This is a genomic window from Winogradskyella sp., from assembly GCF_028282165.1.
Classification (GTDB): Bacteria; Bacteroidota; Bacteroidia; order Flavobacteriales; family Flavobacteriaceae; genus Winogradskyella.
In genome coordinates this window covers 1-57,671 of record NZ_JANQIM010000011.1, presented here as the reverse complement: position 1 = coordinate 57,671, position 57,671 = coordinate 1, and the positions used below count along the sequence as shown (strand labels likewise).

The 57,671-nt window shown below is 34.7% G+C and carries 46 protein-coding genes and 1 tRNA gene (1 of these 47 running past the window's edge); 18 read left to right on the top strand and 29 right to left on the bottom strand.

The window, feature by feature from the left end:
* Positions 1-53: the start of a hypothetical protein gene (locus tag Q0972_RS05160; protein ID WP_299363462.1), read on the bottom strand. The gene continues 544 nt to the left of window position 1, outside the view; 53 of the gene's 597 nt are visible here — the first part of the coding sequence; it begins with the start codon at positions 51-53; the stop codon falls past the left edge of the window.
* 1 nt (position 54) lies between these two features.
* Positions 55-1,002: a hypothetical protein gene (locus Q0972_RS05155; protein WP_299363455.1), complete on the bottom strand. Its 948-nt coding sequence runs from the start codon at positions 1,000-1,002 to the stop codon at positions 55-57.
* 902 nt (positions 1,003-1,904) lie between these two features.
* Here Q0972_RS05155 and Q0972_RS05150 point away from each other — a divergent pair.
* A complete protein-coding gene (locus Q0972_RS05150; protein ID WP_299363453.1) occupies positions 1,905-5,300 on the top strand; it encodes a UvrD-helicase domain-containing protein in 3,396 nt (1,131 codons plus the stop codon).
* A 594-nt stretch (positions 5,301-5,894) separates the two neighbouring features.
* Here Q0972_RS05150 and Q0972_RS05145 read toward each other — a convergent pair.
* The 3 genes from Q0972_RS05145 to rseP all read right to left on the bottom strand — a co-directional run bounded on the left by Q0972_RS05145 (position 5,895) and on the right by rseP (position 7,761).
* A tRNA-Asn gene (locus Q0972_RS05145) sits at positions 5,895-5,968 on the bottom strand.
* Complete coding sequence (locus Q0972_RS05140; protein WP_299363451.1) at positions 5,959-6,255, bottom strand: GIY-YIG nuclease family protein; 297 nt, start codon at positions 6,253-6,255, stop codon at positions 5,959-5,961. Before Q0972_RS05140 ends, Q0972_RS05145 begins: the two co-directional genes overlap by 10 nt.
* 165 nt (positions 6,256-6,420) lie before the next feature.
* Positions 6,421-7,761, bottom strand: a complete 1,341-nt coding sequence (rseP, locus tag Q0972_RS05135; protein ID WP_299363448.1) for an RIP metalloprotease RseP — start codon at positions 7,759-7,761, stop codon at positions 6,421-6,423.
* 193 nt (positions 7,762-7,954) lie between these two features.
* Between rseP and Q0972_RS05130 the strand changes: the two genes are divergently transcribed.
* The 6 genes from Q0972_RS05130 to Q0972_RS05100 all read left to right on the top strand — a co-directional run bounded on the left by Q0972_RS05130 (position 7,955) and on the right by Q0972_RS05100 (position 17,203).
* Positions 7,955-8,629, top strand: coding sequence for an SCO family protein (locus Q0972_RS05130; RefSeq protein WP_299363446.1), 675 nt, complete (start codon positions 7,955-7,957; stop codon positions 8,627-8,629).
* A gap of 78 nt (positions 8,630-8,707) precedes the next feature.
* The gene (locus tag Q0972_RS05125; RefSeq protein WP_299363443.1) at positions 8,708-8,935 is read left to right on the top strand and encodes a FeoA family protein; all 228 of its coding nucleotides are present in this window, start codon (positions 8,708-8,710) and stop codon (positions 8,933-8,935) included.
* Positions 8,928-11,042: a ferrous iron transport protein B gene (gene feoB / locus Q0972_RS05120; protein WP_299363440.1), complete on the top strand. Its 2,115-nt coding sequence runs from the start codon at positions 8,928-8,930 to the stop codon at positions 11,040-11,042. The genes Q0972_RS05125 and feoB overlap by 8 nt, the downstream gene beginning before the upstream one ends.
* A 227-nt stretch (positions 11,043-11,269) precedes the next feature.
* Positions 11,270-11,668, top strand: a complete 399-nt coding sequence (locus tag Q0972_RS05110; RefSeq protein WP_299363434.1) for a hypothetical protein — start codon at positions 11,270-11,272, stop codon at positions 11,666-11,668.
* A gap of 69 nt (positions 11,669-11,737) precedes the next feature.
* The gene (locus tag Q0972_RS05105; RefSeq protein ID WP_299363431.1) at positions 11,738-16,066 is read left to right on the top strand and encodes a CusA/CzcA family heavy metal efflux RND transporter; all 4,329 of its coding nucleotides are present in this window, start codon (positions 11,738-11,740) and stop codon (positions 16,064-16,066) included.
* A gap of 9 nt (positions 16,067-16,075) precedes the next feature.
* Positions 16,076-17,203, top strand: coding sequence for an efflux RND transporter periplasmic adaptor subunit (locus Q0972_RS05100; RefSeq protein ID WP_299363429.1), 1,128 nt, complete (start codon positions 16,076-16,078; stop codon positions 17,201-17,203).
* A gap of 3 nt (positions 17,204-17,206) precedes the next feature.
* Here Q0972_RS05100 and Q0972_RS05095 read toward each other — a convergent pair whose 3' ends face one another.
* Both Q0972_RS05095 and Q0972_RS05090 read right to left on the bottom strand, forming a co-directional pair.
* The gene (locus Q0972_RS05095; protein ID WP_299363428.1) at positions 17,207-18,028 is read right to left on the bottom strand and encodes a ZIP family metal transporter; all 822 of its coding nucleotides are present in this window, start codon (positions 18,026-18,028) and stop codon (positions 17,207-17,209) included.
* 4 nt (positions 18,029-18,032) lie between these two features.
* Complete coding sequence (locus Q0972_RS05090; protein WP_299363425.1) at positions 18,033-18,686, bottom strand: metal-dependent transcriptional regulator; 654 nt, start codon at positions 18,684-18,686, stop codon at positions 18,033-18,035.
* 168 nt (positions 18,687-18,854) lie between these two features.
* Here Q0972_RS05090 and Q0972_RS05085 point away from each other — a divergent pair, with 168 nt between their 5' ends.
* The 3 genes from Q0972_RS05085 to Q0972_RS05075 all read left to right on the top strand — a co-directional run bounded on the left by Q0972_RS05085 (position 18,855) and on the right by Q0972_RS05075 (position 22,473).
* Entirely contained in the window at positions 18,855-21,197 is a 2,343-nt protein-coding gene (locus tag Q0972_RS05085; RefSeq protein ID WP_299363422.1) for a TonB-dependent receptor, read from the top strand.
* Positions 21,197-21,697: a thioredoxin fold domain-containing protein gene (locus Q0972_RS05080; protein ID WP_299363420.1), complete on the top strand. Its 501-nt coding sequence runs from the start codon at positions 21,197-21,199 to the stop codon at positions 21,695-21,697. The genes Q0972_RS05085 and Q0972_RS05080 overlap by 1 nt, the downstream gene beginning before the upstream one ends.
* Positions 21,698-21,807: 110 nt before the next feature.
* Entirely contained in the window at positions 21,808-22,473 is a 666-nt protein-coding gene (locus tag Q0972_RS05075) for a hypothetical protein (protein WP_299363418.1), read from the top strand.
* Positions 22,474-22,543: 70 nt separating this feature from the next.
* Here Q0972_RS05075 and Q0972_RS05070 read toward each other — a convergent pair whose 3' ends face one another.
* Both Q0972_RS05070 and Q0972_RS05065 read right to left on the bottom strand, forming a co-directional pair.
* On the bottom strand, positions 22,544-24,592 hold the full coding sequence (locus tag Q0972_RS05070; RefSeq protein WP_299363416.1) for a hypothetical protein: 2,049 nt from the start codon (positions 24,590-24,592) through the stop codon (positions 22,544-22,546).
* A 12-nt stretch (positions 24,593-24,604) separates the two neighbouring features.
* Positions 24,605-25,147: a sigma-70 family RNA polymerase sigma factor gene (locus tag Q0972_RS05065; protein WP_299363414.1), complete on the bottom strand. Its 543-nt coding sequence runs from the start codon at positions 25,145-25,147 to the stop codon at positions 24,605-24,607.
* Positions 25,148-25,370: 223 nt separating this feature from the next.
* On the opposite strand from Q0972_RS05065, the gene Q0972_RS05060 reads away from it, so the two are divergent.
* Positions 25,371-26,216: a hypothetical protein gene (locus Q0972_RS05060; RefSeq protein WP_299363413.1), complete on the top strand. Its 846-nt coding sequence runs from the start codon at positions 25,371-25,373 to the stop codon at positions 26,214-26,216.
* Between the two features lie 74 nt (positions 26,217-26,290).
* On the opposite strand, the gene Q0972_RS05055 is transcribed toward Q0972_RS05060, so the two are convergent.
* A complete protein-coding gene (locus tag Q0972_RS05055) occupies positions 26,291-27,085 on the bottom strand; it encodes a TerB family tellurite resistance protein (RefSeq protein ID WP_299363411.1) in 795 nt (264 codons plus the stop codon).
* A 201-nt stretch (positions 27,086-27,286) separates the two neighbouring features.
* Here Q0972_RS05055 and Q0972_RS05050 point away from each other — a divergent pair, with 201 nt between their 5' ends.
* The 4 genes from Q0972_RS05050 (at position 27,287) to Q0972_RS05035 (ending at position 32,096) form a co-directional block, all read left to right on the top strand.
* A complete protein-coding gene (locus tag Q0972_RS05050; RefSeq protein ID WP_299363409.1) occupies positions 27,287-27,697 on the top strand; it encodes a BrxA/BrxB family bacilliredoxin in 411 nt (136 codons plus the stop codon).
* A 427-nt stretch (positions 27,698-28,124) separates the two neighbouring features.
* Entirely contained in the window at positions 28,125-28,709 is a 585-nt protein-coding gene (locus tag Q0972_RS05045; protein WP_367182391.1) for a lysophospholipid acyltransferase family protein, read from the top strand.
* Positions 28,706-29,362 carry an HD domain-containing protein gene (locus tag Q0972_RS05040; RefSeq protein WP_299363405.1) on the top strand — a complete coding sequence of 219 codons (657 nt, stop codon included), beginning with the start codon at positions 28,706-28,708 and terminating at the stop codon, positions 29,360-29,362. Before Q0972_RS05045 ends, Q0972_RS05040 begins: the two co-directional genes overlap by 4 nt.
* 106 nt (positions 29,363-29,468) lie before the next feature.
* A complete protein-coding gene (locus Q0972_RS05035; protein WP_299363404.1) occupies positions 29,469-32,096 on the top strand; it encodes a T9SS type B sorting domain-containing protein in 2,628 nt (875 codons plus the stop codon).
* 7 nt (positions 32,097-32,103) lie between these two features.
* On the opposite strand, the gene Q0972_RS05030 is transcribed toward Q0972_RS05035, so the two are convergent.
* Both Q0972_RS05030 and Q0972_RS05025 read right to left on the bottom strand, forming a co-directional pair.
* Positions 32,104-32,277, bottom strand: coding sequence for a hypothetical protein (locus tag Q0972_RS05030; protein ID WP_299363402.1), 174 nt, complete (start codon positions 32,275-32,277; stop codon positions 32,104-32,106).
* Between the two features lie 13 nt (positions 32,278-32,290).
* Entirely contained in the window at positions 32,291-33,163 is an 873-nt protein-coding gene (locus Q0972_RS05025) for an AraC family transcriptional regulator (RefSeq protein ID WP_299363401.1), read from the bottom strand.
* Positions 33,164-33,374: 211 nt separating this feature from the next.
* Here Q0972_RS05025 and Q0972_RS05020 point away from each other — a divergent pair, with 211 nt between their 5' ends.
* Complete coding sequence (locus Q0972_RS05020; protein WP_299363400.1) at positions 33,375-33,932, top strand: hypothetical protein; 558 nt, start codon at positions 33,375-33,377, stop codon at positions 33,930-33,932.
* Between the two features lie 66 nt (positions 33,933-33,998).
* Here the strand turns inward: Q0972_RS05020 and Q0972_RS05015 are convergent, their stop codons facing one another.
* A complete protein-coding gene (locus tag Q0972_RS05015; protein ID WP_299363399.1) occupies positions 33,999-35,072 on the bottom strand; it encodes a PA0069 family radical SAM protein in 1,074 nt (357 codons plus the stop codon).
* 216 nt (positions 35,073-35,288) lie between these two features.
* Between Q0972_RS05015 and Q0972_RS05010 the strand changes: the two genes are divergently transcribed.
* A complete protein-coding gene (locus tag Q0972_RS05010; protein ID WP_299363396.1) occupies positions 35,289-35,417 on the top strand; it encodes a hypothetical protein in 129 nt (42 codons plus the stop codon).
* A 15-nt stretch (positions 35,418-35,432) separates the two neighbouring features.
* Here Q0972_RS05010 and Q0972_RS05005 read toward each other — a convergent pair whose 3' ends face one another.
* From Q0972_RS05005 to hemH, 6 genes are all read right to left on the bottom strand, one after another.
* Positions 35,433-36,215 (bottom strand): enoyl-CoA hydratase-related protein, encoded by a 783-nt coding sequence (locus Q0972_RS05005; protein WP_299363393.1) that lies wholly within the window; start codon positions 36,213-36,215, stop codon positions 35,433-35,435.
* Between the two features lie 267 nt (positions 36,216-36,482).
* Entirely contained in the window at positions 36,483-37,952 is a 1,470-nt protein-coding gene (locus Q0972_RS05000; RefSeq protein ID WP_299363390.1) for an ATP-binding protein, read from the bottom strand.
* Between the two features lie 127 nt (positions 37,953-38,079).
* Positions 38,080-38,625, bottom strand: a complete 546-nt coding sequence (locus Q0972_RS04995) for a CopD family protein (RefSeq protein WP_299363388.1) — start codon at positions 38,623-38,625, stop codon at positions 38,080-38,082.
* Complete coding sequence (locus Q0972_RS04990; RefSeq protein ID WP_299363385.1) at positions 38,625-41,711, bottom strand: glycosyl hydrolase; 3,087 nt, start codon at positions 41,709-41,711, stop codon at positions 38,625-38,627. Before Q0972_RS04990 ends, Q0972_RS04995 begins: the two co-directional genes overlap by 1 nt.
* A gap of 46 nt (positions 41,712-41,757) precedes the next feature.
* Positions 41,758-43,113 (bottom strand): MATE family efflux transporter, encoded by a 1,356-nt coding sequence (locus tag Q0972_RS04985; protein WP_299363383.1) that lies wholly within the window; start codon positions 43,111-43,113, stop codon positions 41,758-41,760.
* 7 nt (positions 43,114-43,120) lie between these two features.
* The gene (hemH, locus tag Q0972_RS04980) at positions 43,121-44,191 is read right to left on the bottom strand and encodes a ferrochelatase (RefSeq protein WP_299363380.1); all 1,071 of its coding nucleotides are present in this window, start codon (positions 44,189-44,191) and stop codon (positions 43,121-43,123) included.
* A 225-nt stretch (positions 44,192-44,416) separates the two neighbouring features.
* Here hemH and Q0972_RS04975 point away from each other — a divergent pair, with 225 nt between their 5' ends.
* Entirely contained in the window at positions 44,417-47,944 is a 3,528-nt protein-coding gene (locus Q0972_RS04975; protein WP_299363378.1) for a TraB/GumN family protein, read from the top strand.
* A gap of 22 nt (positions 47,945-47,966) precedes the next feature.
* Here Q0972_RS04975 and Q0972_RS04970 read toward each other — a convergent pair whose 3' ends face one another.
* The 10 genes from Q0972_RS04970 to Q0972_RS04925 all read right to left on the bottom strand — a co-directional run.
* Positions 47,967-50,822 carry an SIR2 family protein gene (locus Q0972_RS04970; protein WP_299363376.1) on the bottom strand — a complete coding sequence of 952 codons (2,856 nt, stop codon included), beginning with the start codon at positions 50,820-50,822 and terminating at the stop codon, positions 47,967-47,969.
* A 241-nt stretch (positions 50,823-51,063) separates the two neighbouring features.
* Positions 51,064-51,555, bottom strand: a complete 492-nt coding sequence (locus tag Q0972_RS04965) for a hypothetical protein (protein ID WP_299363374.1) — start codon at positions 51,553-51,555, stop codon at positions 51,064-51,066.
* Between the two features lie 233 nt (positions 51,556-51,788).
* Entirely contained in the window at positions 51,789-52,313 is a 525-nt protein-coding gene (locus Q0972_RS04960; protein WP_299363372.1) for a hypothetical protein, read from the bottom strand.
* Positions 52,234-52,584, bottom strand: coding sequence for a hypothetical protein (locus Q0972_RS04955; RefSeq protein ID WP_299363371.1), 351 nt, complete (start codon positions 52,582-52,584; stop codon positions 52,234-52,236). The genes Q0972_RS04960 and Q0972_RS04955 overlap by 80 nt, the downstream gene beginning before the upstream one ends.
* Positions 52,585-52,648: 64 nt before the next feature.
* Entirely contained in the window at positions 52,649-53,644 is a 996-nt protein-coding gene (locus Q0972_RS04950; protein WP_299363368.1) for an RHS repeat-associated core domain-containing protein, read from the bottom strand.
* A gap of 143 nt (positions 53,645-53,787) precedes the next feature.
* The gene (locus Q0972_RS04945) at positions 53,788-54,294 is read right to left on the bottom strand and encodes a hypothetical protein (RefSeq protein ID WP_299363366.1); all 507 of its coding nucleotides are present in this window, start codon (positions 54,292-54,294) and stop codon (positions 53,788-53,790) included.
* 169 nt (positions 54,295-54,463) lie between these two features.
* Positions 54,464-54,853 (bottom strand): hypothetical protein, encoded by a 390-nt coding sequence (locus tag Q0972_RS04940; RefSeq protein WP_299363364.1) that lies wholly within the window; start codon positions 54,851-54,853, stop codon positions 54,464-54,466.
* Entirely contained in the window at positions 54,853-55,716 is an 864-nt protein-coding gene (locus tag Q0972_RS04935) for an RHS repeat-associated core domain-containing protein (protein WP_299363362.1), read from the bottom strand. Before Q0972_RS04935 ends, Q0972_RS04940 begins: the two co-directional genes overlap by 1 nt.
* Positions 55,717-55,927: 211 nt before the next feature.
* On the bottom strand, positions 55,928-56,554 hold the full coding sequence (locus Q0972_RS04930) for a DUF4261 domain-containing protein (protein WP_299363360.1): 627 nt from the start codon (positions 56,552-56,554) through the stop codon (positions 55,928-55,930).
* A 3-nt stretch (positions 56,555-56,557) separates the two neighbouring features.
* A partial coding sequence (locus Q0972_RS04925; protein ID WP_299363357.1) for an RHS repeat-associated core domain-containing protein occupies positions 56,558-57,671 on the bottom strand: 1,114 nt, incomplete at its 5' end.

Here is a 57,671-nt window from a genome sequence, read left to right as displayed (position 1 = left end):
ACCTGAAGGTTGTTTTTTTCTATTGCTGTAATTAAAGTATTTATATCTTTCATATTATCTTCTCCAATCTAAAGGACACTCCGCAGCCAGTTCCATAACTGCACCGTGCAATAGTTTTTCTTGGCTACCGCTTAACGAATTACTTTCATAAAAACTTATAAGTGATGATTCTGCATCTTTGAAAAACTCATGGAAAAATTTTCTTGGTGTATAATCTGGATCAGATTGAAATTTATTAGTAAGTCTATACGCCTTAATTCTTAAATCATCTTGCCAGTCTAAAATTTTCGCTCTTAATACATTATTCAAGTCTTGTTGTTCTTCCAAGAATATCTTATAGTTACATCTAAGTTGGTGGTATCTTATTCTCTCTTCACTAGAGGGGCTTAATGCATCTAATTTTTCATCTAAAGAGGTTCTCATACCTTCTTCTTCTTCAGGGGTATCATCCGAATCCGAAATTGATATGATATTGCTAATCGAAAGAGTTTCTTTTTGGTTAAGAATTGTATTAATTCGAGCTTTAAACTTTTTTAAGTATGTATCTCTATCTAAATTAATTGGACAGTCTTCATCATAAACTATTTTGTAATATTCTTTATCTAGCGAAAATAAATTATGCACATCGGAATCAGGTGTCAAAAACTTAATAGGAAACTTATATGAAGACTCTAACTGTGCTTTCAAATTATCATCGATATTACTTATATCCTCTTTTGGAGATAAGGCTATAAAACCATCTGGAACATAATTTGAGCCATTTAATTCGATAACCTTTTTAACTATTTGAGTAAATGAAAGTTTTGTTTCGTAGTATTTACATTCTATAAAAATACTTCTGTCAATTCCGTTATCATCTGTGAAAGACACTTTTATATCAAAGCCATTTTGAGTGCCTGATGTTTGGTTTCTAACTTCTAAAACATCAAACCCTATTTCTTCAAAAACCTTTCGAAAAAACGGCTTAGTGTAGCTTTCAAATTCTGTTCCTGTAATTGGCATTTTAAAATTTTGCAAATAGATTCCTAGCCATTTAAAATGGTAAGAATAAAAATCTATTAATTAGGAAGGGTAGGTAAATATACACATAAATATGATTTGAAAACATTATGAAAGACTTATAGTCTATAATTGCTACATTTACAATTGATATAAGAAATACGAAAGCGTTAAGCTATTAGTTTGTGATGTAAAATCGCCAAATTTTTAAGCAACAAAACTAATAAGTCTGATGCTCTCGCCAGTTTTGGCGTGAGTTAGTACTTATTTGTTGCTAGGTGTTTGGCGATACCTTCATCACTATAAGGCTTGAAACCTCACGCTTTTTTCATTTAATAAAACAAGTGCTTTGAGGTTTCTGCATTTGATTTTTAAAAGATGAAACAAAAAAATCAATTGAATTTTGGGAAGTTTATGCTTTATACAGACGTTGGTATAATCATTTATACTGCTATTGGGTTAATCATATACGGAAACCGCTTATTATGATTGTCTTAAACGCAACAGAGTTCAATTTACCACCTGAAATGAAAAAACTTCAAATTCTAGCTATAATAGTTGTTATTGGAATTGTTTTTCATAGACACGTAATCATGAAAAATAAAGGCATTAATAACACCTACGGCAATCGTACATTTTTTTATTGTATCTATGTAGTATTAATATGGACATTATGGCTTATTATTAATAGCACTTATTAGGTAATTTAAGAAGATAAGTATTGCTAAAGATTTAGATACTAACGGACTCAATAAATTGACAATCAATATTTAAGTAGTATAAATTATGACGTTTTTTACTACTTTTTCTTAAAAAAAGATTCATATTTTTAAGGATATTAGTGTCAAATATTAAGGCATTGGATATGTAAAATTAAAATTTGATTAACCTTAAAATTCGTTTATTTGGTAGCTTATTTTGTAATAGGAGGTATTGCTTTAACAGCTATTTCTGTTTCGGCATATTCAAATGCTAAAAAGAAAAAAAGACTTGAAGAAGAAGCACGTCAGCAAAGAATTGAGTATTTGCTAAAATGCGAAGAACAAAAAAAAAGCCTACAAAAACAACTAGATGAAATCAAAAAATTCAATGTTGATTTTGATGAATTCCGTAACCGAAAAAGTTTTTTAGCAAACTATGATTCATTTAATTTTAAGTCCAACTATACGAGCTTATTTAATAAGCTGAAAATAACTGACTATAAAGACTTACCAGACTTCCAAAATGAGATAAGACTAATAGATACTTTTATTTCTGAATACTCAAATTTCGAGGATTTAATTAAAGTCCGAAACGACACCTTTGTTTCTGATGAAATTGAAAAAGTAGATGAATTGTTAAGCGATGTTGAAGGGAAATCTTTAGACGAACAGCAAAGAAATGCCGTAGTTACGAATGAAGACAACAACTTAATAATTGCTGGAGCAGGCTCAGGGAAAACACTAACAATTGCAGGTAAGGTTCTTTATTTAACCAAAAGATTAAGAGTAAATCCAAAAGAAATATTGCTTATTTCGTTTACTCGTAAATCTTCTGATGAAATGGCAGAAAGAATCCAGAGAAAAATGGATATCTCATTACCTGTAAAAACATTTCACAAATTAGGTTTAGACATTATAGCAGAATCTACTAATAAGAAGCCATCAATTTTTAGCTTATCTCAAAAAGAGATATTACAACTTTTATCTTCTTTCATATCTAATGCTAAATCAGATGATGACTATTTTAATAAACTGTTAGACTTTTTAGCCTATTATTTAAAGCCATATAAAGACATTCATGAATTTAAGTCAGATTCTGAGCATCAAAACTACCTTAAAGAACAAAAACTTGAAGGTTATAAAATAGTTGATAGGGTTACTAAAGATGGTGTAGAAATTAGGTATCGTGAAAGATTTAAAAGTCAAGAAGAAGTATTAATAGCAAACTTTTTGTTTAGAAATAAGATTGAATACAAATATGAAGAAAGTTATCAATACAAAACCGCAAGTAAAAAGTTTGGTCAATATAAACCCGATTTCTATCTCCCTAAATATGATATTTATGTAGAGCATTTTGGAATTGATGAAAATAACAATGTGCCGTCTTGGTTTAAAGGTAAAGAAGGTATGTCTGCTAAACAAGTTTATAATCAGGGGATTGATTGGAAAAGGAATGAACATAAATATAACGGCACAACACTCGTTGAAACGTATTCTTGGGAACAGAAAAAGGGGATTTTATTACCAAACCTAAAAGATAAATTAGAAGAGAAAGGTGTGGAATTTAACCCATTTTCAGATTATGAGCTTTTGGAATACATAAAAGAGAACACACCTGAGGATATAGATGCGTTTACTCAATTAATCAATACATTTTTAGTATTGTATAAATCAAATAATGAATCAATCAATAATCTTTCATCAAGGGCTAAACAAGAAGATAACAAAAGGGCAATGTTGTTTTTAAAGTTGTTTGTGCCAATTTTAAAAAATTATGATAACTATTTAAAGGAGCGTAAGGAAGTTGATTTTAGTGATATGATTAATATAGCTACAACATTAATTTCAAATAATAATTTTTCCTCTCCTTACAGATACATTATTATTGATGAATTTCAAGATATATCTCAATCAAGATATCTATTGATTAAAGCGTTATTAGATCAAAAACCTAATACTAAATTATTTTGTGTTGGTGATGATTGGCAGTCTATTTATCGATTTGCAGGTAGTGACATTGGCGTTTTTACTGGCTTTTCTGAATATTTTGAAACTTCTACTATAAAAGGCTTTAAAAGAAAAACTAAAAAGTCTTACATAGAGCATACATATAGATTTGATAATAAACTTATAGAGCTTTCAAGTAACTTTATTTTAAAAAACCCTAATCAAATTGAGAAATCCCTAAAAAGTAATAAACAATCAGTTTTAAGCCCACTAACAATACATAAATACTATGATGCTGAAAGAAATGGAAATGAAGCATTTAAGGCTTTAAATAACGCACTTGATGAGATTAATAAGAATGAGAAAAATAATAAAGTTTCAATATTGCTTTTAGGACGTTATGATTTTGAAAACCGAATTATTGATGATTCGAAGCTAATTTCAAAACAATACAATAAGTTATTAAATAGATATAACTATATATATAAAGAGGAGCATAACCACCAAATAAGCTTCCTTACTGTTCATTCTTCTAAAGGCTTGGAAGCTGATTATATTATTGTATTAAATGGAAATTCAGGCACTTATGGTTTCCCTTCTGAAATATCAGACGACCCCCTACTAAATTTCCTATTGTCAAAAGCTGACCAATTCCCAAATGGTGAAGAAAGGCGTTTGTTTTATGTTGCATTGACAAGAGCAAAAAAGCACGTTCACATTTTATCTAGCCATGAATATCCTTCAAAATTTATAACTGAAATTGAAGTAAATGAACCAATTACCACGTTAAGGTGTGGGTGGTGTGACAACGGCAAATTGGTTGAAAGAAAAGGCCCCTATGGATATTTTTATGCTTGCAATAATCATCACTATTGTAATTATACCCAAAAAATTAAAGCAGAGGATTTAACAATAGTTGCAGATGAATTCTCGGATAAAAAAGATTTTGAAAATGCAATTAAATACTATTTAAAATCCTTAGAGATTGAAAATAATAATACCAAAGTTCAATATAGTTTAGCAAGGGCATATGAGCAAAACAACCAACCAAATGAAGCCATAGAATATTACAGTAAATCACTTGAATCAGATCGTTCTAACATTTATGCCTTTTACTGGCGTGGTAGTGCTTATTATGACGTAAATAACTATCAAGAAGCAATTAGTGATTGGATAAAATTTGATGAATTTAAACCTGGCAGCAATAATGTTTACTATTGGGTAGCAAAAGCAAATTATCGCCTAGAGCAATATCATACTGCAATAAAATACTTGAATAAAAATCTTGAAATAAATAAAGACGATAATGAAAGTATAGAACTAAGACGAAATTGTTTAAATAGATACAAAGAGGTTATTCAAAAAAAAGAAACTCATCTTAAATCAAATAGTTTAGGTGATATTAAAAACTTACTACAATTAGGTGTTACTTATAATCTTAATGTAAAATTTGAGTACCATAAATCAATTCAATTTGATGGTGGAGTTCAGAGTTTGAGGACGATTAAACCATCAGAATTTAAAACTGTTGGTAACTCATTATGTATTGTAGGCTATTGTTATATGAGAGAAGAAGACAGGACGTTCAATATTGAAAGAATGTCGAAATTAATTTTAAATCCAAATAAAATTGAATATTGGTCGAATGAATGACTCCTTTATTGTTTAATAAGTATAGTATTTTATCAATTGATAGGGCTGAATACGATGTGCTAATGATTTACATTTTTTTAAAAACGTCCTTTTACTGTCCAAAAAAAATAAGGAGCTTTTACAGAAAGCGCCCTTGCCAAAGTAAATACCTACCCTCTTCTGAGAGAAAATTTTCAAAAAGAAAAGTCAATTATTTAAACCCCTGCCCCTTTGATTTTGAAAAAAATCATAATAAATTTTTCGCTTTCATCACTTTAAACCCTTTATTCATAAGCTATTAAGCCGACTGACATCTATTTTATTAATAAATGATTAGTCTCTATCTATTCGTAGGTCAATTAACTTATTAAAGGTAAAGGTAGATTTTCTATTCAAATTATCGTAGAGAGTAAGAGATGAATTAAATACCTAATTTGGGGCAACAAACAATTGCTGAACTTATAACTTTCATTTAAATTTTATAAAAGAAATCAATTAATTAACTCATAAGAGAGTTCAACCATTAATAGGCAATATTAGATTGATTTTATGCAAATTGTATGCAAACAGAAAACAACAAAGCCACTCAATTTCTTGAATGGCTTATTATTGTTGCTCCTCAGACTGGGCTCGAACCAGTGACCCTCTGATTAACAGTCAGATGCTCTAACCAACTGAGCTACTGAGGAATGTCAGAATATTTTTGTTTAAGCTTTATTGTAATTTCAGGATATGTTTTTAAACTCTGAATATACGTTTTGCTTTTCATTTTTTTAATATGAGTTTCTATTTTTCTAGCTTGATTTCTATTTTCACATTCGATACTGTAAAATAGTTTCCAATCTTTTACTTGACTTGTAAAAGAAGTGCCATAAAAACCAGAATTATGCTTTTTAATTCTATTATCTAAATCTATTGTTTCACCGATATAGTATTTATCTAAAGAATTTGAATACATTACATAAACATAATTCATAAACTACTAAAGAACTTTTTTTCCAATTTGCTCTAACCTCCCGATAGCTATCGGGATGAGCTACTGAGGAAAGTATATTTTCGCATTAGCGAGCGCAAATATAAATTATTTTTTAATCTCTACAATATGAAAATTCAATTTTTTAAGTACTATCGCTAAAATTGTTTATCGCGTCACAGCCTTAAAAATATCATTCCCATTGGCAAATAAAACCAATGCTATTAAAATAAAGAATCCTATGATTTGTGCCCGCTCCAAGAACTTTTCACTTGGCTTACGTCCTGAAATCATTTCGTATAATAAAAACATCACATGGCCACCATCTAACGCTGGTATTGGCAAAAGATTTAAAACCGCTAACATAATAGACAAAAATGCAGTTAATCTCCAAAACGCTTCCCAACTCCAAAAATCAGGGAAAATATCATAAATCGCCTTAAACCCACCAAGTCCTTTATAAGCACCTGTACTAGGTGTAAAAATAACTCTTAGCTGATCAAAATATCCTGTTACCTCATTAACAAATTTGTCTACACCTCCTCCAAAACTTTCTAAAAATGTGTATTTTTTGCGACTCACACCAAAATATCCCAGTTCTTCAAAACGTTTTTCTGAAAAAGCCGGAAAAACACCCATTTTCCCATCTGATGATATTTCCAGTTCTCTACTTATTTTTTCCTCTTCTCTCAAAAAGGTTGCACTAACTGTTTGGTTAGAATATAGTTTCAATCTAGATTCGAGTTCGTCAAAATACTCTAATGGTTTCCCTTCTATAGCCAATAAAATATCACCTTCTTTTAAATCTACATCCTTATTTTGAAGGGTATCATTCACCTTAGCAACCATAAATGGTACTCTAAGATTAAAAAGTGCTGCTCTTTTTCTTGAAGAAAGTTGCCCTAAAAAGTCTTCTGGGAGATCGATTTTTTGTATTGAGCCCTCTCGCTCTATGGTAAACTCTTCAGCGGTGATTATATTTCTAATGATATCTGAATGGGAATCTACAGATTCACCATTGACTTCAAGAACTTTATCTCCTGTCTTAAACCCTAGCTCTAGTAATAAAGGGTTTTCTATTCTATAACCATCCTTTAAACTGGCTAAAGGATAGTCTTTATCCCCGTAGAAAAACGAAACGCCAACAAAAATGAAATAGGCCAAAATAAAGTTAACGGTAACACCACCCAGCATAATGATTAAGCGCTGCCAAGCTGGTTTAGAACGGAATTCCCAAGGTTGTGGTGGTTTTGCCATTTGTTCCTTATCCATACTCTCATCGATCATCCCAGCAATTTTCACATAACCGCCTAACGGCAACCAACCAATTCCGTACACAGTCTCTCCTATTTTCTTTTTGAAGAGGGAATACTTTACATCAAAAAAGAGATAAAACTTCTCAACTTTAGTCTTAAACGCTTTGGCTGGTATAAAGTGTCCTAACTCGTGCAATACTATCAGCAGCGACAAGCTCAATAAGAATTGGGATATCTTAATTACAAATTCCATGTAGTCATTTTCAAATTTCGATTGACAAAAGTAAGATTTTCAAGGCATTTAGAAAACAAATGCATTTTTTATCGATTTATTTTTAACAATCATTTATATATCAAAAGTTTCAACCTTCATAATTGTGTTAAAAAGGTTCTAGAACATAGACTTGAATTGTACCTTTGCATTTCAAAATTTTAACTTAAGATTTATGTCCTTTCTTTCGTTTTTTAAGCGATATAAAAACTTTGGTATTTTCTTTTCTGTATTGTGTATAATCATCATAGCAATTATATACAATATCCTTAATGTTAAAAAGCCCTTACCAATTTATCAACCTGCAATGGTTAGTGAAGAATTAGTGGATAGTACTATTCAGCACCAGATGAAATACCATAGGATTGCAGATTTTAGTTTAACCAATCAAAATGGCGAAACCATAACCCAAGACACTTACAAGGATAAGATTTATGTAGCTGATTTCTTTTTTACGACCTGCCAGACCATATGCCCAATAATGACAGATCATATGTATAAAATTCAGAAAGAGATTATAGGTGATGATGATGTTATGCTACTCTCCCACTCGGTAACCCCAAAAATTGATAGTGTTGCGCAACTAAAAAAATACGCTAAAAAAAAGGGGGTTATAGATCGTAAATGGAACTTGGTCACCGGCGATAAAAAACAAATCTATGAGCTCGCCAGAAAAAGTTACTTAGCGGTTAAAACAGATGGCAATGGTGATGAGTACGACATGATACATACCGAAAATTTTATGCTCATTGATAAAAAGCGACAGATCAGAGGGTTTTACGACGGCACACAACCAGAAGACATAGAAAAACTCCTCGAGGATATTGAAACTTTAAAGGACGAATCTTAAATTCTTTACAAAGCGTTTTAGGCAATTAATATTTTAGCGTATTTTTGCTTCTTTAAATTTATTCTAAATAAGCATAAGTTGACACTAGCGGATCTCAAACGAGGGCAACAAGGCATTATTACTGATGTTTCTTCAAATCACATTCCATTAAAGTTATTGGAAATGGGGTGTTTACCAGGTAATTCCGTTGAGCTTGTGCAAGTAGCGCCTTTTTCAGATCCAATGTACCTTAACATTAACGGATCGCATTTGGCGATTAGAAAAGAAACTGCCGTTCATATTTTAATTGAGTGCGAAGATGAGTAAGCAGATCAACGTTGCCTTAATCGGAAACCCAAATACCGGAAAAACTTCCGTTTTTAATGCCTTAACAGGTCTTAACCAAAAAGTAGGAAACTATCCAGGTATTACGGTCGATAAAAAACAAGGCATCTGCAAACTCCCTCGAGGTGTTAAAGCACATATCATTGATTTACCAGGCACATATAGCCTCAATGCATCGTCTTTGGACGAGAATGTGGTTATTGAATTACTTCTGAACAAAAATGATAAAGATTTTCCTGATGTTGCCGTCGTAGTTACTGATGTCGAAAACCTTAAGCGAAATCTTCTGTTGTTTACTCAAATTAAAGACCTAGAGATTCCAACGATTTTGGTGATAAACATGTCAGACCGAATGGCCTACAAAGGCATTTCGTTAGATATTGAACATTTAGAAGAATGTCTTAAGACTAAAATTGCTTTAATAAGTACCAGAAAAAATACAGGTATTACTGAACTAAAAGAACTTATCACGAACTACAAAACGCTTTCTACAGAACCTTGTATGAATGCGGCATCTATAGATAAAGACTATTTTACTGCACTTCAAAAGGCATTCCCCAACCAATTGTTATACAAATTATGGTTGGTTATTACCCAAGATGTGAACTTTGGAAAAACCAATAGAAAAACGATTGAAGCCGTTTCAGATTTTAAAACCAAATCAGAAGCAGATTTAAAACGACTTCAACAAAAAGAAACCATAAAGCGCTATCAGTTTATAAATGATACGCTTAAAAAGGGGCAAACTATAGATTTAAAGGCTGCTAAGGATCTGAGAATTAAACTCGACAGAATACTAACCCATAAAGTTTGGGGTTACTTGATTTTTGGTTTGATCTTACTTCTGATTTTTCAGGCGATTTACGACTGGGCTCAAGTTCCTATGGATTTTATCGATAGTACTTTTGCGTCTTTAAGTGAGTGGGCAAAGGACACTTTACCAGATGGGGTCTTTACAAATCTTATTGCAGAGGGCCTTATTCCTGGACTTGGAGGAATTGTTATTTTTATTCCACAGATTGCCTTTCTTTTTCTATTTTTTTCTATTCTGGAGGAGAGTGGTTATATGAGTCGTGTGGTGTTTTTAATGGACCGCATTATGCGTCGATTTGGTTTAAGTGGTAAAAGTGTTGTGCCTTTAATTTCTGGAACAGCTTGTGCCATTCCTGCCGTTATGGCAACACGAAATATTGAAAGCTGGAAAGAGCGCTTAATCACTATACTCGTCACACCTTTTATGACCTGTTCTGCAAGATTACCTGTCTACTTAATCATCATTGCATTGGTTATCCCTGAAGGTCGATTCTTGGGTTTAAGTTATCAAGCCTTGACTTTAATGCTACTGTATTTAATTGGCTTTGGCGCTGCAGTTGGCTCCGCTTATCTTTTAAGCAAGGTCTTAAAAATTAGAAGTAAATCGTTCTTTGTCATAGAAATGCCAAATTATAAATTACCGCTTTTCAAAAATGTTGCCATAACGGTTTTAGAGAAGACCAAAACCTTTGTTTTTGAAGCTGGTAAGATCATTCTTGCTATTTCGATAGTGTTATGGTTTTTGGCGTCTTATGGTCCTGGTGAACAATTCAATAATGCAGAAACTATTGTTCAGCAAGCTAATCCAAATCTTTCCGAAAGCGTTTTAAACGATAAGATTGCTGAGCATAAATTAGAACATTCTTATATCGGAATTATTGGCAAATCAATCGAACCCGTTATACAACCCTTAGGCTACGATTGGAAAATAGGAATCGGTCTTGTCACCTCATTTGCAGCAAGAGAGGTTTTTGTAGGAACCTTAGCTACCATTTATAGCATAGGAAGTGCCAATGAAATCGATGATGAAGATGAGGCAATGTCCACCATAAAAAACAGAATGGCAAAAGAAGTGCATAGTGACGGGAGCAAGGTATTTACCCTTCCTGCTGGGATTTCACTTTTACTATTTTATGCGTTTGCTATGCAATGCATGAGTACCTTAGCCATTGTAAAACGCGAAACCAACTCATGGAAATGGCCTATGTATCAACTTGTTATTATGAGCGGAATTGCTTATTTTATAGCTCTAATAGCTTTTCAAATCTTAAAGTAGATGAATACGGTTATTCAAAATATATTAGTTTTTGCAGCACTCGGGTTAGCACTGGTTTTTTTATACCGAAAATTCTTTTGGAAACCCAAAAGAGCAACAACAAGTGACCCTGACAACTATCGGGGCTGTGGCAATAATGGTTGTGGCTGCCATTAGTATTTAATAGCAATATCTAAACACTGACATTTGTCAACTTTCTTCCTAAAGAATTTACTAACTTTGTTAAAGTGAGTAGATTGATTTCCATATTATTATCAGGATTTATACTTATTCAAAGCTTTCAGATAACTCTAGAAGATATAATGCAAATTGATGAGTTGATTGAGCATGCTAAATTTCATAAGCAAGAATATGGAGATAATTTCTTTGTTTTTCTTTCAAAGCATTATGGCGAACTAAAGGCAGAACACAGTAAAAATCATCAGGAAGAACAAACTGACCATGAGCAATTACCGTTTCAATTTCAAGGTCAGAGTACGATTGTATTTGCATTCTTATCATCCAATTGCAATACGGATTTTACAGAATTTAAAATCAATATTTCCGCAGAATCTAATTTTCATTATTTAAACCTATACGCCTCATTACACGAGGAAGATCTTCTTCAGCCACCTCGGCAAGCATAATTCAGTTTTACAAAGTATTCGTTTTTCTACTCAAAGGAACTGAGTAGGTCATCTTTTTAATTATGGATTATGCTATCGTATATCATTAAGTTCAGTTTACAGAATAAGATAATTATTCTCATTTTCACAAGTTTTATTATAGGATTTGGTTTGTACTCACTGACACAAATCTCTATTGGTGCAGTACCTGATGTAACTAACAACCAAGTGCAGGTCATTACGACATCCCGAAACCTTTCTACCCAAGATATGGAACAGTTTATTACCTATCCTGTAGAATTGGAAATGGCCAACCTTCCTGGGGTTAAGGAGATAAGATCGGTATCAAAATTTGGTTTGTCTGTCGTTACTATTGTTTTTAATGATGACATGGGCACCTACCTACCACGTCAGCTTATCGCAGAGAAAATAAAATCAGCATCAGAAAAAATCCCCAAAGGATTTGGCACGCCAGAAATGGGACCAATTACTACAGGTTTAGGAGAAATTTATCAATACATCCTAGATGTTGAAGAAACACATAAAGATAAATATACTGCACAAGATCTGCGCACCATTCAAGACTGGATTGTTAAAAGACAGCTTTCTGGTATACCAGGAGTTGTAGAAGTAAATACTTGGGGCGGTTTTGTAAAACAGTATGAGGTTGCCCTCAACACTAATAAACTCAACGCCATGAATATTACGGCTCAAGACGTATTTATTGCTTTAGAAAACAACAATAGTGTTGCTGGTGGCGGTTATATTGAGAAAGTAAATCAGGTTTATTTTATACGAGGTGATGGACTCGTATCTTCATTAGAAGATATTGGGAATATTGTTATTAAAAATGATAACGGCATCCCAATTTATATAAAGGATGTTGCCGAAGTTGGATTTGGAAATGCTACGCGCTTTGGAGCTATAACAGGGAATGGTGAAGGGGAAAAGGTTTTGGGGCAAGTTATGATGCTTAAAAGCGCAAACTCTAAGGAAGTGATCGATGCTGTAAAAGAACGTGTTGCTTCTATTTCAAAATCACTTCCTAAAGGTGTTGACATCAATGCTTTTTTAGATCGAAGCGAACTAATTGGTAGAACAAGTTACACCATAACTGAAAACCTAGTTTTAGGTTGTCTCATTGTTGTATTCGTCGTGGTGCTTTTATTAGGGAATTTAAGATCGGGGTTGGTTGTAGCTTCTATAATTCCGCTTTGCCTATTGTTTGCCTTATCGCTTATGTACATTTTTGGTGTTGATGCTAATTTGATGAGCCTGGGTGCTATTGATTTTGGGATTATCATCGATGGCGCCGTAATTATTGTTGAATTTGTTGCCTTCAAAATTACCAAGGAACATCTTCAATTTGCCCATCTAAATAAGCAAGAAACACAGCAGTTTAAAGACAAAATCACCTTTAGTAGCACTTCAAAAATGATGAATTCCGCCATATTTGGCCAGCTTATCATACTAATTGTATTTATCCCAATATTATCACTCAGCGGTGTCGAGGGTAAAATGTTTAGACCAATGGCACTAACATTTAGTTTTGCACTTATTGGAGCTATGCTTTTTTGCTTTACCTATGTCCCAGTTATAGCTTCTATGTTTCTAAAACCTGCAAAACCATCAGATAAAAATATTTCGGTTCAACTAATCCGTTGGCTTAATTCAGTATATGAGCCAATAATAAGTTGGTCCCTAAGTCGTAAACGAGTTGTGTTAAGCATTGCCATAACCTTATTGATCGGTGCGTCCTACCTATTCTCAACTATTGGTGGAGAATTTGTACCGACATTAGATGAAGGCGATTTTGTTATTCAACCTGTATTAAAAACAGGAACTTCATTGAATAAAACCATTGAGATTTCAACTCAGATCGAAAACATTCTGTTAGACAATTTTCCTGAAGTAAAACAAGTTGTGACGCGTATTGGTGCTGCTGAAGTACCCACCGACCCCATGTCTATGGAAGAAACTGATATTATTATAGTATTAAACCCGAAGAGCCAGTGGACATCTGCAACTTCAAAAGATGAATTAGCCGATAAATTTAAAGAAGCATTAACTATAATACCAGGAATGGAAGTTGAATTTACGCAACCCATAGAAATGCGATTTAATGAACTTATTACTGGTGTTAGAGCAGATATAGCCATTAAAATATTTGGAGAAGATTTAGATATCTTATCCAATAAGGGTAATGAAATAAAGAATCTTATCGAAAATGTAGATGGTGCTGCAGACATTACTGTTGAAAAGATTGACGGTCTACCACAAATGAGCGTTAACTATGATCGAGCAAAAATCGCCAGATATGGACTTAATATTAATGATTTAAACACAATGCTTTACATGGGCTTTGCGGGGAAATCGGTAGGCAGTGTTTTTGAAGGCGAAAAGCGATTTGATTTGGTCGTAAGATTAGAAAAAACGAATCGACAGGATATTGAAAACATAAAGAACTTATATATAGATACACCGAATGGTAGCAAAATTCCATTAAGTGAATTAGCCGATATAACCTATAAAAAAGGGGCTGCTAAAATTTCTAGAGACGATACCAAACGACGAATGGTTGTGGGCATTAACGTTAGAAATAGAGACCTGCAGTCTGTTGTTGACGATATAAAGGAAATCCTTGATCGTAACCTCAACCTGCCAGTTGGATATAACATTTCCTATGGTGGTCAATTTGAAAACTTACAAAGCGCAAAATCAAGACTTTTGGTTGCAGTGCCCGTAGCACTACTGCTCATATTTATACTACTTTACTTTGCCTTTAAATCCATTAAAGAGGCACTACTAATTTACTCCGCCATTCCATTAGCCGCAGTTGGCGGTGTACTATTTCTTTGGTTAAGGGGTATGCCTTTTAGTATTTCCGCTGGTGTCGGGTTTATAGCACTTTTTGGAATTGCAGTCCTCAACGGCATTGTGCTTATAGAACATTTTAAAGAACTAAAACAACAAGGATTTAATGATATGGAAACGCTTATAAAACAAGGCACAAAAAATCGTCTTCGTGCTGTATTATTGACCGCTACGGCCGCCGCTTTAGGTTTTTTACCTATGGCTGTTTCTACGAGTGCTGGAGCTGAAGTCCAAAGACCCTTAGCAACTGTAGTCATTGGAGGTTTAATAACGGCTACATTATTGACACTAGTAGTACTCCCAGTACTGTATGCATTTTTTAATAAACCAAGTCATTTCAAGATATCTAATACTTCAAAAGTATTGGTTTTAATCATCTTACTAGGTTTATGTCCTTTCATGTCATATGGACAAAATAACCCTAAATCTTTAAAGGACTTAATTACTATCGCTCTAGAAAATAACTCAGGTCTTAATGCCAGTCGTTTAAAGGTAAGTCAATCAGAACTACTGGTAAAAAGTGCTTTTGATTTTGATAAAACCGAAATCTATTATCAATACGATGAGAATAACCTGGCTATCAATGATCGCCCAATTGGCGTTTTTGGAATACAACAAGATTTCGAATTTCCAACCATTTATTCGGCCAAGAAAAAGGTGAACAAAGCACTTGTCAACTTACAAGCTACGCATCTGACTATTAATGAAAAATCTATTAAACAAAGCGTCGTTTCGCATTACTACAGTTATTTATATGCCAAAGAAAGAGTGGCCATCTATAGGCAATTGGATAGTCTGTACTTGGATTTTGCAAGAATTGCTAAAAGACGTTTTGAGCTTGGAGAAACCAATTATTTAGAAAAAATTACAGCGCAATCTAAACAAAGACAAGTGCATGTAAATTTAGAGCAGGCCCAACAAGAACTTAAAATTGCATTTGAGAGTTTAGAAAAGGTTGTACAGCATAAGGATACTTTAACAATTCAGGACACTATAATCGAAAAGGTTCCAATTCATATTCAAGACCTTAATACCAATCCAGAAATTGTCTACTTCAGCAATCAGCAAGACTTGCTTAAAGCAAAACTAAAACTAGAAAGACAAAGACTATTACCCGACCTTAGCCTTAATTATTTCCAAGGATCTAATTCAACGTTGAATCAAACCCTATATGGCTATCAATTTGGTTTGAAAATTCCGTTACTATTTGGTGCTCAAAATTCTAAAATTAAAGCTTCCAAAATTGCTTTAGATATTTCTAACGAAGAAGCCCAAGACTACAGAATACAACTCAACACCAAACTTGAAACCTTGCAGTACCAACTCATTCAGAATGAAAAAGCTTTGCAGTATTACGAAAATGAGGGCAACAATCTTGCTGATGAAATTCTAAAAACCGCTAATGTCAGTTTCAAAAATGGCGAAATCGATTTTTATCAATATATCATCAGTGTAGAAAATGCTTATGACATTCAACTAAAATACTTAGAGCATCTCAACAGTTACAATCAAACTGTTATCAATCTCAATTTTTTAACCTTATAAACTAACGTGATGAAACGAATTCAAAACAAAATAATTATAGGCCTCATTACTCTTTTGGCATTCGGTTGCAGCGATACAAAAAATAAAGCATCTGTGAATACAGAAATAGATCATCGTATAAAGATTTCAAAAAATCAATTTGCAGAGAACGGCATGACCTTCACACAAATGGAAACGAAGACTTTTCCTGTAAAAGTGAAAGTCAACGGAATGATCCATGTCCCACCAGAACATAAAGCTGACATAAGTTCCCCAATGGGTGGCTATATAAGAAAGGCGCCACTGATCGAAGGCGATATTGTTAAAAAAGGGACGTTCTTAGTCACACTCGAAAACCCTGAGTTTGTCACTTTACAACAAAATTATATGGAGTCCAAAGCTCAACTGAGTTACTTAAAAGCAGAATATGAGAGACACAAAATTATGAGAGATGAAAACGTGATTTCAGAGAAAAGTTTCATCAAAGCGCAAAGTGACTATAATTCCATTAAGGCCAAATACAACGGACTTAAAAAACAATTACAGTTGCTTAATATATCGATTGGTGCTTTAGAAAGTGGTAAGATGACCTCAACTGTAAATATGTATTCACCAATTAATGGGAGTGTAACCAAAGTAAATGTGAACAAAGGAAGTTATGTTTCACCAGCAACTTCCATATTAGAAATAGTCGATAACACGCACATACATGTAGAATTATCTGTTTTTGAAAAAGATATTTTAAAGATTAAAAAAGGCCAAAAAATTACTTTTTCTATTCCTGAAGCTTCTAAACAAACCTATGAAGCTCAAGTTCACCTCGTTGGAACTATGATTGAAGATAACAGAACTATAAAAGTTCACGGACATCTTTTGGATGATACTGTTAGATTTTTGCCAGGTATGTTTGTCGATGCTGATATTATTACAGATGCTAAATCGTCAAAAGCTATCTTAAGTAATGCTATTGTTGAAGAAGACGGAAAACAAATCGTCTTAGTTTTAGATGAAGAGACAAAAACAGATTATTATTTCACTAAGAAAAAAATAGAGATAGATAATGTTAGTAATGGATATTCCTCACTTAAACAGCACACCATTTTGAAACAAGGCGACAAAATTCTTAATGATGGTGCATTTGGTCTCATTGGGATTTAAGGTTTATCCTAACCCAACATCTAAAGTCATCATAATAATAAAGCCTCCTATAAACCCAAGTGTGGCTATATCTGTGTACTTGTCGCGCTGTGTTTCTGGAATCACCTCCTCTACCACGACAAATATCATGGCTCCTGCTGCAAAGGCTAGTGCATATGGCAAAATGGGCTGAAAAAAGGTGACAGCCAATGCACCAACTACAGCTGCCATAGGTTCTACAATGGCAGACATTTGCCCGTACCAGAAACTTTTAAATTTGCTCACACCGTGTCGTCGTAATGGCATAGAAACTGCAAGACCTTCGGGAAAGTTCTGAATGCCTATCCCTAGGGCTAGTGCCACTGCGCCTCCAATAGTGGCTTCTGGCACACCTGCTGCAACACCACCAAACAATACACCTACGGCCAATCCTTCGGGTATGTTGTGTAAGGCAATAGCCAATACTAAAAGTGTGGTACGACGCCATGGTGTTTTAACGCCTTCTTTTTCATCCTCTCTAAAGTTAATGTGTAGATGTGGTAACACTTTATCCAATCCAAAAATGAACAAAGCTCCAAGTGAAAACCCAACCACTGCTGGTATAACCTTTACAAAACCTTCTCCCTCACTCATTTCAATACCTGGTGCTAACAAACTCCAAAAACTTGCAGCTACCATAACACCTCCGGTAAACCCTAGCATACCATCTAACAAGGCACGATTCATGCCCCTAAATATGAAAACCAAGGAGGCGCCTGCTGCCGTTAGTATCCAAGTAAATAAAGAGGCATATAGAGCACCTAAAACTGGGTCAATGGTTTCAAAATATTGTATAATATTTTCCATATTCTTATATTTTTTTAACGTAAATATTTGAGGTAATGGCTTTAGACATCACCAAAGTTTTATCATTAATTTTAATTGTCATAGATTGGTCAAATTCTTCAATATCTTTTACCAAGATTTTTGTCCCAATACCTATACAATTTTTATCTAAGTATTTTAAAAAATTTGGCGTTGAGTCATTTACACCAACACATTGATAGCCTATGTTGCAAACACCTTGCGACAACATGATTTTATCCGTTCGTTGAATTTGTCCGTGCCTATCAGGAATAGGATCACCATGTGGATCATGGGTTGGGAAATCTAAAAATGCATCCAATTCATTTATGAGTTTATCAGACTCTATATGCTCTAATTGTTCGGCAAGATCATGGACCTCATCCCAATTAAAGTTGAGCTTTTCAACCAAAAACTGTTCCCATAGACGATGACGTCGTATCACCATAATAGCATGGCTCCTACCTTTCTCAGAGAGAAAAGCCCCTTGGTAAGGCTTATAAACCAGTAAGCCTTTCTCCGCTAATTTTTTTACCATATCAGTTACTGATGAAGCTTTGGTTTTCATTTTATCAGCAAGTGCATTGGTCGGTACGCCATTTTCATATTTGCTTTCCAGATGGTAAACAGCTTTTATATAATTCTCCTCTGCTAAAGTCACATTGATTTATTTTGTTGACAAATATAATTTTTTTATCCATAAAATTATTTTTAGATTTGTCTAAATTTTAATTTAGTAACCTCAAATCTTTAAATGTAAAATATACTTATTTTTATTTAGAATAAATAAAAATAAGTATATTTGCATCTCATAACTAACATCATAAAAATGATAAAGCTTAAACTTAATCTATTACTTACTTTTCTTACTATTGGGACACTTCAAGCCCAAACCGCCATGGTATCAGGTAAAGTAACTGCTGAAGACAATCCATTAGCATATGCCGAAGTCTTTTTAGAAGATACCGAAATAGGAACAGCAACTGATGGAGACGGAAACTATCTCATAAAAAACATCTCTGCTGGCACCTATACGATTACTGTAAAATACTTAGGTTATGTCACTATTTCAGAAAAGATTACTCTAAGTGAAGGGCAATCCCTAAAGAAAAACTTCTCCTTACAGGAAGATGCATTAAATCTAGATGGTGTTGTAATTACCGGTACGCGTTACTCACAGGACAGGGTTAATAATCCAGTAGTGGTTGGTGTCATCGATGCTAAACTGTTTAACGCTACCCAGTCCATTGCCATCTCTGAAGGACTCAACTTTAATCCTGGTGTCCGTGTGGAGACTAATTGCCAAAATTGTGGGTTTACGCAAGTACGTCTCAATGGTCTAGAAGGTGCCTATTCCCAGATCCTAATAAACAGTCGACCTATATTTAGTGCCTTGAATAGCGTTTACGGCTTAGATCAAATCCCCACTAACATTGTTGATCGTATAGAAGTTGTAAGAGGTGGAGGCTCTGCACTCTATGGTTCTAACGCAATTGCAGGTACTGTCAATATTATTACTAAGGATCCGGTAGAAAATTCATGGGAAATCCGTTCTAATACAGCTATCATTGATGGAGACGCCTTAGACCAAACCTTTAACATCAATGGAACTATCGTAAATGAGTCATTGACGAGTGGAATTAGCGTTTATGGCATGAGTCGTAACCGCGATAGTTATGATGCTGATGGCGATGGTTTTACGGAACTGGTGGAACTAGAAAATACAGTATTAGGGGCAAAAGCCTTTTTTAAGCCTGGAGAACGAAGTAAAATCACTCTAGATTTAAGTGCATTGGAAGAATACCGTAGAGGTGGCAATCGTTTAGATTTAGCGCCACATTTCACAGATATTACCGAAGAGCTAGACCACAATACCATTTTTGGCGGTATTAATTATGAACAATGGAGTAAGAATGAAAAAAATAAATTCTCTGTCTATGCGTCTACACAGAGAACGGAACGCGACAGCTATTATGGTGGTTTAGGCGGTAGTACTGCACCTGAAGATTTAGAGCTTGCTATAAATTCTTATGGATTTACCGAAGATTTTTCATTAGTAGCTGGAGTGCAATTCAATCATTACTTTAGTAACAATGATGTGCTTACAGCTGGTGTTGAAAACCAGAACTATGATACCGAAGACGAAATCGCAGGCTTTAACCGTCTGGTAGACCAAAACGTTAATACCACAGGGTTTTTTGCACAATATGAATGGAAACCAAGCAAAAAATTTACTGCTTTATTGGGAGGTAGATATGATATATCTAATGTGGATGGTACATACAGTGTAGGTTCTATCGATAGAACGGCCGATGCCAATTTGGATATTTTTAGTCCTCGTATCAGTTTGTTATATAAGCTAAATGAAAACTTACGGTTTAGAGGTGGTTATGCGCGTGGTTTCAGGGCACCTCAGGCCTATAATGAAGATCTACATATCTCATCTGCCGGAGGAGATCAAGTAATTAGTATCCTTTCAGATAACCTAGACCAAGAAACTTCAGACGCTTTCACGGCATCTTTAAATTATACCGAGACCAAGGGATTGACACAAGTTAGTTTTTTGCTCGAAGGATTTTATACTGAGTTATCAGACCCTTTCGCTACAGTAGTTACGGGAAATATTGGCAATATTATTTTAGAGGAAGTAGTAAATGGTGAAGGCGCCACTGTAGCAGGTGTTAATTTCGAAGCTGGCTACTCACCATCAAACAAGTTTACCTTTCAGCTTGGAGGGACTATACAGCAAACGGCTTTTGACGAAGACCAGGAGCTCTTTAATGATGGCAATAATGTTGTCGTAGTCGATGAATTTACAAGAAACCCAAATTTATACGGTTACTTTACATCCTACTTTAATGTGAGTGAAGCTTTTAAAATTGATTTGACCGGAACTTATACGGGATCTATGATTGTACCTCGAATTACAGGTGCAGATGGCTTTGTAGATTTAATAGACTCCGATTCATTTTTTGACGTTAACTTGAAGGCAAGTTATCATTTTAAGGTTGCTAATGATTTCCTCTTAGAGCTCAGTGGAGGTATACGTAATGTTTTCAATAGCTATCAATCCGAATTTGATCAAGGTCCTGAACGCGACTCTGACTTTATCTTCGGTCCAGCCGCACCTCGCTCGTTGTTTGTTGCTATTAAAATTGGTAACTTGCTTTGATGATACAAAAGCCAAAAACACATACACATTTAGGTTTCCTACTTGTTATTTCACTCTTCTTGTGCACTTCAATGGGCGCTCAGGAAAAGAAATCGGTTAACTGGATAACTTTTGAGCAGTTAGAAGATTCGCTTGCAATAAAACCAAAAAAAGTATTTATTGATTTTTATACGGACTGGTGCACGTATTGTCGCAAGATGGATAAGGTTGTATTTACAAAATCTGAAGTCATAAATCTTCTCAATACAGACTACTACGCCGTACGTTTTGATGCAGAAACCGAATTAGAAGTCACATTCGGCAGCAAAACATTTATTAATGATCAGGTCAAAAAATCAAGGAATCCAGTCCATCAAATAGCACAGTTATTAGCAACAAAGAATGGACAGTTTTTAGCACCAACGCTTGTCATTTTAGATAAAGACTTCAAGGTAACCGCTAGGTACTTTGAATATATGGATAGTAAAACATTGTTAAAAGCACTAAATCAAAATCCTTAAAGAAAAAACTTCATAGATAATAGTTTGATTTAGAGCTAATAGTTTTGTTTGGAGTATAGGATTTGAATATTTTTGTAATTTAAGATAACCAACTCAAAACATACGCTATTATGAAGCCAAAATTTTTAATCCTTATATGGATATTTAGTCTAGTCCTTATACAAAGTTGCTCTACAGTAAAAGTTTTGGATTCATGGAAAAGTGATACTGTTTCTGATGTAAAAGACAGAAATTTTTTGGTTGTTGCAAGGTCTTCAAATAAACAAGCACGCTTAGCTTTTGAGAATGAGATTGTAAAGCAAATGACATCCAAAGGTTATAAAGCCACAGCTAGCCATTCAAAATTTGGAGATATGAATCCAAATGAAGAACCCTCTGAAAGCAATAAGGGTAAAATCAAAAAGATGTTAGAGGCTGAAGGATTTGACGGTGTTGTACTTACCGTGATGAAAGACTATCAAGAAGAAACACGTGTGCAAAAAGAAGGTGGTTATTACGAGGGTGGTAATTATTATGGTTTTTACCCTAGATATTATGGTGGGTTCTACACCTATTACCGTCACCCAATGTCTATGCGGACTTTGGGGAATTATGTCCCTGAGACTATAACGACAACAACCTCTAAAGTTTACATTTTGGAAACTACCGTTTATGATCTTAAAGCACCTGAGGACAATCAACTCATAGCCATTGTGACTAGTCAAATAGATAATCCTGAAAGTGCTTCTAAAGCGGCTTCGGCCTATGTTAAAAAAGTAGCTGCGAGTTTAAGGTAATTACATCATTTTTTAAGACCAAATTGTATTAAGAACCATAAGCTTTCACTGGGTTTTTATGTGGTCGCCCCTAAATAGACCCTATCGATCTGCAATCAAATCCTTGATTTAAATTGATAAGCTCTGTTTTTAGTTCGTCTATCGTAACTTCTTTAAATTCTAAATCCAATTCTGAAACAGTTTTCGTTTTGACCTCCTTTTTACCTAAATAAATTTTATCCCCTTTCTTTTTGATCACCAATAAGATGACATCCTCATTTAATGGTACTTCCCCAAAATCCACTTGACCATTTATACTTTTACCCGGTAGAATTGAACTTATTGATTTGAAGATCATCTTTACATTGGCACCTTCTACATCTTTGATTTTTACCTCGTATCTTATCTTTCTTTCTGCACTTCTTACGAAGCGATCGCAATTAATCCAACCCAAATTAGTCGTTGCAAATGTGTAGCGTTCCAATTCCGTATTACTGATCTCAGAAATAGGTTTAGCTTCTAAGTCTTTTTGGAATTTTTTATCGCTTCGTAATACAACAATAGAATCACTTACTCCAATAGCAACAGTTGAATCGCTTTCTGAAGTTACCGCTGAATTCCTTGATCCTCTTTTAGTGTTTTGTGTACCTTCAAAGTAATAGGTTATCGGTAAACTATACTTTACAACAACGGGATTACCATTTTGTCTTCCTGGTTCCAATCTTGGCAACATTTCCAAAACTCTAACAACCTCATTAGCAATTCTTTTATGTGGCGCCCTTACTTCAATTTTCCCAACGTCTCCTTTTTTGTCAATCTCAAATGTTGTATAAATGTAAATCGCTCCTGTCAGATTTAACCTTTCTCCAATTGACGTGTTAAACTTTCGAGATATAAACTTTGAAATCTCGTCTTTCAAACACTTTCGTTTTTCGTCGTTATTAGTATCTTTTTCACAATTTGGATGGGTTGGCGCATCATCTAAAAACCTAAAATTAGTAGCATAATAATCTTCAATATCAGAATAGTATTCATCTACAAAACCAAATTCTTGAACTTCACTTTCTAGTTTTTTTGTTTCAGTTTCCTCCTTCAGTTCATTTAATTTCCAATTAATTATCCCTTCTAGTTCTTCTCCATTAAATAGTTGCATCCTTTCTTTCTCGCAATTATCGAAAATAACTTGTACCTCTTTTCCTGGTATCAACTCTAACTTAGAATTGCCTTTTCTTGCCTCAATCTTAAGCATGCCCCCTGTTTCAAGTAATTTATCATCAGATTTTGTACTCAAATTAGCCATAAGCATATCCGATAATTCATAGTATTCAGTCACTTCTAATGACACTTTACCTTTAACTTGTTTTTGAGTTTGAGCATCCATAAATGCATTTGCCGGAACTTTGATGATAGTCCCTTCAGTGCCTGTAAACTCATAGTTCTCTTCTGCATTGAATTCAACTTGCTGCGGTTCGCTTTTAATTATATCAAAAACCCCTTGCAAGCCTTTTGTATTTGTTTTTCTCGAATTAACCTTTTTTAGAAGTTTAGCATTCTTTTGATTCTGTTTTAATTCAGAGTTGATAAAAATTGTGTCATTTTCTATTTTATAGGTAACCCATTCAGGGAATGTAGATTTAAAATCTTCTTCAGTAAAATGCCCTATTTCCTTTTTAATCAAGGTATCCTTAATGACTTCGATACCTCCAAAAGCTTTTGTTAACTCTTTAATCTCTATTTGTTCTGTTATAATTTCAATCACAACATACTTTCTAATCGAATCAGTTGCTGCTTGTATAATCGTTGAATCTATTGTATTTTCAATGGAATCCTGACCTGAAGTATTTTTAGTTTCTTCATTTTGCAAATTTGAAATTAAGTTATGAGCCAATATCGAAATCAAAATAACAAGTATTGCAATAGCTATGTATTTCAACCATTTACTCGTGATAAATGTTTTTCTAGCTTTATCAATCTCCTTGAGCAATTCAACTCGCTCCATACCTTTTAAAATCAACACGTGTTCCTTATAACTAGTATTGAATTCTAAATCTGTTTGTAATCTTTCTTCAAAAGCCAAAATTTCAGATTCGTTAAGTTCTTTATTTAAATAAGCGTTTATTAAGTCTATAGTCTCTTCCATGATTTTGCAGAATTAAGATTGAACGGTTTTAATTTGTGTTCTGTAAATGTCTTTTGCCTTTTGTAAGCATTTGTACTTTTGGTTTTTGGCGACTTTTTCGCTTTTAAATTGCATCAAATCTGCAATAGCTTTAAAGGTCATTTTTTTAATGTAAAACCATTGAAGTAACTGTTGACATCGTTCTCCCAATTCGCGAAACGCTAGTTCTGCAAACTTATATTTCTGTTCTTCTAAAACTGCATCAAGTATCGCAACTTGTTCACTTTCCAAATCATGCAATTCTTGTTTTGAAAATTGTTTTTGGGTGTCATTCCAAACAAATCGTGACACTGAATAGAGATAGGTATAAAATGAAGATGTTAATTGGAAGTCTGATTTTTGGAGATTTCTGTAAAGAATAATCAATGCTTCCTGAAACACATCACTAGCATCTGCTTTTGTACCTCCTTTAGAAAGTACTAGTTTTTCAATTCTCGGATAGAGCCTGTATAAGGCTTTAAACGCCTTTTCGCGTTGCCCTTTTTTAAAAAGTCCCATTATGTTGTCGTCGCTCATAAGAGTGTTTTATTTATTAATGGTCATTTTATAAAAAGGTCACCTTATTTTCTTTAACCTAGTGATTTTAATGTTCAAAAAATACACTTTAAACCATTTATATACAAATCTCTAAAAATCAATATTTAACTCATTAATCTTTTCATTTATTCTTACAAATAAAGTACTTTCGCACAAACTCATTTTAATCTAATTTTGCTATTAATCTAAAACTAATAATCCCATGAAATTTAAAAACTTACTACCATTGCTTGTCCTAATTCTAGTCTTTAACTGCTCTAGCGATTCTGATTCAAATGATGATAATCCCAGTGATAATCCCGGTGATAATCCCGGTAATACTGTATTAATAGAAGAGATTATATATAACTATGTTAGCGACGATGATGTTTATATACAAAGCTTTAGTTATGACGGTAATAAGTTATTAAGTATTCTAGATTCAGAGCCCGACTCTGATGATACTTATGAAGCAACCTTTGAATACACAAATGATAGAATAACACGCATTGATAATTATGTTGATGGTGAACTGATGGAGTACGTTACATTAGAATATGGAACAGATGGAATTCTTTCTAGTTTCACTGTATTTATTTTTGATATTGATGGTGAAAATGTAGCCATTAGAAATGAATTAAATTATGAAGACGGAAGTTCTAATTTTGATATAGATAGTTATAGAGGAGATTTTACATCCCAAACAGAATTTTCTGGAACAACAAATTATACTGTACAAAATGGAAATATTTCAAGCTCTGCTTTTCCAGATACAGATTCAATCGAAAGTTTTCAATATGACACCAAAAACAGCGTATATAAAAACATTTCTCAAATAGAAACTATTATCCTTGTTTTCCATAATACCGAATATGGATTTGACATTTACGGGGCAAACAATAATATTACTCAATTAGATGATGACCAAGGAGGGATTATTTATACTGAGACATTTGAATATACATACAATTCTGACGATTACCCAGTCTCAGCAATGTATTATGATGATGGCGTATTGGACGTAAATGTGGAATTTTCTTATCAATTAAGCATTTCAGAAATAGATTAAAGGACCTTATAAACACGAGTTTATAAGGTTTTTTGTTTTACTTCTAACTAACCACTTTGCATGGCTTATTAGATTTACTTAAACCCTCTTTCTTCTTGTATATGCTCGTAGGCTTTTTGCACTTGCCTAAACTTTTCTTCGGCACCTTCTTGGTGTTCCTTTCCTAAATGGCCCACACGATCGGGATGATACTTCTTGGCCATTTTACGGTAAGCACGTTTTACCTCATCATCAGAAACGGACTTGTCAATTTCGAGAACTTTATAGGCATTATTTGTTTCATCATAAAACATGGCTTTAATACTTTCAAAATCCTTACTGCTAATCCCTAAATAGCCAGACATGGTATAGATTTGTCGTATCTCGACCTCGGCAATATGGCCATCCGATTTAGCGATTCCGAATAAGAAATGAAGCAATTGCAAACGTGATGCATGATCCATCATTTGTTTGATCTGCAAACATACCTGCCGCATCGATATATTTTGTTTAGAAACGCGTTTAAACAGTTCAAATGCATGATTCGCCCTTTCTTTACCATACATATTCCTAAACTGCTGACGTACATAATCCAACTCACGTTGGTCTTGCTTTCCGTCAGCTTTAATTATAATAGAAGCTAAGATTAATAAACTGACCTCAAAATCACCAGATTTAGTTTGAGCTCTTTGGTCTCTTCTAGTTTGTTTTGGTCGTTGACGATATGGGTCGCGGTGACGAGATTGTCTTGTTTGCCGTTCTCCCAATAAGGGTGTGCCATCACCTGATAGGTTATCTACAAAACTGCCTAGGGCCAAACCAATAATAGCACCTATTGGTCCTCCAAAAGACCAACCTAAGGCACCTCCAATCCATTTTGCAAAACTCATTTGCTTATTTTGTTTACAGTAAAAATCAAATATACTATTTGTTAGTCTAAATCATTCATAATTTGTTTCAATTCAAGCTATAGAAAATCTAAATACCGTTATACAAACTGACTACTGTTTACTAATCACTTACTACTATTTTTCCGTATCTTTACATTTTGATTATTATCGGAACAAAAGTGTTAATTAAAAAGAAAAAATATGTATCCAGCAGAATTAGTAAAACCAATGCGTGAGGATTTAACCAACGTTGGTTTTGAAGAACTACATACTACAGAAGCCGTTGATAGTGCAATTGCCAAGGAAGGTACAACCCTTGTGGTTGTGAATTCGGTTTGTGGTTGTGCGGCAGCGAATGCAAGACCTGGCGCTCGCATGAGTTTACAGAATGCAAAACGTCCTAATAACTTAGTTACTGTATTTGCAGGCGTAGATAGAGAAGCTACCGAAAAAGTAAGGGAATATATGGTGCCATTCCCTCCAAGCTCACCCAGTATGGCTTTATTTAAAGATGGGGAATTGGTACACATGTTAGAGCGTCATCATATCGAAGGTAGACCGGCAGAGTTAATTGCTGAGAACTTAATGGACGCTTACAACGAGCATTGCTAATCATTTACTGCAGCGTTATTGCAAGGTGTTGCACTGATCGTAGTCATTGAGTAAGACAGTACTTATAGCATACATGTCACCATAGCTTTAGTACAGACACAGCCAAAGTATCGAAATGTAGTCGAAGTGACTAAGGACGTCGCAATTTTGTGATGTTACTATAACTTGAGCGGATTACTTCACAGCGTTCACATTGAGCTAAAATTTTGAAACTAAACCACGAATTAATTCGTGGTTTTTTTGTGCTTCTACACCATTGATTTACTTTTGTAATATGGCAAAACTGTTAGCTTATCCTCTCTCGGTTTTATATTTTATCTGCTTTGGTTTAACTTTAGTCGTTTTTCACCCTATCCAATGGTTTTGCAAAAACGTTTTTGGATATAAAGCACATAAGATTAGCGTAGATTTGTTACAATTTTTTTTAATGCGCTGCCTTAATGTATTAGGCACTACATTTTCCTTTACAAATCCATATACTATAGAAAAGGGTATACCACTAATTTTGGTTTCGAATCACCAAAGCATGTACGATATTCCTCCTTTAATTTGGTATTTGAGGAAGCATCATGTAAAATTTATTAGCAAAAAAGAATTAGGCAAAGGTATTCCCAGTGTCTCTTATAATTTACGCCATGGCGGCTCAGTGCTTATAGATCGAAAGGATGCTATGAGTTCAATAGAAGCTATAAAAAATTTTGCAAAACGCATAGAAAAAAACAAATGGGCAGCAGTTATTTTTCCTGAAGGCACTAGAAGCAGAGACGGTAATCCAAAACCTTTTAAAACCAAGGGGTTATTAACTATGATAAAGTATGCACCTAATGCATTAATAGTACCGATTACTATCAATAATTCTTGGAAAACGTTGAGATATGGCAAATTCCCTATGGGCTTAGGAGCCAATATGACTTTTACGGTCCATAAACCCTTAAAGGCTAACCATTACGAAGATAAGTTAGAGCTCATAAGCCTTGTGGAAGCACAGGTAAAAAGTACGATTGAGTCATGAGTAGCGATACACTCATACACAACACAATCGCATTTGTAAAAGAAGAACTAAAACATGCCGAGGGTGGTCATGATTGGTTTCACACCCAAAGGGTGTACAATAATGCCAAGCTCATAGCAAAAACCGAGAATGTAGATGACTTAGTGGTAGTTTTGGCCGCGTTATTGCATGATATAGCGGATCCGAAATTCCATGATGGAGACGAAACCATTGGACCAAGAAAATCGAGTGCGTTTCTCTTAAGGCAAAATGTTGATAGTGAAATCATAGAACATGTATCTCTAATTATAGAAAATATGTCTTTTAAGAACTCTTTTGATTTACACACGTCTTTTAACTCAAAAGAAATGGAAGTGGTACAAGATGCTGATCGTTTAGATGCTATTGGTGCTATTGGTATTGCAAGGTGTTTTAATTATGGTGGCTTTAAAAACAGGGAGATTTACAATCCCGATATACCACCAAACTTAAATATGACTAAGGCTGAATATAAAGCATCAAAAGCACCAACGATCAATCACTTTTATGAAAAGTTACTATTGCTTAAAGACCAAATGCATACAAAGACCGGTAAACAAATAGCCATTGATCGGCATAAATACATGGAAGGTTTCTTAAAGCAATTCTATGCTGAGTGGGAAGGTGAAAAATGATACTGATCCAAAAAAATTGTGGTGTTAATTTTAATACAATTGAAGTAGTTGATTAAAAGGTTTTCCTTAAATTAAAGACGAGTTGTGTTTAAAATTGTTTGTGAAAATGAAAAAGAACAGCATTATATGTCTCTTTTGTCTGATTAGTCTTATTTGTTTTTCGCAAAATGAGACAAATATTTGGTATTTTGGACAAAACGCAGGTTTAGATTTTAATAGCGGCTCTCCAGAACCTTTATTAAATGGTTTGTTAGACACTAATGAGGGTTGTGCTAGTATATCTGATGCTGATGGAAATCTATTATTCTATACTGATGGCACGACGGTTTACAATTCAGTACACCAAATAATGTTCAACGGGAACGATCTCAAGGGAAATTTTTCAAGTACTAATTCAGCAGTTATTATTCCTAAACCTGGTGCATCTGGAATTTATTATATTTTTACCGCTGATGCAGCAGGTGGACCTAATGGCTTACAGTATTCTGAAGTTGATATGGCTTTAAACAGTGGATTTGGGGGGATTACAGCATCTAAAAATATCTTGCTAGCAACCCCTGTTACCGAAAAAATCACTGCAGTTAAGCATACTTCATTAGATGAATATTGGGTGGTTGCTCACAGGCATGGAAATAACGAGTTTTTAAGTTACCGAATTTCTGAGGAAGGTGTAGACTCAAACCCTATTATTAGTTCAGTTGGAAGTAGTACTGACCTGTCAAATTCCTTTACTACTATAGGTCAAATGAAAATTTCTCCAAATGGGCGAAAACTAGGTTTAGCAAATTTAGGATTAAGTATTGTTGAGCTCTTTGACTTTAATACCACCACAGGGCAAGTATCAAATGTAATTACAGTATCATCGTCAATACCAGCTTATGGCATAGAATTCTCACCAAACGGTCGGTTTTTATATGTTAGTTCAGAATTTCTCTACCAATACGACCTATCAGATTCCTCAACTTCAGATATAATTAATTCGCAGTTTGAGCTCGGGGAAGTTACAGGTTTATTTCCCACTTTTGGTGCGCTACAACTGGCTTCAAACGGAAAAATTTATCTAGCTGAACGAGATAATACGTTTCTGCATGTCATCAATGCACCTAATAGTTTAGGCACAAGTTGTAATTATCAAGAGACTGCCATTAGTTTAGGTGGCAGACGTTCTTTTTTCGGCTTACCAACTGTTATACAATCCTCGTTTTTTGTTGAAGGTTTTCAAACAGAAAACCTATGTATTGCCAATCCAACACAGTTTATTCTAAATCTATATCAGCCAACTGATAGTATTATTTGGAACTTTGGCGATGGCAATACGTCTACAGAAGAAAATCCGACACATACTTACAGTAGCGCAGGTACGTATAACGTTACTCTAACAGCTACTTTTGGTTCAGAGACTTCTGTAACAACACAGACCATAACAGTTTTTGACCAACCAACCATTACTCCTGTTGTACAATTAGATCAATGCGATGATGACACAGATGGCTTCAGCACTTTTAATCTTAATGAAGTCGTAGCTGAAATAACTAATAACGAGGCAACTGAAACTATTACATACTACGAAACACAGCTAGATGCCATTAATAAAGTTAACACAATTAATAATGTTTCAAATTATACAAATGCGACAGTAAATTCTGATACGATTTGGGCACGTGTAGAGAATGATGGTGGTTGTTTTGATACATCGCAAATAAATTTAGAAGTGTCTACAACACAAATACCCGAATCATTTGAGCGTGTATTTTACCAGTGTGATAATGGACTAAACAACTCAGATGGTATTGCGACTTTTAATTTTAGTGCAGCAACCTCGGAAATACAAGATTTATTCCCTGTTGGGCAACAATTGAATATTACTTTTTATACCAATGAGGCTGATGCCCTTGCGGAAACAAACGCGATTCTTGATATTTCCAATTATGAAAATTTAGAATCGCCCTACAGTCAAATAATTTATGTTAGAGTTGATAGTCTAATCAACAACGACTGCTTAGGTCTAGGGCCACATATTAGATTAATTGTTGAACCTATACCAGAGTTAAATTTAACGCCGGATACAATATCAATTTGTAAAGGTAGTACTGTTGAGCTCTCAGCAGATGAAGGTTTTAGCTCATATCTATGGTCAACAGGAGAAACTACAAGAATAATTACAGTAAACGAAGCTGGTCTGTATACCGTTACCGCTTCAAATACTTATGATGGTGGTTTGATATGTGGCATTGACAAAACAATCACAGTTGTAGAATCTGATAGTGCTAATATAACAGAGATTGATATCATAGATTGGACTCGGAACCAAAACATTATTACAGTTCTCGTAGAAGGCCTTGGTGATTATGAGTATTCAATAGATGGTATAAATTATCAAGATAGTAATATTTTTGAGGGCTTATGGGCAGATGAATATACTGTTTACATTAGGGACAAAAATGGTTGTGGAATAATTGAAAGAGACACATATTTACTGTATTACCCAAGGTATTTTACACCTAATGGTGATGGCGTGAATGATTTTTGGCAAATTAAAAATTCTTCAAAGGAACTTCAGAATGAAATATACATCTATAATCGCTACGGAAACCTTCTCGCTATAATAAGCCCTAATAATGCTGGATGGGATGGCACATATAATGGAAAAAAATTGCCATCAAGTGACTACTGGTTTACCTTAAAACGACAGAACGGCAAAATCTACACAGGACACTTTACCTTAAAACGTTAACTAATTATTAATTCTCCTTCGCCACTTCAAGTGCAGTTAGTTTATACTCTATAATAGCCATTTCTTCCCCATATTTAATGAGCTCATCTGCTGTTATATTAGACTTTGAATTTACCTTATCCAAGATATTTTGTCCTTTTTTATAATAGTATTCTATAGCTATGTCTATCTTTTTATCCATGATAATATGGTTTCTATTGCACCATGAGTTTTAATTCACTTCTATACTTTGACGCACTTTTACCTGTAAATTCTTTAAATACTTTATTGAAATGCGAAAAATTATTGAATCCGCACTCATAACTTATATCGGTAATACTCATCTGACTTTCGGATAAGAGCTTGGTTGCGTGCACTACACGATATTCATTTACGAGTTTGGTAAAGGTTTTTCCCGTAACTTTTTTGAAGTATCTACAAAATGCAGGAACAGTCATACTTACCTTGTCTGCAATCTCGTCTAGGCTTATATGGTCATTAAAGTTGTCATTGATATGTTTAAAAATTTTGTCAATCTTAGCACTATCTTGTGGTTCGGTCTCAAATGTATAACCATCTGCATTTAAAATCGTGTAATCTTCAGCCTTGGCAAGTCCATGTAAAATTTCGAGAAGAACCAATATCTTCTTAAAGCCTTCTTTTTCTGATAGCTTTTCTATCTTTTGTCCAATCTTCTTTTTGGTCTTAATACCAAATAGAATACCGTTTTTGGCACGTTCAAACAAATTATTGATGCTCTCCATTTCTGGAACTCCAAAAAAATGCTCCCCTAAAAATTCAGGTCTAAACTGAACAATAGTTTCTGTACCATTTACAGTGAGACGATCTGTAAATCCATTATGTGGTAGATTAGAACCAATCAATAAAAGTTGACTGTTATTAAAATACGACAAATGGTTACCTATATGACGCTTGCCTTTACCTTTATTCACATAGACCAATTCAATCTCTGGGTGAAAATGCCAAAAAGGTTTTTTTTCACCAATATAAGCCTCGTGCTTTATTACGCGCATGGAGCTTCCAAACTCTGGACTAATTTTCTCTAAAGTGGGTTTTCTAGTACTCATCATTTTCAGATTAATACAAAGTTAGTCGTAAATAAAAAGCAAAACCTATATACAATTATCATTAATATATGCTATTTTAACATTATATAAGTCAATATCTAAATATATGGTTAATTTAGAATATAAATATGCCAAAATCCTTGTTTTCTAACACTATCCTCTAAAATATCTTTGCAGTGTTAAATTAGTTTAACCCCAAAAAATGAAAACAATGAAAAAAGTAGTTAGAAACATTTTAGTAGTAGCGGTAATGTTGGGAACATATACAAGCTACGCGAATAAGACGACTAGTGATTTACCTACATCTTACGAAGTAAAAAAAGGCAACTATATATCGGTTACAGATGCATCAGGTAAAGAAATTTTTAGTGGAGAAATCAATTACAATGGAAATATCACTGAATTTTTTGATTTCACCCAATTAAAGGACGGTGTCTATACAGTAGAAGTCACCAATGCTTTTGAGATTGAAATCAACTCTGTGGAAGTAAAAGATCACAGTATTACTTCTATTGATAATACTAAAGCCAAGATCTTTAAGCCTGTATTTAGAACTGAAGACTCTAAAGTAATCATCTCAAAATTGGCCTTAGACGCTAAGGAGATGAAAGTTGAGCTTTATTTTGAAAATGATTTATTTCACTCTGAAACCATTACAGGCGGAAAGGTTTTAAATAGGGTCTATCAATTAGACAAAAGATTTCCTGGTGACTACATGGCAATTATTAGATCTAACGATAGAGTATACGTTGAACATTTTAGAATATAAATTGATTGTTTATATATTAGTTATTTATTAGTATTAAAGTGGGCTTTTTTAAGTCCACTTTTTTAATTAAAATAATTTCATTTGTCCATCTCTATATTGCTCATACAATTCCGTATTAAGCTTTGGCATAGTTTTGTTCTTAAAGTATTTTAATCTTGCCAATGCCACTAAATCATTGATTTGTTTTGCAATATGTCCCTCTCCTCGCATTCTTACGCCAAATCTGCTTTCGTTCAATTTACCTCCGTGGCAATTCTCTATTTGATGCAGCACTTTATCAGCTCTTTCCGGTAAGGTCTTTCTAATCCAATCGGTAAAGATTTCACCTATGGCACCATTTAACCTTACAACGGTATGGGCAATACTTAAAGCTCCTGCTTCAGATACGGCTTTGGCCATCGGCAAGATCTCATGGCTATTAATAGATGGAATTATTGGTGCCAACATTACGTTAACAGGAATTCCATGATGGCCCAGTTCTTTCACTACCTTAAGACGTCTTTTAATGGTTGCTGTCCTTGGTTCTAATATGCGTCTTGTCTCTTCAGACAATGAGGTTATAGATACATTGACTGAAACCAAATCATCTTTCGCTAATTGTTTTAGAAGATCCAAATCCCTTAAAACCAATGCATTTTTTGTAATGATAGCCGTTGGATGCTTATATTTTAAAAATACTTCTAGGCATTGTCTTGTAAGTTGAAACTTTTGCTCCGCTGGCTGATAACAGTCTGTATTACCAGACATCACAATTGGATGGGCTCTCCAAGTTTTCTTCTTTAGAAATGCTTGCAAAAGCTGTGGTGCACTTTTTTTTACCAAGATTCTTCTTTCGAAATCCAAACCTGCACTAAAACCCCAATACTCGTGGCTATTTCTAGCATAGCAATAGATACACCCATGCTCGCAGCCTTGATACATGTTCATAGAATAAGCCATGCCAACATCTGGACTTGTCACTTTATTGACTATAGTTTTAGGGAATACATCGAGATATAAGGTTTTATTCTTATCTGCCGTCTCTCCTTCTTTTTCGCAAAACTCCAAAAAATCATCTCGCATTTCGTGAGATAGCTCAAAAAAGCGGTTATGAACATTGCTTTGGGCTCCTCGACCTTTGATTATTCTTTTATTAAACATATTAGTAATTATATTTGTAAAATTACAAACAAAATACAATTATAATTATCACATATGTTTTATTTATCAACAAAAATAGAACATGTATACTGTAAAAAAATGATGAAAACCACGACTAAAAGTCGAGATAAAACAGGTTAAAATCGCATACTAATTAGTTAAAATACTTGTTTTCAATAATTTAAAAAGCACTGAAATTTGTAAAAAAATAGAATCATGAAAAAGAAACACTTCTTGTTATTGGTTTTGAGCCCTATTTTATTATTAGGTATTTTCTTCTTTGGCCCATTTTATTTAATTCATGTCATTGTAGACGGAAGATATTATAATGCCAAAGTACAGTAGAGTTGTTTTTTGAGCCTATCTGCCTGGAAAATCAGCTTTGCGTTTTTCTAAAAATGCTGTAGTACCTTCTGCAAAGTCTTCTGTCCCAAAACAGTTACCAAAAGATTTAATTTCAGTATCAAACCCATTGACACCATCTTTGTAACCTGCATTGACTGATTTTATGGCTTCTGCAATGGCAACTGAGGAATTACGCATAATTTTTCCAGCAATTTTTTCACAAAGTGGCAATAATTCAGCTTGTTCTACAACATGATTGACCAAACCATAACTTAGTGCTTGGTTGGCATCGATCATGCCAGCCGTCATTATCATTTCCATAGCTCGTCCTTTACCCACAAGTTGAGGCAAACGCTGGGTACCACCATAACCAGGGATAACACCTAAAGAGGTCTCTGGCAGTCCCATTCTGGCATTAATGCTCGCTACCCTAAAATGACAAGACATCGCTAGCTCTAGACCACCGCCAAGTGCAAATCCATTCACGGCAGCAATGACAGGTGTTCCAAGGTTTTCAACAAAATCGAATAATATGGCTTGGCCTTGTGCTGCGAGTTGCCCTCCTTCTTCTACGCTAAAATCAGCAAATTCGCTAATATCTGCACCGGCAACAAAGGCTTTTTCTCCACTTCCAGTTATAATAATAACTTTGGTATCTGGATCATTATTGGCTTCATCAAAAGCATCATGCAATTCTTGAATGGTGTCCTTGTTTAGGGCATTAAGCTTTTTGGGCCTGTTAATGGTAATGGTTGTAATTCCGTTTTGGTAGTCTGATAGTATATTTTCGTAAGCCATTTTTTGTATTATCTAGTTAAAGGTTAAAATCTTGTAATTTCGTTGCTGTTACTTTAGTTTCTATAAAATTTTTGTCTATTCGAATCTTTCGACTCTAGTTTATCCTGAGCGCAGTCGAAGGGCTCAAAACAGGCTAAAGTGAGAAACCGAAGGTTCAGCGTAGCTAAATCTCATCATACATCAAAATTATGAGATTCCACTTCATATCTCATTCGGAATGACAACCCACCCAACCCTAAAAAGAATTTTATTTAAGACTATGGATTTCTATTCCATAGTAGTTGATTTCTTTGGAAATGCAACAGTGAAAGTCGTTCCTTTGCCATCTCTAGTTGTAAAGGTAATACTTCCGTCAAAGGTTTCCACAATATTTTTTACCATAGCCAACCCAAGTCCCATTCCACTGGTTTTTGTTGTGAATTTGGGTTCGAAAATTTTTGATTTTGTTTCGTCAGAAATGCCAGAGCCATTATCCTTTACTGTAATCTTTACCAAATCGCCATCTGTAAAAACCTTAACATCAATCCTTGGGTCTATTTTATCCTTAGGCATCGCCTGAATACTATTCTTTACAAGATTGGTCACCACTCTAATTAATTGCGTACGATCAAATTTGGCGATAATTTCCTCTTCTTCAGCTTCAAACGAAATGTAATGTTCGTTAAAAATATCCAATGCTAGCCTAACAATATATACAACATCCAGTTCTTCGCTTTTTTGGGCTGGCATCTTTGCAAAATTTGAGAAAGCCGAGGCTATGGAACTCATGGTATCAATTTGCTGAATTAAAGTATTACTGAATTCCTGTACCTTTTGGTCTATGTTTTTATCTTCTGGATTAAATTTCCTTTGAAAGCTTTGAACGCTTAATCGCATTGGCGTTAAAGGATTTTTAATCTCATGGGCAACCTGTTTAGCCATTTCTCTCCAGGCTTGCTCGCGTTCACTCGTGGCCAGTTTTACGGCACTTGCTTCTAACTCATCAATCATACTGTTATAAGAGTTGACAAGGCTTTCTATCTCTTCACTAGTAGAGTCTATTTGAATTTTTTTGTTGCGCTTTTCAAGTCGTGTTTCATTCATTTTATCACTAATCGTTTTCAATGACTTTGTGATATACTTAGATATAAAATAGGCAAACACAATTGCCGCTAAAATCATAGCCAGATACGCATAACCCAATCGTAATAGAAACTCATTCAGCTCTTTGTTGAGAAAGTCATCATTCTCTAAATACGGTAAATTAAGAATGGCTAAGTTCTTAAACCTTTCATCAGTAATATAGGAGTATGACGATTGAAATGTCTGTCCGTTTTCAACTTGTTTTATAACATGACGATGTTCTAGAGTGTTCGACAATGCATTTAAAACTTCAGCGTCTAAGCATAGTTCGGTAGTATCGCGTTGAATTGTGCGCTTAGAGCTTACTAAAAGTTGACCTTCTAAATCGTACAGATTAATTTGAAGATTATGAATGGCATCAATATCAAAAATAGCTTCCTTAAAAATCAATGGCACATTCTCCGTGGTAACGGGATAGGTGGTTTCTTGGATGGTAAAATCTATACTTTTACGTATGGCCTTTTCTTTTCGCTCTAAACGTTCTTTGTGATAATCCCTGGCCTCTTCATTATATTGATAGATGGTAACCGCTGCAATTAAAATCGATGCTAAAAACACCAACAGAATCATGGCTATAAATATTCTCGATCTTAAGGATAGCTTTTTAATTTTCATCGTCTTAACAATGCACTAAATATAGCAATAATCGCACCAAAGGCACTACTTGCAATTTCCAATTTTCAAAAATCAAATCCCAATGAATTTATACCTTGGGATTTAGTGCTTGGGCTTTGTGATTTATTTAAGCTTCCGGATTTTTTGCTCGGATATTTTTATAAAGTCTAAACCCTAGCATTAGAAGAATGCCCAATACAATGATGCCAACGACACCATAAATCCAGTTGATAGCATTTTTTAGAATTGCCAAAAATACTACGGCAAACAGAATAAACGTAGCACCTTCATTCCAGATACGCATAAAGTTAGATGTCACCTTAACCTCGTCCTTTTGCAACTGCTTATAATATACATGGGTTTTATAATGGTATACAAAAAGCAGTAAAACGAACGCTAATTTTACGTGCATCCAACCTTGCTCTAACCAAACAGGTTGTAAAATAATTAACCAAATGGCAAATATAGTTGCCAATATGGCTGAAGGCCATGCTATGATATACCAGAGACGTTTGGCCATGAGCTTCAATTGTTTGCCCAATATTTCCTTTTCTGGCGATGGCTTATGAAACGCCTCTATCTGGTAGACAAACAATCTAGGGATGTAAAACAGGCCTGCAAACCAAGTAATAACAAAAATGAGGTGCAGTGATTTTATATAGTTGTATTCCATTAATCCTCAACAAATAAATAATTCAATTTTTTCTCATTAAAGGAAACATTAAACGCTTTAACTTCATCATTTAAAATGATATTAAATGCAGTTAGTTGTTCTTCAATTTTAGCAGTCAATTCATTTTTTACGGCAATATCTTGCTCAGTCGGAGCAAAGTCTCCCATTCGCACCAAAGAATTTAAGTGACCTAACTTATTGGTGAGCTTAATCGGGAAATTCAAGGGATCCTGATTACTTCTGTTTTTGGTTTGGTACAGTTCTTTTTCAATATTAGACAATTGCTCTTCTAAGGCTTTTGCTTTTTCTACTAAATCTTTCACAGAATCATCATCCTTATATTGCTTTTGAAAGGCCGCAAGCTGTGCGTTTATCTTTCTAATTTTCTTAATGGACTTATGGGCTTCATCCATGGTCTTGTTTACACTCTTGATAAATTCAAACTGCTTTTGCATATCTGCTAAAGTACTTTCTGATCTGGGGTCGGCAAGAATTGTAAACGCTTGAGATTGTTCTTCATCATTCACATTCAAACTTACTCTATATTTCCCAGGAATGGCTCGTGGCCCATCTAAACTGGCCCACCATAATATCATACCCTTCAGGCGCTCTGCTCCGTCATAGGTCATATTCCAAACAAATTGATTCGCCCCATTTTTTACAGTTAGCTTGTTCTCTTTTTCAGTTGTTGAAAAGGTCTTTATGGTATCACCCTTGGTGTCAAAATAGGTTAAGGATACTTTATCGTCTTCCTTGTAATCTTTCAGATTAAAATAGGTGATCACACCATTGGGATGATTGGTTCCTGTAGTTTTGCTGCCTTTTCTGCTTCCTCCACGAACTCTATAAGAATCCTTAGGTTTGAACAATACATCTTTGCTCAAATCTGCATCGTACAACTGATGTATAATCGTTAAATCATCAATGATCCAAAGGCTTCGTCCTTGCGTAGCGACTATGAGATTATCATCTTTTAGCGTTAAATCAGTGATTGGCACTACTGGCAAATTCAATTGAAAAGGCTTCCAGTCTTTGCCATCATTAAATGAAATGTACATCCCCGTTTCGGTACCAGCATACAACAACCCTTTTCGCTTTGGGTCTTCCCTTAAAGCTCGAGTAAAATGTTCCTCATTAATGCCGTTGGTAATCTTCTTCCAAGTTTTACCATAGTCTGTGGTTTTGTATAGATAGGGCGCGAAGTCTCCTGTTTTATACTTGGTTCCTGCCACATAACAGGTTCCTTCTTCGAAAGCGCTCGGCTCTATACTGTTGATCATCATCCATTCTGGCATCCCTTTGGGAGTTACATTATCCCAAGTCCTTCCTCCATCTTTAGTAACATGTATCAAACCATCGTCACTTCCCACCCAAAGCAAACCTTCTTTTAATGGCGATTCTTGTGCTGCAAAAATGGTACAGTAATATTCTACCGACGTGTTATCCTGAGTAATTGGACCTCCTGAGGATTTTAATTTTTCAGGATCATTACGTGTTAAATCCGGACTAATAATATCCCAAGACTGTCCTTCATTTTCTGTAACATGGACATGCTGTGAAAAGGTATATAAGCGATTGGGATTGTGCTTGGAAAATATGATCGGAAAATTCCATTGGAAACGGTATTTCATACCTTCTGCACCATGGCCCATAGGGTTATCTGGCCACACATTAATGGCTCTAACGGTTCCTGTTTTATGGTTAACACGTGTTAAAAACCCATCATAACTTCCACCATAAACAATGTCGTTGTCTTCTGGGTCGATAGCAATATGAGCCGATTCGCCACCGGCTGTGCTTTCCCAATCGTCTTCATCAATAGACCAACCATCGGTTCGGTGTGGAATTCTGATGGTTGAATTATCTTGTTGCGCCACGTAGATTCGATACGGGAATGCATTATCTGTTGTTACCCTATAGAATTGGGATGTAGGCTGATTGTGATAGGTACTCCAGGTTTCACCACCATCATAGGTAACCTGTGCTCCACCGTCATCGCCAATAATCATGCGATGTGGATTATCGGGTGCTATCCACAAATCATGATGATCACCATGAGGCGCATTGTAAGTACTGAATGTTTTTCCACCATCTGTACTTTTGTGATAACGTACGTTTAAAACATAAACGGTATTGATATCTTCCGTATCTGCATACACACGTGTATAGTACCAAGCGCGTTGGCGTAATTTTCGTTCGCTATTCACTTGTGTCCATGTTTCACCTCCATCTTCACTTCTATATAAGCCTCCTTTATCTTTATTTTCAACTATGGCCCAAACACGTTGATTGTTAACTGGAGAAACCGTAACTCCAATAATTCCTAGAATACCCTCGGGAAATCCTTTTTTGGTTGAAATCTCTGTCCAGGTCTCGCCACTATCCGTACTTTTCCATAGTGCTGAACCTTCGCCTCCCGAACTTAGACTGTAAGGTGTGCGCTGTACTCGCCACGTCGATGCATAAAGTATTCTTGGATTTGTTGGATCCATAATTAAATCCACTACACCTGCATATTCATTAGAAAACAAGGTCTTTTTCCAGGTCTTCCCACCATCGGTACTCTTATAGACACCACGCTCTTGGGTTGGTTTATAGATGTTTCCCAACACACCAGCATAAACTATATTAGGATTGGTTGGATGAATAGCAATACGCGGTACATGTCTCGATTTTGGTAATCCTGAAGCTGTCCAGGTTTTACCAGCATCAACACTTTTCCAAATACCATAACCAGAGGATACATTACCTCTTACCGTTTTTTCTCCACCACCCACATAAATCACATTGGGATCACTTTTAGAAACAGCGATAGCACCAATACTGCCACCAAAATAACCATCGGAGATATTTTCCCACTGGCGTCCGCCATTGGTTGTTTTCCAAATACCCCCTCCAGCAGAACCAAAATAGTATAAATTAGGTTGATTAGGCACACCTGTTACAGCTGCGCTGCGTCCTCCTCTAAAAGGTCCTAAAAGACGATATTCCAAAGCGCCATAATCTGACTCTTGAAAGTTCTGTGATTCTAGATTTAAACTAAAAAATGAGAGCAACAAAGCTGTTAGGGTAGCAAAAAACTTCATAAAAAATTAAGGTTAGTTATAGAATCCTAAAATTACGGATTAAAAATTATACTGTTTCTTTTGGCAATAAATTTAACTTTACTTCACGATGTAAAAAGTAAGTGGTGACTATAGTTGCCAAAACATCCGATATTGGGAACGCCATCCATACACCAAGCTCTCCATAGAATCGCGGCAAAATAAGTATCAAGGGTATAAAGAACAGCCCCTGACGTAATAGTGTTAACAATAATGCAGGAGTAGCTTTCCCTATAGCTTGAAAATAGGCAGCTCCGATTAATTGTATGCCAATAATTGGTGTTGCAGCAAACACCCAGCGCATAGCTGGAGGTGTTTCCTTAAGTACTTCAACATCTTGGGTAAAGAGGTGTGTAATAGCATCTGGAAATACCATGAGAAAAACAAATATGATTGCCGCAAGCCCTATGCCATATTTTATGGCCGTCATGATGGTTTCCCTTACGCGTTTGTATTTTTCGGCGCCATAGTTAAACCCTGCAATGGGCAAAAATCCTTGTGTAATACCATAAACAGGAAACAAGGCAAACATCAACATTCTCCCAACAATAGCATAAGCCGTAACGGAAGTTTCACCTCCCAAATCAAACAAAATATTATTCATTAAAAGATAGGTAACACTAACGATAGCCTGACGCGAAAGTGTTACAAAACCCAAACTTCCTATTTCTTTTACTATGGGTAGTTGAAGCCTATAAAAACAATCGGTAATGTGTAATTCTGAGTTTTTAGAAAAGAAAAACCAGATAATAAATGCTAAGCATAACACATAAGATCCTGTTGTTGCCCAAGCTGCACCATACATTCCTAAATCAAAAACCTGGATAAAAACATAATCCAGTACCAAGTTCCCAACCGAAGGAATCATCATGGCATACATGGCAAATTTTGGTTTGCCTTCAGCGCGAATTACTGTATTTCCCATCATACAGAGTGCCAAGAACGGAATACCATAAAGGACAATGACATAATATATTTTAGCAGGTTCAAAAATGGCTCCTTTACCTCCAAACGCTGGTATAATACCATCTACAAAGTATAAGCCTGGAATCACTAACGAAACTGTAAGTAAAAGCGTGAGTGTAATTTGGTTACCGAAAGTCGTTAACGCTTTTTTACGATTATCTGCACCTAGAGCTCTAGATATAATGGAAGCACCACCAGTACCGATTGCCATTCCTAGGGCTGCGATAAAAAACGAAACCGGAAGTACCACATTAATGGCTGCTATAGCGGTTGGTCCAATCCAATTCCCAACAAAAATGGTATCTACCAAGATATTTAAGGACATCACTAAAATGCCTATAGAAGCCGGAACAGCTTGTCTTATCAGTAATTTACCAATAGGTTCAGTGCCTAAATCTTGTGCGGTTACCTTAGCCATTAATCGGTTAAAGTGTTTTTTTAGCCGTCGAAGCCAAGCTAGTTTGGCCAAGTTGGCCATTGCTTGCCCATTCTTCAATCATGTTAGAAAGCACTTGGGCAAAATCATCACGATCATTTAAGCAAGGGATAACGGTAAAGGTTTCACCTCCAACTTCATGAAAAATCTCTTCTCCTTCCATTGCGATTTCTTCCAGGGTTTCTAAGCAATCGCTAACAAATGCCGGTGTAACGATGGCCATTTTTTTAACCCCTTCTTTTCCCATCCGTTCTATGGTTCTATCTGTATAGGGTTTTAACCAAGGGTCGAAACCAAGCCTGGACTGAAACGTGGTAGAATAGGTTCCGTTTTTCAACTTTAATTTCTTTGCTACGTTTATGGTTGTTATCTCACATTGGTGACGGTAGCAGAATTCGTGCTGTGGACTTCCTTTTTTAAAACAACACTTACCATTCATCTTACAGTTTCCATTAGAAATATCACTTTTACGAATATGCCTTTCGGGGACACCGTGATAACTAAAAAGAATATGTTCGTAATCCAAGCCCTCAAGACTTTCGGCTATACTTTTAGAAAGGACATTTATGTAGTCTTCCCGATGATAAAAAGCAGGTGTTCTTGTAATATTTACCTGAGGAAAATGTTCTGCTACCAATTCATCGACCTTAACATCGATAGTTTCTGTGGTCGCCATGGCAAATTGTGGGTATAGTGGAATAGTCATAATTTCGGTACAACCTTTATCCACCAGTTCCTGGAGTCCCTTTTTTATGGTCATACTACCATAGCGCATGGCCAAAGCTACAGGAAATTCTACCTGGCCCTGTACTTTTTTTTGGAGTTGCTCTGAGATTACAATTAAGGGTGAGCCTTCTTCCCACCAAATTTTTTGATACGCCTTGGCAGAAGCCTTAGGCCTTGTATTCAAGATTATTCCTTTTACCAACAGAGTTCGTGCCCAAAGCGGTACATCGATAACACGCTCGTCCATCAAAAACTCTCCTAAATACTTTTTTACATCTTTAGGATTTGGGCTGTCTGGCGATCCTAAATTGACTAATAAAATTCCTTTTGACATCGTTTTCTTTTTCAAAAGCAAAAATACAACCCTTTTGGGAATACCGTGTAATGCTAAGCATTGGTTTTATTTATAATGCTATCGCGGATAATGTTTTTTGTTTTTTACTGTTATTATTTTAACATAGAATATCCATAATATGAGTTTTTTAACGAGTTTTAAGTATTGTTTATGGCTATTTCTACGATTTAAATATCTTTACCAGTCCTGATTATTTAGCACGAAATGAAAAAAATTCTTACAGCCCTAATATTTGTAGTTTCAATTACATGTTTTTCCCAACAGAAATATCAGAGTTTACTTTGGGAAATTACAGGTAATGGCTTACAAAAACCGTCTTATCTATACGGTACCATGCACGTGAGCAAAAAAGTAGCTTTTCGCTTAGATGACGTGTTCTATAAAGCTTTAAACAAAAGTGAATGCATTGCTTTAGAATCTGACCCAACAACATGGCCAGGTTTTAATTACGATATGATGCTTAATGAAATGTCCTTTTACAATAGTTACAGGAATAACTTCTACACCGATCTTTTTAAGTTATCACATCCGGAGGAAATGGCTATAAGGGCTTCGGTTCGAATGGATAATGGCGCTGTAAATGCTTATTTGTACAGAAAAAATAATGCTGCAGACAATTTTGAAGAGGAAACGTATTTAGACATGTTTATCTATCAGGCTGGTAAAAAGAACGGCAAAGAGATTTACGGCTTGGAAGATTTGGCTGAATCGCGTTACTTAACTACAAAAGCGGCTTATAATGCTAACAAAAAAGATTTAGATCCCTGGCTTCAGAAACTTTATGCCAAGGAAAACCCCTATCTAATTCAAGAAAATCTTTATCGCGACAGAAACCTGGATCTTTTAGATTCAATAGGTGCAGGAGTCAACACAGAATTTTACAGGGAAAACATGCTCTTTATCCGCAATGAAAACATGGTAAATTCTTTAGTAGACCTAATGCCCAATAAATCTGTATTTGCAGGTGTAGGTGCTGCGCATTTACCTGGCGAAAAAGGCATGATAAATATGTTGCGCCAACGTGGCTATACCGTTAAGTCTTTAACATCGGAACAAACGGATTATAGCAAAACACAAAAAACCAAACTCGATAGCCTTTTTGTTGCTCCCCAACTAAAAGTACACAAAACACCTGATGGTTTTTTAGGGCTCAACACGTACGATGAATTACGTGAATTCTCTTATGCGGGCCAGAAGTATTATCTAGATCCCGATATGACCAATGGAGCTTACTTAACGGTTAATAGAATAAGTCGTTTTATGTACTTGCCTAACGAAAAGGATAATATGACGTTAAAGGATATCGATGATTTATTGTATGAAGATATTCCTGGAGACATTGTAAAAAAAGAAAAATTAAATGACCCTTATCCGGGTCTCAGTATCGTTAATAAAACAAAAAAGGGGGAATTTCAGAAGTATCATATTTACCAGACACCTTTAGAAATTATCATTATAAAATATGCTGGCCGTAGCGATTTTGTATTACAGCACGAAGCCAAGATCTTTAATTCTATTGCTTTAAAAACTCCTACCAATACTAGTAAAACATTTGTATCTCCAAACAAAAAATTCGAAGTCAATTTTCCTGAATATTACATCACAAGTAATATGGACAATAATGGCAAAAAACTATTAGAAGGCTACAAAGATGATACTTACTATTTTTTGCAGGAAGCTGCGCTTCACGATTTGGGTTATATTGAAGAAGATAGTTTTGAGGCTAAATACTTTCATCATGCACTTTACAAAAATTACAAGCTCGAAGAAGCTGATGGTGGATTTAAGAAAGGAATCTACAAAACCTATGAATCTCGTGCTGTTTTAGATTCCGTTTCTGGTAAGAATCTACATTTAAAAACTATCGTAAAAGACGGAAGCTATTATTTGCTGGGTTATGTTGGGAAAAATGAAACTGAAAAATCAGATTTCTTCAGTTCATTTAAATTCAACACCACTGATTATTCTGGTTTTGAAAAAGTTATCGATACTTCATTACACTTTTCTGTGCATACAAACGCCAAAGCACCAATCCCTAATCCTTATGGTTATGGTATGTATGGAGCCAAAAAAGATGCTAAGGATTACGAAGAGAAAACAAAAACAACAACGTATGCTACTAAGGCCAATGAGCAAATAGAAATTACCAGGACCAAGTTTCACGATCTTCAAATGTTCCATAATGTGGATAGCTTATGGAAAGACACGGAACGTAAAGTAAACTATGGTGCTCGTTACTATTCGCCTAAGAAAAAATTCAAAATTGGTAATCGTGCAACATCAAGAACAGAAGACATTTACACCTATAGCTTTACCTATACGGATTCTAACAGTGCCAAACAGGTAATGGTAAAAAATATCTTAAAAGAAGGTGTTCTTTTTGAACTTAAGACCTTAATAGATTCCATAAGTGGTCCGTCTAAATTTGTTACCGAATTTTACGATTCCTTTACACCCATTGATACCTTAATGGGCAAAGATGTCCTTAAGGACAAAACCCGACAGTTTTTTGAGGCGCTTAAGGAAAACGACAGTATTGTATTGGAGTCTTATAGCCTCATCAAATTTAAGCCCTACAATAGCAGGGATATTGTCTCTGTATTAAGGGATTTTGAATTTGACAAAGAACGCTTAAATATAAAATCGTATTTAGTGAGTCAACTTATAGACATCGACTTAAAGAATAATCTAAAATTTATTAAGCAGCTGTATTACGATAGTTATTCCGATCCCCAAACCCAATCTTCTATTTTAGAGGGCTTGTTCGACTCTAACAACAAGGAGAACTACGAATTGGCTATGGATTTAATGGAGCGCGATTTACCATTAGGTGGTATAGGCGGTATTTTTTATAATTATTACCGTAAGGATTCATTGGAGTTAAAGGCTGCGTTATACCCTAAAATTTTACAGTACAGTACCATTAACGAATACAAACAACCGCTTTACGATTTATTGGCACGTGTAAAAGATAGCGGTTATATAAAGACTAAAACCTATAGCAAATACAAGAACCAAATTATTAATGATGGTAAGATAGAAGTAAAACGTAGCTTAAGCAATACAGGCTATGGTTACAATTCGTATTCCGATGATCTGTCTACTTACGTCAATTTAATATTTCCTTACAGAAAAGAACGCACAGCCAAAGACTTTTTTGAAAAAATGCTCAATGTCGATGAAACCTCTGCATTGGTAAGGTACTATATTTTATTGGCTAAAAACAAGGAAAGTATCCCTAAACCACTCATTGAAAAACTGGTTGAAGACGAAGAGAACCAATACAAGCTTTTAGAGGAACTCGATGAAGCAAAACTGCTCAACAAGATAAAATCGCTTAATATTAGTCAGCAGCAATTTGCCAAGTCTAAACTATTGGCAAATGCTAATTACGAGAAAGAAAAAGACTCCGTGACCTACCTTATGAAACGTGATTTTAAAACCGAAAAAGGGAAGGATGCCGTGATGTATTTCTTTAAAATCGATAAGGACGATGAATACTCTGGCAAGTCTGAAGTACTGCACTTTATTTCTTTTATTAAGCCAAAAGACCCTAAACAATTGGTGGTAGATTATTACAATAAGTCCGATAATTATGGAACCACTATAGATGAAACCAAAGAATTAGAGGAACAATTTGTGGAAATCATCAACTTGGCCATTTATAAAGACCGAAAACGGGTAACACCAAGTGCGCGAGGTGATTATAACAATGGGTATTACGACTATTAAGTTTATTGACGACCATCAAGCCTTAGACAGAAGCTATAGCTGGTGGTGTGTTATTTGACCCATTATCGTGATCGTCTTTATATTTGATATATGCTTTTGTTATTTTTTTCAACTCTTCTTTAGAGTTGCTTGGCATGAACATTTTAATCAAAAACCAAATCTCATTTAAAAGATCTTCTGTGTAGTCTTTTTGGGGATCGTCAATATTATTTCGTGTTTCTTGGTTACCGGAAACTTTGCCTATTTCATCATAGGCCTCGATAAGCTTAATATACATCCAGTACTCTTTGCTTTTACCTTCACCTTTAACTTCGACCTGTTGTTGAAATCGTTCGTCTTTAGCAAACCTATTGATAAACCTTACTCTTTCTTCCTTCCAAATCTTATACCCCATACCTCCTAATCGCCCAACGGGTAAAATTAGCGTTCCACACCTGTATGGGTAAGACAATATCTGATGGTTAGTATCAATATTATTTATTAAATCAATGCTATCTTCAATTTTCTTTTTGCTAGTTTTAAAATTTTTGCCATTAGCAGGACTTAACATTGTCGTAGTAATTCTAAGATACTCTGCCTTCTTCCTTTTATGTTGATTATAAATGTATAGAGCGTCTCCATGAAACGTAAGCAATTTGTCAATATCGCTATTGTGATAAAAGTAAGGATGAACTTTTCTTATACCTTTCTCAAGGTCATCAAATTCTTCAATAGCGTCCTGATCTTCATTTGAAGAATCATTAATATCCATAATAAGCCTCTGGGATTTTAGCCTATCAAAACCTTCATTAATATCCTTAATCTGATCTATATCCTTAAAGACAGCATTTATAAAATCAAAATCTTCCCCAAAATTTTTCTTAATAGGGTTTTCATTAGAGGCATTCGTATCTTCTCTTTGATTGCCATTCGTTTTTTTACTCTTTGTGGAATCTGCTTCACTAAATATTCCTTTCTTAAGCAATGAACTAATCTCATCTTTCAAATTTGTGCACTTATTTTTCCCTTGTTCTCCGCCTTTTGTTTTTTCATCTTGGCCAGTGAAATCCCATAAGATTATATATTCTTCCAGATACCACAAAACTTCACAGATATCCCTGTAAATCTTATCGCCTGCCAAAAGCCTCTTTAATACACGGACATAGTTTTTGATTTTTGATGCTTTGTCTGGTTTTTCTGGCACTTCTTTTTTTAAGTCCTCGGAAATTTTGTCGAGAGCGACAAGTAAATTTTTGCTACTCTTATCCTGTCTGATTAGGTCAAAATTACTTTTGGGTGTAAAAAACGAATAAAAAACACTCTGCCTAACTGCTATGAATTTTGTTTTGTCTTCCTCTTTAAGCTTTGTAAAATTCTCTTTTTTAGACTTTGTTTCTTTTTCTATTAGTTTATTTAGATTTTGGACGGCAATGTCTATATATCTCACAACAATTTTCCATTGTTCTTGAAACAGTCTAATGTGCATGTGCCAAATTTCAAAAGATTTTTCAACAAATAAAGATTTCTGTCTCTTTATAATATCTTCACCAAATTCTTCGTCGATCTTAATCTCAGAAAAGATGTCTGACTGCTCTCTCAGTAACAATCTGCTCATGCCTTTGGCAATAACGTACTCATCTCTGGTACCGCTAAAATAATCTGAATTAGGGGTATTGCCTCTTAGTATTATTGAAATACCGCAAGGCCCTATCATTCCTTCCCTATAATACTTGTTTTGTTTTTCTAAAGGAGAGAACCTATGAGGCAGTGGAAAAATCTTTAACGCGTCAAATACTTTTTGGTAATATTTTTGAGTTACAAAAAATTTGGCTGCACCTTCTATTACGACATCGCATGAACCTTTACCAAAACCAGAATGCAATTTATACTCATTTTCACTAAGCGAGTGCCCTAGTTTGGTAAGAAACTTTTCATAAAACCCCGTCTTCTTTTCTTTAGCGAATTCTTCATTAATTGAGCTAACATACTTCTTCTTTTCATTAATGGGTTTCTTATTTTTTTCAGGATAATTTAGAGACTTTGAGCTTCCAGAAATAAAGATATTCGATCTCACTACAGCTCTTTCTATATCCTTTAAAACCCATGAAATCTCTTCATAAGACTCTACTTCTAGTACTTTTACTCCATAGTTAGATAAGTCATTGACCGTATAGTTAAACTTTAGTTCATCACTTCTACTGCTTCTGTCATCAGGGCTTTTTAAGATTGCATAATGTTGTCGCTGGTTAGAACCAAAATGATGACGCAATCGTCCAAGAATTGTTCTAAAGTTGATATCGTCAAAGCTAAAACCAAGAAACAAAAATGTGTTTTCGGACAAAGCATTTTCAAAAGCTTTCTGCATTTGGTTATAATTGCTTGTATAGCCTTCTATATCTCTTCTTGTTATAACTAAGTTCTCTGGAGATTTATCGATACAGCCGTGAATTTTATAGAGCTTTACCTGTTGGTATTTAGAAAATGTAAGGTCTATATCTCTACTTATAACATTGACCTCTTTTCCGATTTCCCGATAGGTACTCTCTATAAGGGTATCAAAATTTGAAGTCCATATTTTCCTTAATGGAAGCCTCGAAATAATTCTATGATTATCCGTAGGGCTATATCGCCCCTGTATTTTTTTTATTAGAATATTAGTGAGTGGAGTTCTTTGGCCATATAGCTGTACATATTGTTCTGCCAGTTGATAATAATCATTTACTTCTTCTATATTTTGCTCCATAGCCTTTGCTATAGGAGCCATAAGATTACTCCAGCTGGGAATACCGGCTTTTTGCGACATGCCTGCACCCAAAAATATCGTTCCAAAACCATTGGAAAGAACATCTGTATAATCCCTAATTAATTCATCTCGCTCAATACTTTTTTTGTACTCCATTGCGCGTTTATAGTCTAAGTTATGTATAAAATGAACTATTAATTAAGGGAGATTATAAATATATAAAAACTACGTTAATTAAATGATTTTCAAATGAAAATAAACAAAATATTATCCTAAAATCTTTGCTAGATCGCACAGATTACATCCGAGTGAAGCAAACGGATAAATACCTATTTATTATAATAGTAGTTTTATGAATAAATTCGTGCTAGTGGGTGTTCTATTTTAGGTCACTATCTTAAGGGCTTATGCCATTTACAATATTTCCTGTAATAACATAAACTTTACCATTTTCCGAATTCGCAACTGAAAGCATTATTTCATAATTATCATCATAATAATACTTGCCAAAAGACAAATCATACTCTCCTAGATGTTTGTCATAATTATCTATATCTTTCAAATCCATGCTTTTAAAAGATTCTTCTAGCTCGTCAATCAAATATTTATGATTATTAAACGGATAACTATTTAAGGTTAAAACAAATCCATCGTTTTTAATAATTTGATAAGTGATTAGAGCATTATTATAGCAATATTTCTTTTTGATTTCATTTTCTGAACACAATTCTAAATTCCATTTTTTAATGAAATTCTCTGAGTGTTCTTCGGAATCAATAAGTTTTAATAGTTCCGATTTACTCATTTGAAAATCTTTCTTTTCGTTAATGCATGATATACAAATAATTGATATAAAAACGGCAAAATGTCTAAATGCTAATCTTCTCATTGTTTAATTTGATTTAATGAATCCTTATAAGACCTCACTTTTTCCCAAAAACAGCCTGTACTTAGCTGGTGGGTTGTACTTTTTATAATCTTTAATAAAGAACTAATATACTTAAAGCAAAAAACCAACAATTAGATTTCACTCTAACTATTTGGTTTTCTATTATTTAAATTACCTCATAACCTCTTTTACTACACTCCCACTTGAATTTAGCACATTTACTAATTCATTTCCTAGTTTGAGGCATTCCCCATCCTTTTAAGAAATTCGTTATCACCCTTGTAAATAATATAACCATACTTGATTAGTTCCAAATCCAAAAAATTTGAAGAAAGGCACGGCTGTTCATCCCTTGTCTCTTTATCATTATTGGGAATACAATCATATGTAATGGACCCATTATAAATCTTATCATTAGTTCCTAAAATATGAACATAAACATCTTTGTTCAATATTTTTGATTCTAGATATTGAATAGCCTTACTATGTTTACTATGATTCTTAGGTAATGAATCGGTATCATTCAATTGGAGTATTATAGGAGAACTATCGCTTTTCTGTAATATTGAAAACTTGTTAGTTCCCAGGATTTCAGTAACAACTTCATTGATTATTTTTTCTTGAGAATTAACATGAGTAACACAAAAAATAACACATATTAGTAAATATAGTATATTATTATTTTTGATCCCATGCACTTGATTCCAACCATTTATCTTTCCACTCTTCCGGGAAAAATTTACTCTTTCTTGTTTCATATGAAATTTTTGTGTAAAAAATACGTGTTTTTCTTCCATCAGGTTTAATTAAGTAAATGTAATTTTCATTCTTTGGTTTTATTATACTGTCACCTATACTAGCTCTTTCAACTATTTCACGGTAAGGACTAACATTGATATAAGTCTCTGATATTCTTATTTTTAAGTGTGTGGGTTGCGTATCCCTTGGAGCGTATTTATCAACAATCACACCTTTGAAGCCCTCACTAATCTCGTTTACTATTATTTCAATATTTGATTTTCTTCCCAATCTGTTCAAACCAAAGAAAAAAACCAATACGATTAGCGAGGACACTATAATTAAGATAACCCTTTTAATTCTCATTTGTACTAAATATTGGTCCTCCAAATAATATTTTAGAACTATTCCAGAACATCTTAGCTCCTGCTTCAAGGCCAAGACCACCTCCCACACTATATGTTTCCCATGTAGTAGTACTTTTGTGACCTGGGTATCGTTCTCCTTTAGCGTTATCTTCGTTTGACCATTCATATTCACCTGAGACAACAAAACCTGCAGCATATCCTGCCGAATTACCCTCCATTCCTTTTGCATTTTTCAAATCAGTATTAGCATCTTCGTTAAAATACGAAACCGTACCGGCAGCGCCTATCTCAGCATCTAAACCAATCGTAGCACCTAATTTACCAAATACGTATGCATTTCCCTTATCTTCTCCACTAAGGAAATAGACTATGTCTGTTCCTGCTGTAAAACCACCACCTAGTGTTACTGAATATTCGAAAGAAAGCCCAACAGCACCAGGTCCCTCCGATTCTCCATCGGATTCGATTCCTGGGTCTACCACAATAGGTTCTGGTACACTGGTATCCGTATCTAATGTAATGACTACATCTTCGCCTGGTAAAACTATTCTACCCAACTCTTCTCCTCTATTATTCTCAACAATAATATCAGTAGGCCCCATACCTGTAGGATCAATAAACTTTAAAGGACTGTTATAAATATAATTATAAGGAGACCATTCATAATAATCCTCTGCTAATGGTTCAATATTCATCCACCTACCTAAACTTGCATCATAGTTCCTAGCATGAAAATCGTACCAATCCAAGCCAAGCTCATCATTAAACTCCTTCCCATTATACTTAAACTTACTCGCCACTGAGTTCACATTCGCACTCACCACGTCATTGTACCCCTTGTACTTCAGGCCAAAAGGATAGTAGTTATGCTCCTCAATAATATCCAGGCTACCATTATTGTCCATGTAGGTCAACCTAATGTTACCCAAATGGTCCTTGTATTGATAGGCATAGTTATAACTACCAGGGCCGTTACGCTCCACATAGCTCGGGTATCAGTATTATTAACTTTGTTCTCTAAGTCAATTTTATTGTCCTTACATTAAGTAAAAAACATAAACATATCATTATATTAACCGTTAGTTTTCCTATATTCTTCAAACCTCTTAACTGACTAGTAATTTTACTAATTCGATTTAACATATATATCCTTTTTGAGATAATGTCGAAATTCAATTACTCTCGTATCCATAGAATCATTCGATTTATACGCATCAAGGATTATTTGCTCATCAATTATTCCAACTATTGTATAATTACCAGATAACTTTGGTTGAATAAAAAAAGGGATTTCAATTTTTTCAAAATTTAATGAAGATTGATAGAACGTGTCACTTTGTCTAAGATGAACTTCATCTTCAACGCGGTTTATATCATTATACAAATTAATATATGCTGTAGCACCTCTTATGTCCATCTTAGTTCTCTTTATTGTATCATGAAGAATCTTATTCGTAAAAATTTTTCCAAAATTTCTTTCACCTATTATGAGAGTATCATTAATTTTTATACTAATACTTTCCTCTTTCAATAAGGGGTCGATTTTCTCATTTTTTTTAACTTCCTTTATACCATTTTTACAGTTCAAAATTGATATAAATATTATTATAATGGCAAAGCATTTTTTAATCATTTTTCCAAGTTTTATTTAAAATTATTATTGCCATCCCTAAAGCCATCGTCCGAGGTTACAAATCCCCGCTAGCGGGGATTTGTGCTTAAAAATTAATCTATCAACTAATCTGTACCATTACCGATAGACATTATATCTATCCTTTTTTGAATGTTTGTTAAGTATCTAACTATTTTGAGCGACTACCTGCTATTATTCCTGATATGGTAACGTAAAAATCTCTAAATACTACGTATAGTTTATCTCCTTCATAATCTTTATCAACAAGTTCTGTAGTTTGATTCATGACTTGCATAAAATCCTTATACTCTAAATTCCAAACTGATTTATCATCATTAATAGGGAAGAATGCATCTCTATTAAAAAAAACCGAAAATACTTTTCCTTCCTTTTCATTTATTGACCATGGAAAACCATTTGCACCAGCGTAGCTATCATCTTTAGACTTGATAATAAGTCCATTCTCCATTAATTCTTCGATATTTGATCTTAAATTATAAGGTGAGAGATCATACATCTTATCATCCCATTTCCAAAAGTGTTTATGTATCTTTCCCATTAATCGAGCTTTTTTAATTCATTATTGACTTGTTCCTCAAAGGCTTCATCTCCTTTTTTAACAGCCTCTTGTGTATATAATCTACTTTGTGAAGTCGATGGGTCAATTCCTTGGTCTTTAATAGTTTGGCTATGGGCAGCGTCATAATCCATCCCGTTTGCCACGTGCTCACTTTCTCTAATTTCATGATTGAAATAATCATTATGAATATCAGTAGGCTCCATTTCTCCATTGGCAATTTTTTGTAAATCATCCAGCATAACATCATTTGCCATATCTGGGTCTAAGTTTAAGTCTGGATTTGATAAATGAGATTTAATCTTTTTTATCCCTAATTCTATGCCACTTTTCGCTAGCTTTCCTAAGTCTACAAAATCGCTTAAACCACCCGTAGCTTGAGAGACTCCTTCTTCTACAGCTTCTTTCAGTAAAAATGTCCCAACTGCTTTAAAGCCATAAACCACCGTCGCTACAGATGCGACTCCTAGGGCTGCAAGTCCTGCACCAACAGCAACTTCTGTTTTGGTCGTTCTTTCTCCCCTTGCTAATCTTTCTTCTTTTTGCCTGACTCTAAAATCTTCCCATTCCAATCCTTCCAACTCTATACCATCAATGACCCGATTTTCAGAGAAGTTGTAAACGCCATTATGAACATAGTCTTCTGCCAATGGGTCTATACTTATAAATCTACCTACAGCTGGGTCGTGCATTCGCCATTTAAATTGTATCCACCCAAGTCCTAAATCATCTTGGTGTTCTTGTCCTTGGAACTTCCAGCGCTGAGCCACACTATTCACATTCGCACTTACTACGTCATTATACCCCTTGTACTTTAGGCCAAAGGGATAGTAACCTAAGACCATTTTTTTGACCTTTTAACAATTTTCAATCGCTGTCTCTAGCTTTTATTACAGTATTTTTAAAGAACGTCTGTTTTTGTTAAGAATATTTAATTTACAATTATTATCCTTAATGTAGAAAACGGTAATTAATCTAACTACCGTTTTCAAATATTTAAAATCATGTTTTAACCCATGATCTTAATTTACTGCATTACCCCAATTTCATATTGCACTATTCATCTTTCCATACTTCTGAACCTTCTGCATCTAAAAAAAATCTATACCCACTTGGTAGAGCCAAAAATTTAGCTAAATCAGGTCTTCTTTTTATAACGTAGAACAAATAATCAATACTCAAAGAGTCTATATCACCATCATAATCATTCGATGTCAAATACCATCCTGACATATGCTCTGGTGAGTCATATCTGACGGCATTTACTTCTGAACCATCATATACGTCAGTGGTCAAAGCTATTTTTTGCCCTATTCTTGGGATACTAGGAGTTAACCCATATCTTTCACACAAACTAAATTGTTCTCTATAGAGCTTGATAGAATTCGAGAGACTAAATTGAAATAAATTATTGCCTTCTTTGTCAATATCTTTTAATTCCATTAGTTTAATGTATTCTCTATCAAATATAAACTGTAATAACCATGAACCAAACCCAAATGTCTGTCCATTTTTAATCTGACTATTACTGTCCACAAAATATTCGATGATATAATCAAGAACAAACTTTACATCTTCTTCAGTGTAATCGCCTTTATTGACAATAAATTCTTTCGTAAAAATCTTGTCAAGGCCTTGGGAAACAAAAAAATCTTTAATTTCAATTATTGAGTATTTATACATATTCTAATTATGAAGATTATTATCAATGTTAAATATATTATAACCTTTTCTTCTTAATGATGATACTGTACCACCTTGTGAAGCCGAGCAGCCTGCACAATGTGGATATAGTCTTTGCGATGTGCCGTTTGGCACTAATGAGCTTGGTGGCTGATGGTCTGGTGTGAAATTACCTGATGTCCTTCCTGAATTAGTTGTACCACAAGTATGACATCCTTCTGCAGAACCAATTTCATTTATTTTAGTTCTCTCAGCTTTTGTAAAAGTTTGGCTTTTACTTCTTGCGGGTATTGAGGAACCTACATTTTCGCCAGGGGTAAGAGTTGTTGTATTTGCATTAGGATTGACCCTTTTGGCTTCTGCAACTACTTGTTCAGATACCGACAGGTTATCTGCTTTTACTACAGCTTCAACTGCTTCGTCCCCACCACTTTTGAATACGTTACTAATTACCTTGCCTAGAAGAAGTGGTGCCTCGATTAATAATCCATCGCTAATCGTACTTGAAACCGCATCAAGCCAGTTGTCATAAACAACTAGGTCTTGTAGTTCACCGTCAAGATAGACCAGACTGTTACCATTTTCATCTAACATTGAAGTAACCCGCCCAAAGCCATCATAAGCACTTTCATCACCAACCATCATGGCAGTATTCTCCGCTTGAGAATAATAATTTTCCCAATCTTCTTCTGTTTGACAACTAGGACACCCTGCATTAGCACCAGAAGGATCAGCCCAAAAAACCGGATTATTATCGAACGCATTATAAGTGGAGAAATCATAATGTATCACTGGGTCAATGGAGGTAAACCTAGCAACTGCAGGGTCGTACTGTCTAACGTCCATCTCGTACCAATCTACACCAAGAGACTCTTCTAGTTCAATACCATTATACTTAAACTTCTGCGCAATACTGTTGGCGTTGGCAGATACGACGTCGTTGTACCCTTTATGTTTTAAGCCAAAAGGATAGTAGTTATGCTCCTCAATAATATCCAGGCTACCATTATTATCCATGTAGGTCAACCTAATGTTACCCAAGTGGTCCTTATATTGATAGGCATAGTTATAACTACCAGAGGTCTTGCGCTCTACATAGCCCTCGGGATGGCTAAAC

Excerpts from the sequence above, each read along its gene's own strand:
- hemH (WP_299363380.1), bottom strand. The coding sequence starts at position 44,191 with ATGTCAAAAGGAATTTTATTAGTCAATTTAGGATCGCCAGACAGCCCA.
- Q0972_RS05025 (WP_299363401.1), bottom strand. The coding sequence starts at position 33,163 with ATGAGTACTAGAAAACCCACTTTAGAGAAAATTAGTCCAGAGTTTGGA.
- Q0972_RS05100 (WP_299363429.1), top strand. The coding sequence starts at position 16,076 with ATGAAACGAATTCAAAACAAAATAATTATAGGCCTCATTACTCTTTTG.
- Q0972_RS04990 (WP_299363385.1), bottom strand. The coding sequence starts at position 41,711 with ATGAAGTTTTTTGCTACCCTAACAGCTTTGTTGCTCTCATTTTTTAGT.
- Q0972_RS05000 (WP_299363390.1), bottom strand. The coding sequence starts at position 37,952 with ATGAAAATTAAAAAGCTATCCTTAAGATCGAGAATATTTATAGCCATG.
- rseP (WP_299363448.1), bottom strand. The coding sequence starts at position 7,761 with ATGGAATTTGTAATTAAGATATCCCAATTCTTATTGAGCTTGTCGCTG.
- Q0972_RS04960 (WP_299363372.1), bottom strand. The coding sequence starts at position 52,313 with ATGAAACAAGAAAGAGTAAATTTTTCCCGGAAGAGTGGAAAGATAAAT.
- Q0972_RS04945 (WP_299363366.1), bottom strand. The coding sequence starts at position 54,294 with ATGATTAAAAAATGCTTTGCCATTATAATAATATTTATATCAATTTTG.
- Q0972_RS05080 (WP_299363420.1), top strand. The coding sequence starts at position 21,197 with ATGATACAAAAGCCAAAAACACATACACATTTAGGTTTCCTACTTGTT.
- Q0972_RS04940 (WP_299363364.1), bottom strand. The coding sequence starts at position 54,853 with ATGGGAAAGATACATAAACACTTTTGGAAATGGGATGATAAGATGTAT.
- Q0972_RS05005 (WP_299363393.1), bottom strand. The coding sequence starts at position 36,215 with ATGGCTTACGAAAATATACTATCAGACTACCAAAACGGAATTACAACC.
- Q0972_RS05010 (WP_299363396.1), top strand. The coding sequence starts at position 35,289 with ATGAAAAAGAAACACTTCTTGTTATTGGTTTTGAGCCCTATTTTATTA.
- Q0972_RS04995 (WP_299363388.1), bottom strand. The coding sequence starts at position 38,625 with ATGGAATACAACTATATAAAATCACTGCACCTCATTTTTGTTATTACT.
- Q0972_RS04975 (WP_299363378.1), top strand. The coding sequence starts at position 44,417 with ATGAAAAAAATTCTTACAGCCCTAATATTTGTAGTTTCAATTACATGT.
- Q0972_RS05055 (WP_299363411.1), bottom strand. The coding sequence starts at position 27,085 with ATGAGTTTTGCAAAATGGATTGGAGGTGCCTTAGGTTGGTCTTTTGGA.
- Q0972_RS05075 (WP_299363418.1), top strand. The coding sequence starts at position 21,808 with ATGAAGCCAAAATTTTTAATCCTTATATGGATATTTAGTCTAGTCCTT.
- Q0972_RS04935 (WP_299363362.1), bottom strand. The coding sequence starts at position 55,716 with ATGGTCTTAGGTTACTATCCCTTTGGCCTAAAGTACAAGGGGTATAAT.
- Q0972_RS05155 (WP_299363455.1), bottom strand. The coding sequence starts at position 1,002 with ATGCCAATTACAGGAACAGAATTTGAAAGCTACACTAAGCCGTTTTTT.
- Q0972_RS05040 (WP_299363405.1), top strand. The coding sequence starts at position 28,706 with ATGAGTAGCGATACACTCATACACAACACAATCGCATTTGTAAAAGAA.
- Q0972_RS04965 (WP_299363374.1), bottom strand. The coding sequence starts at position 51,555 with ATGAGAAGATTAGCATTTAGACATTTTGCCGTTTTTATATCAATTATT.
- Q0972_RS05035 (WP_299363404.1), top strand. The coding sequence starts at position 29,469 with ATGAAAAAGAACAGCATTATATGTCTCTTTTGTCTGATTAGTCTTATT.
- Q0972_RS05060 (WP_299363413.1), top strand. The coding sequence starts at position 25,371 with ATGAAATTTAAAAACTTACTACCATTGCTTGTCCTAATTCTAGTCTTT.
- feoB (WP_299363440.1), top strand. The coding sequence starts at position 8,928 with ATGAGTAAGCAGATCAACGTTGCCTTAATCGGAAACCCAAATACCGGA.
- Q0972_RS05050 (WP_299363409.1), top strand. The coding sequence starts at position 27,287 with ATGTATCCAGCAGAATTAGTAAAACCAATGCGTGAGGATTTAACCAAC.
- Q0972_RS04930 (WP_299363360.1), bottom strand. The coding sequence starts at position 56,554 with ATGTATAAATACTCAATAATTGAAATTAAAGATTTTTTTGTTTCCCAA.
- Q0972_RS04985 (WP_299363383.1), bottom strand. The coding sequence starts at position 43,113 with ATGGCTAAGGTAACCGCACAAGATTTAGGCACTGAACCTATTGGTAAA.
- Q0972_RS05045 (WP_367182391.1), top strand. The coding sequence starts at position 28,125 with ATGCGCTGCCTTAATGTATTAGGCACTACATTTTCCTTTACAAATCCA.
- Q0972_RS05015 (WP_299363399.1), bottom strand. The coding sequence starts at position 35,072 with ATGTTTAATAAAAGAATAATCAAAGGTCGAGGAGCCCAAAGCAATGTT.
- Q0972_RS05065 (WP_299363414.1), bottom strand. The coding sequence starts at position 25,147 with ATGAGCGACGACAACATAATGGGACTTTTTAAAAAAGGGCAACGCGAA.
- Q0972_RS05140 (WP_299363451.1), bottom strand. The coding sequence starts at position 6,255 with ATGAATTATGTTTATGTAATGTATTCAAATTCTTTAGATAAATACTAT.
- Q0972_RS04970 (WP_299363376.1), bottom strand. The coding sequence starts at position 50,822 with ATGGAGTACAAAAAAAGTATTGAGCGAGATGAATTAATTAGGGATTAT.
- Q0972_RS05130 (WP_299363446.1), top strand. The coding sequence starts at position 7,955 with ATGTCCTTTCTTTCGTTTTTTAAGCGATATAAAAACTTTGGTATTTTC.
- Q0972_RS05085 (WP_299363422.1), top strand. The coding sequence starts at position 18,855 with ATGATAAAGCTTAAACTTAATCTATTACTTACTTTTCTTACTATTGGG.
- Q0972_RS05020 (WP_299363400.1), top strand. The coding sequence starts at position 33,375 with ATGAAAAAAGTAGTTAGAAACATTTTAGTAGTAGCGGTAATGTTGGGA.
- Q0972_RS05070 (WP_299363416.1), bottom strand. The coding sequence starts at position 24,592 with ATGGAAGAGACTATAGACTTAATAAACGCTTATTTAAATAAAGAACTT.
- Q0972_RS05030 (WP_299363402.1), bottom strand. The coding sequence starts at position 32,277 with ATGGATAAAAAGATAGACATAGCTATAGAATACTATTATAAAAAAGGA.
- Q0972_RS05095 (WP_299363428.1), bottom strand. The coding sequence starts at position 18,028 with ATGGAAAATATTATACAATATTTTGAAACCATTGACCCAGTTTTAGGT.
- Q0972_RS05105 (WP_299363431.1), top strand. The coding sequence starts at position 11,738 with ATGCTATCGTATATCATTAAGTTCAGTTTACAGAATAAGATAATTATT.